General features: G+C 64.9%; 51 protein-coding genes and 1 riboswitch (2 of these 52 running past the window's edge). Of the genes, 25 read left to right on the forward strand and 26 right to left on the reverse strand.

The genetic code is table 11. The features are described from left to right. The 6 genes from ABT375_RS21525 to ABT375_RS21550 form a co-directional block, all read left to right on the forward strand. A protein-coding gene (locus ABT375_RS21525) for a glycosyltransferase (RefSeq protein ID WP_416465180.1) crosses the window boundary here: on the forward strand, window positions 1–2921 show its 3' portion. 457 nt of this gene lie to the left of the window's left edge; only the last 2921 of its 3378 coding nucleotides appear in the window; its start codon lies off the left edge, out of view; it ends in the stop codon at window positions 2919–2921. Beyond that, on the forward strand, window positions 2918–3649 hold the full coding sequence (locus ABT375_RS21530; protein WP_416465182.1) for an AcvB/VirJ family lysyl-phosphatidylglycerol hydrolase: 732 nt from the start codon (window positions 2918–2920) through the stop codon (window positions 3647–3649). Before ABT375_RS21525 ends, ABT375_RS21530 begins: the two co-directional genes overlap by 4 nt. Then, window positions 3646–6252 carry a bifunctional lysylphosphatidylglycerol flippase/synthetase MprF gene (gene mprF / locus ABT375_RS21535; RefSeq protein WP_416465184.1) on the forward strand — a complete coding sequence of 869 codons (2607 nt, stop codon included), beginning with the start codon at window positions 3646–3648 and terminating at the stop codon, window positions 6250–6252. The genes ABT375_RS21530 and mprF overlap by 4 nt, the downstream gene beginning before the upstream one ends. 8 nt (window positions 6253–6260) lie before the next feature. Then, window positions 6261–6944 carry a winged helix-turn-helix domain-containing protein gene (locus tag ABT375_RS21540; RefSeq protein WP_224550659.1) on the forward strand — a complete coding sequence of 228 codons (684 nt, stop codon included), beginning with the start codon at window positions 6261–6263 and terminating at the stop codon, window positions 6942–6944. Window positions 6945–6946: 2 nt separating this feature from the next. After that, on the forward strand, window positions 6947–8320 hold the full coding sequence (locus tag ABT375_RS21545; protein ID WP_416465186.1) for a sensor histidine kinase: 1374 nt from the start codon (window positions 6947–6949) through the stop codon (window positions 8318–8320). 160 nt (window positions 8321–8480) lie between these two features. After that, entirely contained in the window at window positions 8481–9056 is a 576-nt protein-coding gene (locus tag ABT375_RS21550) for a hypothetical protein (protein ID WP_416465188.1), read from the forward strand. On the opposite strand, the gene ABT375_RS21555 is transcribed toward ABT375_RS21550, so the two are convergent. Beyond that, on the reverse strand, window positions 9053–9955 hold the full coding sequence (locus ABT375_RS21555; RefSeq protein WP_416465190.1) for an SDR family NAD(P)-dependent oxidoreductase: 903 nt from the start codon (window positions 9953–9955) through the stop codon (window positions 9053–9055). The genes ABT375_RS21550 and ABT375_RS21555 overlap by 4 nt on opposite strands. A gap of 133 nt (window positions 9956–10088) precedes the next feature. Between ABT375_RS21555 and ABT375_RS21560 the strand changes: the two genes are divergently transcribed. From ABT375_RS21560 to ABT375_RS21580, 5 genes are read left to right on the forward strand one after another with little or no spacing between them, the layout of a single operon-like run. Beyond that, window positions 10089–11513, forward strand: coding sequence for an MFS transporter (locus ABT375_RS21560; RefSeq protein WP_224550655.1), 1425 nt, complete (start codon window positions 10089–10091; stop codon window positions 11511–11513). Window positions 11514–11550: 37 nt separating this feature from the next. Continuing rightward, window positions 11551–12309: a nuclear transport factor 2 family protein gene (locus ABT375_RS21565; RefSeq protein WP_416465192.1), complete on the forward strand. Its 759-nt coding sequence runs from the start codon at window positions 11551–11553 to the stop codon at window positions 12307–12309. A 4-nt stretch (window positions 12310–12313) separates the two neighbouring features. Then, window positions 12314–13741, forward strand: coding sequence for an NAD-dependent succinate-semialdehyde dehydrogenase (locus ABT375_RS21570; protein ID WP_416465194.1), 1428 nt, complete (start codon window positions 12314–12316; stop codon window positions 13739–13741). A gap of 3 nt (window positions 13742–13744) precedes the next feature. Next, window positions 13745–14800, forward strand: coding sequence for an amidohydrolase family protein (locus ABT375_RS21575; protein ID WP_416465196.1), 1056 nt, complete (start codon window positions 13745–13747; stop codon window positions 14798–14800). Next, entirely contained in the window at window positions 14797–16401 is a 1605-nt protein-coding gene (locus ABT375_RS21580; RefSeq protein ID WP_416465198.1) for an MFS transporter, read from the forward strand. Before ABT375_RS21575 ends, ABT375_RS21580 begins: the two co-directional genes overlap by 4 nt. Window positions 16402–16480: 79 nt before the next feature. Here the strand turns inward: ABT375_RS21580 and ABT375_RS21585 are convergent, their stop codons facing one another. Next, window positions 16481–17950: a carotenoid oxygenase family protein gene (locus ABT375_RS21585; RefSeq protein WP_416465200.1), complete on the reverse strand. Its 1470-nt coding sequence runs from the start codon at window positions 17948–17950 to the stop codon at window positions 16481–16483. A 112-nt stretch (window positions 17951–18062) separates the two neighbouring features. Here ABT375_RS21585 and ABT375_RS21590 point away from each other — a divergent pair, with 112 nt between their 5' ends. The 8 genes from ABT375_RS21590 to ABT375_RS21625 all read left to right on the forward strand — a co-directional run bounded on the left by ABT375_RS21590 (window position 18063) and on the right by ABT375_RS21625 (window position 28435). Further along, complete coding sequence (locus tag ABT375_RS21590; RefSeq protein ID WP_224550648.1) at window positions 18063–18518, forward strand: MarR family winged helix-turn-helix transcriptional regulator; 456 nt, start codon at window positions 18063–18065, stop codon at window positions 18516–18518. Between the two features lie 273 nt (window positions 18519–18791). After that, window positions 18792–21299 (forward strand): TonB-dependent receptor, encoded by a 2508-nt coding sequence (locus tag ABT375_RS21595; RefSeq protein WP_261936966.1) that lies wholly within the window; start codon window positions 18792–18794, stop codon window positions 21297–21299. 64 nt (window positions 21300–21363) lie between these two features. Next, the gene (locus tag ABT375_RS21600) at window positions 21364–22131 is read left to right on the forward strand and encodes a glutathione S-transferase family protein (RefSeq protein WP_261936967.1); all 768 of its coding nucleotides are present in this window, start codon (window positions 21364–21366) and stop codon (window positions 22129–22131) included. After that, window positions 22128–22877, forward strand: coding sequence for a glutathione S-transferase family protein (locus tag ABT375_RS21605; protein WP_416465202.1), 750 nt, complete (start codon window positions 22128–22130; stop codon window positions 22875–22877). Before ABT375_RS21600 ends, ABT375_RS21605 begins: the two co-directional genes overlap by 4 nt. Window positions 22878–22881: 4 nt before the next feature. Then, window positions 22882–24444, forward strand: a complete 1563-nt coding sequence (locus ABT375_RS21610) for an AMP-binding protein (protein ID WP_416465204.1) — start codon at window positions 22882–22884, stop codon at window positions 24442–24444. Window positions 24445–24485: 41 nt separating this feature from the next. Beyond that, window positions 24486–26615 carry a PQQ-dependent dehydrogenase, methanol/ethanol family gene (locus ABT375_RS21615; RefSeq protein WP_416465205.1) on the forward strand — a complete coding sequence of 710 codons (2130 nt, stop codon included), beginning with the start codon at window positions 24486–24488 and terminating at the stop codon, window positions 26613–26615. After that, a complete protein-coding gene (locus ABT375_RS21620) occupies window positions 26605–27474 on the forward strand; it encodes an amidohydrolase family protein (RefSeq protein ID WP_224550642.1) in 870 nt (289 codons plus the stop codon). The genes ABT375_RS21615 and ABT375_RS21620 overlap by 11 nt, the downstream gene beginning before the upstream one ends. A 175-nt stretch (window positions 27475–27649) precedes the next feature. Then, a complete protein-coding gene (locus ABT375_RS21625; RefSeq protein ID WP_416465207.1) occupies window positions 27650–28435 on the forward strand; it encodes a class I SAM-dependent methyltransferase in 786 nt (261 codons plus the stop codon). Between the two features lie 159 nt (window positions 28436–28594). On the opposite strand, the gene ABT375_RS21630 is transcribed toward ABT375_RS21625, so the two are convergent. From ABT375_RS21630 to ABT375_RS21640, 3 genes are read right to left on the reverse strand one after another with little or no spacing between them, the layout of a single operon-like run. Next, window positions 28595–29488 (reverse strand): SDR family oxidoreductase, encoded by an 894-nt coding sequence (locus ABT375_RS21630; protein ID WP_416465209.1) that lies wholly within the window; start codon window positions 29486–29488, stop codon window positions 28595–28597. Then, entirely contained in the window at window positions 29485–30420 is a 936-nt protein-coding gene (locus tag ABT375_RS21635) for an SDR family NAD(P)-dependent oxidoreductase (protein WP_416465211.1), read from the reverse strand. Before ABT375_RS21635 ends, ABT375_RS21630 begins: the two co-directional genes overlap by 4 nt. Before the next feature lie 14 nt (window positions 30421–30434). Beyond that, a complete protein-coding gene (locus ABT375_RS21640) occupies window positions 30435–31310 on the reverse strand; it encodes a 3-keto-5-aminohexanoate cleavage protein (RefSeq protein ID WP_416465213.1) in 876 nt (291 codons plus the stop codon). Between the two features lie 119 nt (window positions 31311–31429). On the opposite strand from ABT375_RS21640, the gene ABT375_RS21645 reads away from it, so the two are divergent. After that, the gene (locus tag ABT375_RS21645) at window positions 31430–32263 is read left to right on the forward strand and encodes a helix-turn-helix transcriptional regulator (protein WP_261936976.1); all 834 of its coding nucleotides are present in this window, start codon (window positions 31430–31432) and stop codon (window positions 32261–32263) included. 10 nt (window positions 32264–32273) lie between these two features. On the opposite strand, the gene ABT375_RS21650 is transcribed toward ABT375_RS21645, so the two are convergent. The 4 genes from ABT375_RS21650 to ABT375_RS21665 form a co-directional block, all read right to left on the reverse strand. Continuing rightward, window positions 32274–32537, reverse strand: coding sequence for a hypothetical protein (locus ABT375_RS21650; protein WP_261936977.1), 264 nt, complete (start codon window positions 32535–32537; stop codon window positions 32274–32276). Window positions 32538–32588: 51 nt separating this feature from the next. Beyond that, window positions 32589–33260, reverse strand: coding sequence for a DUF4197 domain-containing protein (locus ABT375_RS21655; RefSeq protein WP_224550635.1), 672 nt, complete (start codon window positions 33258–33260; stop codon window positions 32589–32591). Window positions 33261–33393: 133 nt separating this feature from the next. Then, window positions 33394–33816 carry an acyl-CoA thioesterase gene (locus ABT375_RS21660; protein WP_261936978.1) on the reverse strand — a complete coding sequence of 141 codons (423 nt, stop codon included), beginning with the start codon at window positions 33814–33816 and terminating at the stop codon, window positions 33394–33396. Then, a complete protein-coding gene (locus ABT375_RS21665; RefSeq protein WP_416465896.1) occupies window positions 33813–34481 on the reverse strand; it encodes a glutathione S-transferase family protein in 669 nt (222 codons plus the stop codon). Before ABT375_RS21665 ends, ABT375_RS21660 begins: the two co-directional genes overlap by 4 nt. A 223-nt stretch (window positions 34482–34704) precedes the next feature. On the opposite strand from ABT375_RS21665, the gene ABT375_RS21670 reads away from it, so the two are divergent. From ABT375_RS21670 to ABT375_RS21685, 4 genes are read left to right on the forward strand one after another with little or no spacing between them, the layout of a single operon-like run. Next, window positions 34705–35457: a glutathione S-transferase family protein gene (locus tag ABT375_RS21670; RefSeq protein WP_261936980.1), complete on the forward strand. Its 753-nt coding sequence runs from the start codon at window positions 34705–34707 to the stop codon at window positions 35455–35457. A 42-nt stretch (window positions 35458–35499) separates the two neighbouring features. Next, window positions 35500–36282: a glutathione S-transferase family protein gene (locus ABT375_RS21675; protein WP_416465898.1), complete on the forward strand. Its 783-nt coding sequence runs from the start codon at window positions 35500–35502 to the stop codon at window positions 36280–36282. A gap of 9 nt (window positions 36283–36291) precedes the next feature. After that, window positions 36292–37728 (forward strand): aldehyde dehydrogenase family protein, encoded by a 1437-nt coding sequence (locus tag ABT375_RS21680; protein ID WP_416465216.1) that lies wholly within the window; start codon window positions 36292–36294, stop codon window positions 37726–37728. After that, the gene (locus ABT375_RS21685) at window positions 37728–38639 is read left to right on the forward strand and encodes a CmcJ/NvfI family oxidoreductase (RefSeq protein WP_416465218.1); all 912 of its coding nucleotides are present in this window, start codon (window positions 37728–37730) and stop codon (window positions 38637–38639) included. Before ABT375_RS21680 ends, ABT375_RS21685 begins: the two co-directional genes overlap by 1 nt. Window positions 38640–38716: 77 nt before the next feature. Here the strand turns inward: ABT375_RS21685 and ABT375_RS21690 are convergent, their stop codons facing one another. The 3 genes from ABT375_RS21690 to ABT375_RS21700 all read right to left on the reverse strand — a co-directional run bounded on the left by ABT375_RS21690 (window position 38717) and on the right by ABT375_RS21700 (window position 41266). After that, window positions 38717–39127 (reverse strand): hypothetical protein, encoded by a 411-nt coding sequence (locus tag ABT375_RS21690; protein WP_224550628.1) that lies wholly within the window; start codon window positions 39125–39127, stop codon window positions 38717–38719. Between the two features lie 2 nt (window positions 39128–39129). Then, entirely contained in the window at window positions 39130–40599 is a 1470-nt protein-coding gene (locus ABT375_RS21695) for an aldehyde dehydrogenase (protein ID WP_261936985.1), read from the reverse strand. Between the two features lie 103 nt (window positions 40600–40702). Further along, window positions 40703–41266: a TetR family transcriptional regulator gene (locus tag ABT375_RS21700; RefSeq protein ID WP_416465220.1), complete on the reverse strand. Its 564-nt coding sequence runs from the start codon at window positions 41264–41266 to the stop codon at window positions 40703–40705. Between the two features lie 65 nt (window positions 41267–41331). On the opposite strand from ABT375_RS21700, the gene ABT375_RS21705 reads away from it, so the two are divergent. Further along, window positions 41332–42375, forward strand: a complete 1044-nt coding sequence (locus ABT375_RS21705) for a Rieske 2Fe-2S domain-containing protein (protein WP_416465222.1) — start codon at window positions 41332–41334, stop codon at window positions 42373–42375. 62 nt (window positions 42376–42437) lie between these two features. On the opposite strand, the gene ABT375_RS21710 is transcribed toward ABT375_RS21705, so the two are convergent. From ABT375_RS21710 to ABT375_RS21775, 14 genes are all read right to left on the reverse strand, one after another. Next, complete coding sequence (locus ABT375_RS21710; protein ID WP_416465224.1) at window positions 42438–44837, reverse strand: TonB-dependent receptor; 2400 nt, start codon at window positions 44835–44837, stop codon at window positions 42438–42440. Between the two features lie 235 nt (window positions 44838–45072). Next, a complete protein-coding gene (locus ABT375_RS21715) occupies window positions 45073–46548 on the reverse strand; it encodes a carotenoid oxygenase family protein (RefSeq protein WP_416465226.1) in 1476 nt (491 codons plus the stop codon). Window positions 46549–46627: 79 nt separating this feature from the next. Next, entirely contained in the window at window positions 46628–47134 is a 507-nt protein-coding gene (gene cobU / locus ABT375_RS21720; protein WP_416465228.1) for a bifunctional adenosylcobinamide kinase/adenosylcobinamide-phosphate guanylyltransferase, read from the reverse strand. Beyond that, entirely contained in the window at window positions 47131–48072 is a 942-nt protein-coding gene (gene cbiB, locus ABT375_RS21725) for an adenosylcobinamide-phosphate synthase CbiB (protein ID WP_416465230.1), read from the reverse strand. The genes cobU and cbiB overlap by 4 nt, the downstream gene beginning before the upstream one ends. After that, window positions 48065–49054 carry a threonine-phosphate decarboxylase gene (locus ABT375_RS21730; RefSeq protein WP_416465232.1) on the reverse strand — a complete coding sequence of 330 codons (990 nt, stop codon included), beginning with the start codon at window positions 49052–49054 and terminating at the stop codon, window positions 48065–48067. The genes cbiB and ABT375_RS21730 overlap by 8 nt, the downstream gene beginning before the upstream one ends. Continuing rightward, on the reverse strand, window positions 49051–49770 hold the full coding sequence (locus tag ABT375_RS21735) for an adenosylcobinamide-GDP ribazoletransferase (protein ID WP_416465234.1): 720 nt from the start codon (window positions 49768–49770) through the stop codon (window positions 49051–49053). The genes ABT375_RS21730 and ABT375_RS21735 overlap by 4 nt, the downstream gene beginning before the upstream one ends. Further along, complete coding sequence (locus tag ABT375_RS21740; protein ID WP_261936993.1) at window positions 49767–50336, reverse strand: histidine phosphatase family protein; 570 nt, start codon at window positions 50334–50336, stop codon at window positions 49767–49769. The genes ABT375_RS21735 and ABT375_RS21740 overlap by 4 nt, the downstream gene beginning before the upstream one ends. Next, the gene (cobT, locus tag ABT375_RS21745; protein WP_416465236.1) at window positions 50333–51349 is read right to left on the reverse strand and encodes a nicotinate-nucleotide--dimethylbenzimidazole phosphoribosyltransferase; all 1017 of its coding nucleotides are present in this window, start codon (window positions 51347–51349) and stop codon (window positions 50333–50335) included. Before cobT ends, ABT375_RS21740 begins: the two co-directional genes overlap by 4 nt. After that, window positions 51346–51753, reverse strand: a complete 408-nt coding sequence (locus ABT375_RS21750) for a DUF1636 domain-containing protein (RefSeq protein ID WP_066609172.1) — start codon at window positions 51751–51753, stop codon at window positions 51346–51348. Before ABT375_RS21750 ends, cobT begins: the two co-directional genes overlap by 4 nt. Then, window positions 51753–52289: a hypothetical protein gene (locus tag ABT375_RS21755; protein ID WP_416465238.1), complete on the reverse strand. Its 537-nt coding sequence runs from the start codon at window positions 52287–52289 to the stop codon at window positions 51753–51755. The genes ABT375_RS21750 and ABT375_RS21755 overlap by 1 nt, the downstream gene beginning before the upstream one ends. A 26-nt stretch (window positions 52290–52315) precedes the next feature. Then, complete coding sequence (locus ABT375_RS21760) at window positions 52316–54256, reverse strand: TonB-dependent receptor plug domain-containing protein (RefSeq protein ID WP_416465240.1); 1941 nt, start codon at window positions 54254–54256, stop codon at window positions 52316–52318. A 149-nt stretch (window positions 54257–54405) separates the two neighbouring features. Continuing rightward, window positions 54406–54597: riboswitch (cobalamin riboswitch) on the reverse strand. Window positions 54598–54608: 11 nt separating this feature from the next. Beyond that, entirely contained in the window at window positions 54609–55916 is a 1308-nt protein-coding gene (locus ABT375_RS21765) for a cobyrinate a,c-diamide synthase (RefSeq protein WP_416465242.1), read from the reverse strand. 105 nt (window positions 55917–56021) lie between these two features. Then, entirely contained in the window at window positions 56022–57629 is a 1608-nt protein-coding gene (locus tag ABT375_RS21770; protein WP_416465244.1) for a GMC family oxidoreductase, read from the reverse strand. Window positions 57630–57637: 8 nt separating this feature from the next. Further along, on the reverse strand, window positions 57638–57671 hold the 3' end of the coding sequence (locus ABT375_RS21775) for a PQQ-binding-like beta-propeller repeat protein (RefSeq protein ID WP_416465900.1). It continues 2147 nt past the right edge of the window; the window shows 34 of its 2181 coding nt (coding positions 2148–2181); its start codon lies off the right edge, out of view; the stop codon is at window positions 57638–57640.

Below are 57671 nucleotides of genomic sequence, written 5' to 3' on the forward strand. Positions count from 1 at the left end.
TGCCGGTCGTCCAGAACGTCGACGACGGTACATGGGACAGCGCCGGGACGGCGGCGCTTCTGCACGATCATCACGCGCGCACGGCCTTCCTCGAGCATCTCATCCCGGCGTTGCGCGCAATGCATGCGGCCGGCGTCGTCTTCGATTTCGAGGCGCTGCCGGCGGGGGCGCAGGGCGACTATCTCGCATTCCTCCGTCAGGCGGCGTCCATCCTGCACGATCACCACCTGCTGCTGACGCTGACCGTCCCGGTCGATGACGCCGGCTGGAATCTGGCCCGCTATGGCCGGCTGGCCGACCGGCTATTCCTGATGGACTATGACCAGCATTATATCGGCGACACGGCCGGACCGATCGCCGCCCAGCCCTGGTTCGTGCAACGGCTCCACGCCGCGCTGAAAGTCGTTCCGGCCACCAAGACGATCGTCGCGATCGGCAATTATGCCTATGACTGGACCGATGGCGTGAAAAACGCCGACACGCTGTCGATCGAAGACGCCTGGCTTTCCGCGCATGACAGCGGTGCGGCGATCCGCTTCGATCCGGCGTCAGGCAATGCCAGCTTCGATTATCAGCAGGACGGGCAGGTCCACCATGTCTGGATGCTGGACGCCGCGAGCGGCTGGAATCAGGTCCGCGCGGCGCGGCTGGCGGGGACCGGAGGCGTCGCCCTGTGGCGGCTCGGATCGGAAGATCCCGGCTTCTGGGCCGCGCTCAAACAAGGCAAGGCCACGCCGCCCGCCGCAATGGGTCGGCTCACAAGCTTCAACTCGGTCGATGTCGAGGGCAATGGCGAGATATTGCGGATCGACGACGTGCCGACCATCGGCCATCGCACGATTGTCATGGGGTCGGGCCGCACCAGCGGCCTCATCACCAACGAGCATTTCGCCAGCCTGCCCACCCCCTATGTCATCCGCCGCACCGGCTATCGGCCGCATGAGGTCGCGCTGACCTTCGACGATGGTCCCGATCCGGTCTGGACGCCGCCGATCCTGGACATATTGCGCCAGGCCCATGTGCCCGCGACCTTCTTCGTCATCGGCGAAAATGCGATGATGCATCCCGGCCTGCTGCGGCAGATCGTCGCGCAGGGCAGCGAGATCGGCAATCACAGTTATACTCACCCCAATCTAGCGCAGGTCTGGGATCGGGGCGTATCGCTGGAACTCAACAGCACGCAGCGACTGGTCGAAGCCTATACCGGCCGGGCGATGCGCCTGTTCCGCGCGCCCTATTTCGGCGACGCGGAACCGACCACGGCGGACGAGATCGGCCCGGCGCTGGAGGCGCAGAAGGCGGGCTATCTCAATGTCGGCCTGCATGTCGATCCGGGCGACTGGACGCGGCCCGGCGCCGACGCCATCGTCGCGCGCACCGTCGCGCAGATCGAGGACGGCAGCGCAGACCGGTCGGCGCAGATCATCCTGCTCCACGACAGCGGCGGCGACCGGGCGCAGACCGTGGCGGCGCTGCCGCGCATCATCAAGGCGCTGTCGGCGCGCGGCTATCGCTTCGTGCCGGTGTCGGCGCTGGCCGGGCTGACGCCTGCGCAGGTGATGCCGCCCGTCCGTGGGGCTGATCTGGCCGCGGTGCGGGTGGATGTCGCCATATTCCTGGTGCTGGCGGCGATCGCGGTGACGCTCAAATGGCTGTTCTTCGCGGTCATCCTGTTCGGCATCGGCCGCGCGGTGATGCTGGCGGGGCTGGCGCTGGGCAGCCGGTCGCCGCGCAACCGGATCGCACCGCCGGCCATCCAGCCCGATATCTTCGTGTCCGTCATCATCCCCGCCTTCAACGAGGCCAAGGTGATCGAAACATCGGTGCGGCGCGTCCTGGCCAGCCAGCAGGTCGGGCTGGAGGTCATCGTGGTCGATGACGGGTCTACCGACGCGACCAGCCGCATTGTAGCCGACAGCTTCGCCGACGAGGCGCGCGTGCGCCTGCTCACCCTGACCAATGGCGGCAAGGCGGCGGCGCTGAATCGCGCGCTGGAAATCGCCCGCGCGCCGATCATCGTCGCGCTGGATGCAGATACCCAGTTCGAACCATCGACCATCGCCCGCCTCGCCCGCTGGTTCGCCGATCCGGCCATTGGCGCTGTGGCCGGCAATGCCATGGTCGGTAACCGCATCAACCTCGTCACCCGCTGGCAGGCGGTGGAATATGTGACGGCGCAAAATCTGGAGCGGCGCGCGCTCGCCCGTTTCGGTGCGATCACGGTCGTGCCGGGCGCGGTCGGCGCCTGGCGGCGATCGGCACTGGACGCCGTCGGCGGCTATCCGCTGGACACGCTGGCGGAGGATCAGGATCTGACCATCGCGGTGCAACGGGCCGGCTGGCGCATCGCCTACGACACCGAAGCCGTCGCCTGGACCGAGGCGCCCGAAAGCTTCGGCGCACTGTCCAAGCAGCGTTTCCGCTGGGCCTATGGCACGCTGCAATGCCTGTGGAAGCATCGCAGCATCTGGCGCGAGCGCAAGCCGGCAGGCCTCGCCTGGGTCGGCCTGCCCCAGGCCTGGCTGTTCCAGATCGGCTTCGCGCTGGTATCGCCGATCATCGACCTGGCGCTGGTGGTCAGCGCAATCGACACCGCGCTGCGCGTCCACCAGCATGGCTGGGCCCAGACCCAAAGCGACGTGCTGCGCATGGCGCTCTACTGGATCGCCTTCACCGCGATCGACGTCGCCTGCGGAGCCGTCGCCTATCGTCTAGAGCCGCGCGAGCAACGCTATCCGGCGCTTCTGCTGGTAGCGCAGCGCTTCATCTATCGGCAGATCATGTATAGCGTCGTCATACGCGCCGTCGCCACCGCCATATTGGGGCCATGGGTCGGATGGGGCAAGCTGGAGCGCAGCGGGCGAGTACAAACGACGAGCGCGCTGCCCCATGCCGACAGCGCATGGAGCCATGCGGCATGAGCCGGTCGACCGCCGCGCTTGCCGGCCTGACCTGCGCCCTGCTGCTGGCACTTTGGTATATTGGCTATATCGGCAACGCGGCGCTGTTCGACCTGATGCCTGCGAAAGGTGCGGTCGACCCGCGCCAGCCACGTGCGGTGGCGCTCTATTTGTCGGGCGACATGGGGTTTCACGCGGGGCTGGGACCGAATGTCGCAGAGCGGCTGACACGCCGGGGCATCCCCGTCGTCACCGAAAACAGCCTGCGCTTCTTTCGCACGCGCCGCACGCCCGAAGAAGCGGGCGCCATGATCGCCGAAGGATTGCGCCGCGCCATCGCCGTCGATCCGAAGGCGCGCCTGCTGCTGCTAGGCCAGTCCTTCGGCGCCGACATCATCGCGCCGTCGCTCCCCTACGTGCCCACCACGCTGCGTCGACGGATCGCGTTCATCGCCCTGATTGTGCCGGGAGCCACTCGCCAGTGGCGCGCCTCGCCATCCGAAATCTTCTCCTTCAACGAACCGGAAGAAGACGCGGCGACCGCCGCCCGGCGACTGAGTTGGGTGCCATTGCTGTGCATCCACGGCGCTGAGGAGGCGGCCAGCCTTTGCCCGGCCTTGCGCCAGTCCAATGTCACCCGACTGCAACTGCCCGGCGGCCATCCCCTTAATCATGACGCCGATGCCGTCAGCGCCGCTCTGTCAGGGGCGATCGGCCGAGCGATCGGCTGGCACGCCGCGGCACCATGACCCGCATCGCGCGGCCGGTCGGCGCCAGCCGATACCGACGGATCCTGGCCATCACCATGTTGCTGCTGGTGGCGGCGCTGGCATGTATCGCGCTCGATCATCTCTTTGCCGAAATCCGGTGGAGCGACGTCCGCGCCGCCTTCCAGGCCATTCCCCCGGTCGCGATCATCACGGCCGCGGTTTTGACCGGCCTCAGCTATCTCGCCCTCACCCTCTACGATCATCTGGCGCTGCGCATCATCGGCAGCGCCGTCGGCTGGCGCACGGCGGCGCTGGCGTCCTTCTGCAGCTATACGCTCAGCCATAATCTGGGTCTGGCGCTGGTCACCGGCGGATCGGCGCGGCTGCGCATCTATGGCGCGGCCGGCCTAGGTCCCGGCGACGTCGCCCGCATCATCGCGTCGGCCAGCTTCGCCTTCTGGGGCGGCGTTTTCACACTGACGGCCTTGGCCATGACGCTATACCCCGCCGGCCTCACCTTGGGCGGCTTCACCATCGACGCTCCGGTCCAGCGCGCCATCGGCGCTACGCTGCTCGGCGGCGCGATCCTGCTGCTGGCCGCGCTGCGATCCGCGACGCGGCCGGTCAATCTGTTCGGCTGGACATTGACGTTGCCCAGCCGGTCGCAGGCGCTGGCTCAGATCGGCATCGCCTGTATCGACCTGGCCTTCGCCAGCGCCGCGCTGTTCGTGCTTATCCCCCATCTGTCGCCCGCGCTCTATCCGGCCTTCTTCCTGGGCTATGCACTGGCGATCATCGTCGCGCTGATCAGCCATGTCCCCGGCGGCATCGGCATATTCGAAGGCGTGATCGTCGCCAGCCTGCCCCATGTCGACAGGCCGGTGCTGGTCGCCGCGCTCATCGCCTATCGCATCCTCTATTATCTGATCCCGCTGTTCGTCGCGGTCGTCCTGATCGCCGCGCATGAGCGGCGCGCCTGGCGACAGCCGCTGCGCAACGTCACGAGCGGCGCGCAGACCATAGCCCGGACGATCGCGCCCATCATGCTCGCCGCTTTGGTGGCGGTGGGCGGCGCCATCCTGCTCATTTCCGGCTCGCTGCCGGCGGTGCCGGGCCGCTTCCGCATGGTGGCCGGCATCATCCCCATGCCCTTCGTCGAAGCGTCGCATCTGGCCGCTAGCATGATCGGGGCGCTGCTGATCCTGCTGGCGTCGGGCCTGTACCGGCGGCTGGACGGCGCTTTCTGGCTTACCCGACTGCTGCTGGTCGCCGGCGCGATCTTCTCGCTCGCCAAGGGACTGGACTATGAAGAGGCAAGCATCCTGCTCGTCATCGCCGCCCTGTTGCAATGGAGCCATGCGGCCTTTTATCGCCGGACCAGCCTGACATCGGCCATATTGACCCCCGGATGGATTGCGACGCTGGGCCTCGCCGTCGGCCTGTCCATCTGGATCGGCTTCATCGCCTATCGCCATGTCGACTATCAAGGCGACCTGTGGTGGCAATTTGGACGCCATCGGGATGCATCCCGTTTCCTGCGTGCCGCGCTGGCGGCGGGCGTCGTGCTGGTCGGCGCGGCACTGTGGGCGCTACTGCGTCCCGCCCGCGATATATGGGACGAATCACCATCCGATCCGCCCGGCGACGCCGCGCTCTCCTTGGCTACCCGGACCGATGCTTTTCTGGCGCTGACCGGGGACAAGAAATTCCTGACATCGCCGTCGGGCAGCGCCTTCCTCATGTATCAGGTCCAGGGGCATAGCTGGATCGTCATGGGCGATCCGGTCGGCGACCCGGTGGAATGGCCCGATCTCCTCTGGCGGATGCGGGAACGGGCCGACGCGGCACAGGGCCGCCTGCTCCTCTATCAACTCAGCCTGGAATCCTTGCCGCTGGCGATCGACCTCGGCCTATCCATCGTCAAATATGGGGAGGAAGCGCGGATCGACCTGAACGGCTTCACCCTGGAAGGATCGCAGGCGCGCGCCCTGCGCCATGGCGTTCGCCGGACCGCGCGCGACGGCGCCCTGTTCGAGATCGTCGCGGCCGCCGACCTTCCCCCCCTGTTGCCCGCCCTGCGCGCCGTGTCCGACGACTGGCTCGCGGCGAAGGGCGCAACCGAAAAGAGCTTCAGCGTCGGCCGGTTCGACGACGCCTATATGACGCGCTTCGATTGCGCCCTCGTGCGTTGCGGCGGGCGGATCGTCGCTTTCGCCAATATCTGGGCGACGGCGGATGGCCGGGAATTGTCCGTCGACCTCATGCGCCACAGCGCCGACGCGCCGCCCGGCGTGATGGACTTCATCTTCACCAGCTTGCTGCTCTGGGGCCAGGACAAGGGCTATCACTGGTTCACCCTTGGCCTTGCGCCGCTGTCGGGGCTGGATGCGCGCCGCCTGTCCCCGCTCTGGGTCAAGGCGGCCGCCTTCCTCTATCGCCATGGCGACGCCTTCTATGGCTTTGGCGGATTGCGGGCCTATAAGGCGAAATTCGCGCCGATCTGGGAACCGCGCTTCATTGCCGGGCCGCAGGGCGTTTCGCTGGCGCGGGCGATGGTGGACCTGCAACGGCTGATCGGCGGCGGACGGGGCAGCATGGCCGCCCGGATGCGTAGCGCTGATCCGGCGGTGGCCGGGAAATGAGGACGGTCATGAGCTATAAGGTGCTGCTGGTCGAAGACGACGCGACCACCGCCGATTACATCGCCAAGGGACTGGTCGAGGAAGGCTTTACCGTCGATCGCGCCGACAATGGCCGCGACGGCCTGTTCCTGGCGACCGAAGCCGCGCATGACGCCATCATTCTGGACCGGATGCTGCCGGGCATGGACGGCATGGCGGTGCTCGCGGCGCTGCGCGCGGCCGGCATCGACACCCCGGTCATCATCCTGTCGGCGCTGGCGACCGCCGATGAACGGATCAAGGGGCTGACCGGCGGGTCGGACGATTATCTGGCCAAACCCTTCGCCTTCGCCGAACTGCTGGCGCGGTTGCGGATCATTCTGCGGCGCGGTGGTGGACAGGCGCCCGAAACGCGCCTGTCCTGCGGCGACCTGGACGTCGACCTCCTCTCTCGCAAGGTGAAGCGCGGCGCGCGCGTCATCGACCTGCAGCCGCGCGAGTTCCGCCTGCTCGACTATCTGCTGCGGCATCAGGGCGAGGTCGTCACCCGCACCATGTTGCTGGAAGGCGTATGGGATTATCATTTCGATCCCGGCACAAATGTCATCGACGTGCATATCAGCCGGCTGCGGCGCAAGGTCGACGAGGATGGCGAGCCTCCGCTGATCCACACGATCCGCGGCGCAGGCTATCGCCTGAGCGAACAGGGGTGACGATGCGCTGGCGCCAGAGCGTCATCTGGCGATTCGCCGCGCTCGTCTTCCTGATGCAGATCGCCTGCGTGCTGGTCGCGCTCTGGGCCGTGCATCAATTCACCAGCCGTTCGGTGGACGAAGCCAGCCGAGCGGTCGCGGTGAACCTGCGCGATGATATCGCCGCCACCTATGCAGCGGCTGGCCTGCAAGCGGCTGGCGCCACGGTGCATAGCCGCATGATGGCCGACCCGGACGGCAGCTCGATCATGTTGCTGATCGGGCCGAATGGCCAGCGCATCGCCGGTAACATCCCAGGCTGGCCAGCCGACATCGGTCCCTCGGAAAGCTGGCGCCAGCTCGACCTGCTGCGCATCGGCCAGAAGAACCGCGATCCCCAGAGTATCGGCATCGTCAGCACGCAATTCCCGGACGGAACGCGATTGCTGACCGGCCATGTCGTGGAAAACGACCTGCGCTTCGGCGGCTACCTGGAAGCGGCGCTAATCGGCGCCATCCTCCTCGCCATGCCCTTGGCGGCGGGCGCCGCCTTCTTCTCCGCCGCCATCATCCGGGGCCGGCTGCGATCGGTCATCGATACCGCTGCGGCGGTCGGCACGGGCGACATCAAGCGCCGCATCCTGCTGAGCGGCAGCGGCGACATGTTCGATGCGCTGGGCGACGAGATCAACGCGATGCTGGACCGCATCACCGCGCTGGTGGATGAAATGCGGCTGGTGACGGACGGCCTGGCCCATGACCTTCGTTCTCCCCTTACCCGGCTGCGCGCCGTGCTGGAGAGCGCCTTGCGCCAGAGCCGGGACGAGGAATTGATCGCAGCGCTGGAAAAGGCGCTGGACGAAGGCGACACGCTGTTGCGGATGCTGGATGCCGCGCTGTTGATCAGCCGGGCCGAAGCGGGGATCGGCCGCGACAATTTCTCGGCGGTCGACGTCGCGGCGCTACTGGACGATTTCCAGGATATGTATGACGCGCTGGCCGAGGACAAAGGCGTGACCATCAGCGTCGATGCGCCGCCCGGCCTGCATATCCGGTCGCATCGCGAGATATTCGGTCAGGTGCTGTCGAACCTGATCGACAATGCGCTCAAATATGGCGGCGATCGCATCCTGCTGTCCGCCTGGCGGGATGGCCCGTCGATCTGCGTCGCCGTGGCGGATAACGGCCCGGGCATCGCCGAAGAAAGACGGATCGAGGCGCTGCGCCGTTTCGCCCGCCTGGATGCGTCGCGCCATATCACGGGCGCCGGTCTGGGCCTCTCGCTGGCGGCGGCCGTCGCTCATCTCCATGACGGCACCTTGACCTTGAGCGATGCGGGACCCGGATTGCGCGTGACTCTGATCCTGCCCGTCGAGGACGAGCAGCATTCGCCTTAAGGGATCTGATCGGGATCGCGCCCGCCGGGGCATGCCTGCACCCTTCGGTAAAGTTTCTGCCGTGACACTTTACCGAAGGGCAAAGTGTCACGGGCGACAAAATGCGACTCGCCGAAAAAAGCGGATTCACAAGCGACTCGCTCTGTGCTTGATTCACGATATGTTTCATTCAGCCCTTCCGTCCCGCATCCCCGGCGGCAGCGATCTTTCGCTGTTGCTCGACCAGCTCTCCCATTGCTGCTCGCGGCCGCGATACGCCTTCATGCTGCTGACGCTGATCGCGGACGTGGCCCGACCGGACGGCAGCGCAGGGCCGGAGGTCCGGGTGGGCGACGGGCTGGTCCCGCTACGTGACTGGCTATGCGATGCGCTGACGCCGATGGGCCACCGCGATCCACGCCGCATGGCGCTGGTGGAGCGGGTGCGCGACGAGTTGCGCAAGGACATGAAGTTGACCGGCGACACCCTGACTGACGATGTGCAGGTGCAGGAAGAAGTGCGCAACCGCGTGCGCGCGTCGGGCAAGACCAATCTCAGCCGGGCCGCGTCGGAACTGGTCAAGGCCGGCCTGCTCAAGCGCCATTATCAGGGCTATCGCGTCGATCATCTCAATCGCGGCGCACAGCGCCAAGCGGTATATACGCTCACCGGCCGCGCCCGCGTGCTCATCGGTACGCCGGCCGCGCCACGACGACTGGCCGCCCCACCCCGGCAGGGCGACCTGTTCGCCCATTAAGCGCGTTCGCGCGCCTCGCGCCGGGCCTTGGCATAATTGTCACGACGCATCTTTTCGAAGCCAGTGCGCTGGGCGAAGCCGGCATCTTCGGGATAGTCGCGGAAATCGGCGAGTATCTCGTCAAACACCGTTGCCAGTTCGTCGCGAAATTCGGGATGGGGGAAGATGTGGAAACGGTTCTCTCGTACTGCTTCCAATGTGCGCGCGGCGATGACGTCCGGCTCCATGCCGAACTGGTGCAACTGTTCCAGCCGCCCGACGGCCGCGCTGTCCACTGGCTTCGCACCACCGCTGAGCGCGGACGGCCGCACTTCGTCGCTCGCATAGATATGACTCTTCACCAGGCCGGGGCAAAGTACGGACACGCCGATGCCGTGCGGCGCCAGGCTGTAGCGCAGGGATTCGCTCATCCCGCGCACCGCGAATTTGGTGGTGTTGTAAATGCCGGGGGCGCCGCCGCACAGGAAACTCGCCATCGACGCCGTATTGACGATATGACCGCCCTGTCCCAGCGTCTTTATCCGCGGCGCAAAGGTCATCACGCCGTTGACGACGCCGTGCAGATTGACGCCCATCACCCAGTCCCAATCGTCATAACTGGACTCGTCGATGGTCTGGAACAGGTTGATGCCGGCATTGTTGAAGACCAGGCTGACCGGCCCCAGCGCCTTCTCCGCCCTGTCGGCCGCCTCGGCGAAACCTGTCCGCGATGCGACATCGAGTTGGACAGCTATGACGCTCTGATTATCGAGCGTCTTGACCGCGGCGGCCAGCGCATCTTCTCTTATGTCGGCGATCGCGACCTTGCACCCTTGCGCCAGCAGGGCGCGGGCCAGACCCAGACCGATGCCGTTGGCGCCGCCAGTCACGAAGGCGGTGCGTCCTGCAAATTCGAGCATCCCATTCTCCCATGACGATCTTTGTAACGAACGTGTATTTTTCTCTCGCCATAATCGTATAGTTCACTTACAAATTCGCCAAGCCGAAATTTCATCCCTGTGAACAAAGGGAGAAGTGGAGAGGAGAAGGCCCATGGCCCTGGCACCCGCGCCGATTGCGACCGATACATTATGGGATGCGGAAGAGGCCGCATCGCCGGATGCCGCCGCATCCGCGCGCCCGCCCCATGCGATGGGTGCCGCCTATTGGGCGCTGTTCGTCATCATCCTGGCGACGTTCGTCACCTTCTTCGAACAGGTGGTGTTCGCCATGTTGGCGGAGCGGATCAAGGCGGATTTCGGCCTGTCCGATTCGCAGCTCGGCTTCCTAGCCGGACCCGCCAGCATCATCTGCTATCTGTTCGTCGGCATCCCGCTGGCGCGCCTGGCCGACATCTTCCCGCGCAAGTTCGTGCTGGCGGGAGGATGCGCGGCGCTAGGCATCATCACTTCATTAGGCGGCATCGCGCAGAGTTTCGGCCAGTTCGTCGGCACCCGCGTCTTTCTGGCTGCAGGCGGATCGGCCCATGCGCCGTCCTCCTATTCGCTGCTGGCCGACGCCTTCCCGCCGCGCATCCTGACCCGCGCCTTCGCCCTGCTGCAATTCGGCTTCATCGGCGGCACCACACTCGGCCCGGTAATCGGAGGCATGTTGATCTCCCATGCGGTGGGATGGCCGCCAACCCAGCATGGCGGCCTTACCATATTGGGCTGGCAATGGCTGATGATCTGGCTGGGCCTGCCCGCCCTGTTCGTCGCCCTCCTGTTCCTGACAGTGAAGGAACCGCCGCGCCATGCGCCCGCCCCCGACTCCATCACGCCGCCCGTTCAAGCCTCGCTGGGCCGCCGCATCCTGACCTTCACCGGCTTGGACGCCGCCAGGGCGATCCATGCCAAGCGCCGCGTCTATTATCCGCTGTTCGCCGGGCTGGCGCTGAGCGCGATCGAGGTGTTCGGCCTGCAATTCTGGCGTGTCCCCTTCATGATCCGCACCTATGGCTGGAACGAGGCGCAGATCGGCGCGGTGATGGGATCGATGACCCTGGTCGCGTCGCTCACCGGCCTGCTGCTGGGCGGCATCTTCGTCGAATGGCTGGCCAAGCGCCATGCCGACGCCAATGTCCGCGCCGCCGCCATCTTCTTCGGCTGCGTCACCATCTGCGCCATCCTCGCGCCCTTGATGCCCAATGGCTATGCGTCGCTGGCCGTATCCAGCATCGGCGCGATGTTCGGCATGGCCGGGGCCGTCCCGCAAAATGCCGCGATCCAGCGCGTTGCGCCCAATGCGATGCGGGGCCAAGTGACGGCGATCTACCTCTTCATGTTCACCTTCTTCGGCGCGATGGGCAGCTTCCTGGTGGGCCTGGTGCAGGACTATATCGTCGGCGATCCCAGCCAGCTCTGGAAGTCGCTGGTGATGACCGCGGGCGTGCTGCTGCCGATCGCGACGTTCTGCATGATCCGCGCCATCCGTCCCTATCGCGAGGAAGTGGAGCGACTGGCTGCGGAAGCCGTTTAATCTGTAAGTATTACATACAATGATAGGAGAGCAAATTATGTCCGACACCGACCGTATCGCCCGCCTGGAACAGAGCGTCGCCGACCTTGGCACCCGCCTGCAACGGCGCGAGGATGAGCTGGACGTGCGCAAATTGCAGCATCTCTACGGCTACCTGATCGACAAATGCCTCTATAACGAAACCGCCGACCTGTTCACCGAGGATGGCGAAGTGCGCTTCTTCGGCGGCGTCTGGCGCGGCCAGGCAGGTATTCGCCGCCTCTATGTCGAACGCTTCCAGGCGCGCTTCACCCATGGCACCAACGGTCCGATCGATGGCTTCCTGCTCGACCATCCGCAATTGCAGGATATCGTCGACATCGATGCCGACGGCGTCACGGCCCATGCCCGCGCCCGGTCGATGATGCAGGCTGGCCGGCACAAGGATTATACCGACCCCTCCAACCCGATGCTTGGCGCGCGCCAATGGTGGGAGGGCGGCATCTACGAAAATACCTACAAAAAGGTGGACGGCATCTGGCGCATCCAGATCCTGAACTACATGCCGCAATGGCATGCCGATTTCGACCAGGGTTGGGCCAATACGCCAGCCGAATATGTGCCTTTCCCCAAGATCACCTATCCCGAAGACCCGACCGGGCCGGACGCGCTGATCGAGGATCACTGGCTGTGGCCGACGCACAAGCTGGTGCCGTTCCACATGGTGCATCCGGTGACGGGCAAGGAAATCGTCGCCGAACGCTGGCAGGGCGATATCGACCGCGAACGGGCCGCGCGCGAAGCGGTGAGCGCCTGAACCCATGGCCTATCCCGACCTCTATCTGATGATCGATGGCCAGCGGCTGTCGGGCGGCGGGCGACGGACCCACAAGGTCGTCAACCCCGCCACCGGCGAGGCGATCGCGGACCTGCCGCTGGCCGATGCGGCGGACCTCGACGCGGCGCTGGCGGCGGCGCAGCGCGGCTTCCATCGTTGGCGCGATTCGACGCCCCATGAGCGGGCGGCCGTGCTGCAAGGCGCGGCCCGGCTGATGGTCGAGCGGCAGGAGGCACTGGCCCGCGTCGCCACGCTGGAGCAGGGCAAGACGCTGGCCGAAGCACGCATCGAAGTGATGATGAATGTCGGCCTGTTCAACTTTTACGCCGGCGAAGTCTTTCGTCTCTACGGCCGGGCGCTGGTACGTCCGGCCGGGCAGCGATCGACCGTTACCAAGGAGCCGGTCGGTCCGGTCGCCGCCTTCGCGCCATGGAATTTCCCGCTCGGCAATCCCGGCCGCAAGCTCGGTGCGCCGATCGCGGCGGGATGTTCGGTCATCCTGAAGGCGGCGGAGGAAACGCCTGCGTCCGCGCTGGGGGTGCTGCAATGCCTGCTCGACGCAGGGCTGCCCGGCGATGTGGCGCAGGCGGTGTTCGGGGTGCCCGACGAAGTGTCGCGCCATTTGCTCGGCTCCCCCATCATCCGCAAGATGAGCTTCACCGGCTCCACCGTCGTCGGCAAGCATCTGGCGAAATTGGCGGCGGAGGATTGCAAGCGCACGACGATGGAGCTGGGCGGCCATGGCCCGGTGCTGATCTTCGCCGATGCCGATATCGACAAGGCGCTCGATACGGTGGTGGCGGGCAAATATCGCAATGCCGGGCAGGTGTGCGTATCGCCGACGCGCTTCATCGTGGAGGCGGGCGTGCATGATCGCTTCCTTGCCGGCTTTGTCGAGCGCGCGCAAAAGGTGACGGTCGGCGACGGCGCGGCGGCCGGCAGCGTCATGGGACCGATGGCCAACGCCCGGCGTCTCGACGCGATGGACCGATTGATCGGCGATGCGGTGGCCAAGGGCGCGCGCCTCGAAACCGGCGGCGAACGGATCGGCAATGCCGGCTATTATTTCGCGCCGACCGTGCTGACGGCCACGCCGCTGGACGCCGCCATCATGAATGAGGAGCCGTTCGGCCCCGTCGCCCTCATCAACGCCTATGCCGATGAAGCCGCGATGATCGTGGAGGCCAATCGCCTGCCCTATGGCCTCGCCGCCTATGCCTGGACCAGCGATGCCGCGCGCCAGCGCCGGGTTGGGCGGCAGATCGACGCCGGGATGGTTGGCATCAACACGGCGATGATCGGCGGGTCGGATTCGCCGTTCGGCGGGGTCAAATGGTCAGGTCACGGCGCGGAAGACGGTCCGGAAGGAATCGACGCCTGCCTCGTCACAAAAGCCATTCACGAAGGATAAGCCATGACGCATGAACTGAAGACGGGCGGCGACCGCGGCTATCTGCGCATCGCGACGGAGGAAGCCTTCGCCACGCGCGAACAGGTCGACGCTTATCTGCGCATGTTGCGCGACGGAACGGCCGACCGGGGCATGGTGTCGCTGTGGGGCTTTTACGGCCAGTCGCCGTCGCAGCGCGCGACCCAGATCATCGATCGGCTGCTCGACCTGGGCGACCAGCGATTGGCGGATATGGACGCGACCGGGATCGACGTCGCGATATTGTCGCTGACCTCGCCGGGCGTGCAACCACTGCTGGACGTCAACGAGGCCAAGGCGATGGTCGCCCGCGCCAACGATCATCTTGCCGAGCGTTGCGCCGCCCATCCCACCCGCTTCGTGGGCATGACGTCGATCGCACCGCAGGATCCGGACTGGTCCGCCGCCGAAATCCGGCGGGGCGCTGGCGATCTGGGGTTCAAGGGGGTGATGGTCAACAGCCATACCCAGGGCGAATATCTGGACGATGCCAAGTTCGACCCGATCTTCCGCGCGCTCGCCGATACCGGCCAGCCGCTCTATATCCATCCTTCGACCCCGCCCGACGCGATGATCGGGCCGATGCTGGACGCCGGGCTGGACGGCGCGATCTTCGGCTTTGGCGTGGAGACGGGGATGCACCTGTTGCGGCTCATCACCATCGGTATTTTCGATCGCTATCCCGACCTGCAGATCATCGTCGGCCATATGGGCGAGGCGCTTCCCTATTGGCTCTACCGGCTCGACTATATGCATCAGGCGGGCGTGCGATCGCAGCGTTATGAGCGGATGAAGCCGCTCAACAAATCGATCCACGACTATATGCGGTCGAACGTCTGCGTTACCACCAGCGGCATGGCCTGGGAGCCGGCGATCACATTCGCGCAAAAGGTGTTGGGCGAAGACAGGGTCATGTATGCGATGGACTATCCCTACCAATATGTGGCGGATGAAGTGCGCACCCATGACCTGCTGGACATGTCCGACGAGGCCAGGCGCAAGCTGATGCAGACCAATGCCGAACGCGTGTTCGCCCTGTGACGATCAAGGCCCCTTCGCGCGCCACGGCCTATTATGCGCTGGCGCTGGTAGCGGGGACCAATCTCGTCAGCCTGCTCGACCGCAATATCCTCGCCATCCTCGCCCCCGCGATCAAGGCGGACCTGAAGATTGGCGACGCGGAAATGGGGCTGCTCTACGGCACCGTCTTCGCGCTCTTCTACGCGCTGTTCTCGCTGCCGCTGGGGCGACTGGCGGACGGGTGGGTCAGGACGAAGCTGCTGGCGATCACGATCGGCTTCTGGTCGCTCGCCACCGGCGGGGCGGCTTTGGCGACCGGCTTCTTCACGCTGATGCTGTCGCGCCTGTGCGTCGGCATCGGCGAAGCGGCGTCGCAGCCGGCCGGCACCAGCCTGACCTATGATTATTTCCCGCGCGAAAAGCGCGGGATGGTGATGGCGGTGATGGCCGCCGCGATCGCCGTCGGGCTGGGCGGATCGCTCATCATCGGCGGCATGGCAGCGCAATGGTGGGATGCGCGCTATGCGGCGGGCACGGCACCGCTCGGTCTGAGAGGCTGGCAATTCGCCTTCGCCGTCGCGGCGACGCCCGGCTTCCTCATCGCTTTCCTGATGAGCCGCCTGCCCGAACCGCAGCGCGGCGTCATGGACGGCATCCCGACCGCCCATGATCCCCACCCCTTCCGCGCCAGCCTGAACGTGCTGGGTGCCGTGACGCCGGGCTTTCATTGGCTCAGTCTGGCGCGCACGCGGGCGACGACCCGCGACTGGACGCTCAATATCGGCCTGCTGGCGCTGATCATATTGGCCGTGCTGTTGGCGATCCACTGGTCGGAATCCTTTTCGCCCCGTCCCCCCTTGCTGCTCGGCGGCGTGGCGATCAGCCCCCATGTCGTGCAATGGAGCGTGATCGGCTTTGGCGCCTTCGTCATCGCCAACCTGCTGCAAAATCTCAAGGGCCGCGATCCGGTCGCCTTCGCGCTCATCACCCGCAATCCCTCGCTGCTGCTGTGCATCGCGGCGGGGGCGTTGCAGAGCGTCATCAACTATGGCGTGATGGGCTTTACGCCCTCCTTCCTGATGAAAGGCTATGGCCTGTCGCCGGCCGACACCGGGTTGCAATTCGGCCTGCTGTCCGCCGGGCTGGGCGTCGTCGGGCCGCTGATCGCCGGGCCATTGTCCGACCGGATCGGCGCGCATCGCCTGTCGCGCCGGGTATGGGTCGCGCTGTTCGCCATGGGCCTGTCGCCGCTCTTGGCGCTCTGGGTCTATCGCGCCCCGGACGCTGGCGACTTCTACCTGCGCTTCACCCTCTACAGCCTGATCCTGACCATGTGGATGCCGCCGCTCTATGCGGTATTGTTCGAACAGGTGTTGCCGCGGATGCGCGGGCTGACCGTCAGCCTCTATATCGTCGTGTCGACCATATTCGGCCTGGGCATCGGTCCCTATGCCGTGGGGATGATCAGCGATGCGCGCGGCGGCGACCTGGGCGGGGCGATCCTGTCGATCAACTGGGTCGCGCCGCCGCTGGTGCTGATCCTGCTGGTGCTGCTGTGGCGGGTCGAACGCGACCATGCCAGCCTGCTCCCCCGCGCCCGCGCTGCAGGGGAGCAAGTATAGGTTTCTGGCTTTACGCGATTTCCGAGTCGTCAGATGATTGGCTTCGCCAAACTGCGTTTCCATCTGACCAGAAATCGCTCTAGGCCGCCAGCCCGATCTGGTCGGCCGTCGCCCAATTGCCGTGCAGGCCAAACCGCAATCTTATCGGGATACGGATTTCCGCAATCGGTCCCTTGGCGATGTCCAGCGCGTCGAACAGCAGAAGATCGCTGCGATGCTCCTCCAGCCGGTTGCACACCTGCACGATCCAGCCGTCGCCTTCCGCAGCATCGGGGCTGCGCGGGATGAAGCAGGGTTCCTGCAATGACGACAGCGGCCCGCACCACCATGTCTGCTCCGCGCCGGTCCGGTGATCGATCAGGCCCAGCGTGTTCATCAGCATCCCCGACGGACTGCCGCCCTTCAGTTCCACCGGCCTGGTCGGGTCGATCACCAGCAACCAGCCATAGCGATAGGGCAGGCCGGTCTGACGATCGTCGATCCGGGGAAATTCGCCCATCATATTGGTCAACCGCTGCACGCTGGCGAAATCCTCGCCGTTGGAGGCCATGTCGACGGTCCAGCGGGTCAGGAAACTCGCCGATTCCGGCCCGTTGAACGGAGCGCCATGGATGTCGGGAAAGAAGGGGAACATATTGTTCTTCGCTTCGGGCGTGTCGAAATGAATTTTCGTGCCCTCCTGAAAGGCGTTCATGACATGGCTGGCGAAGCAATTGTCGCGCTTGAACCAGCGTATGTCCGCCGCGGTCGCATCGGCCCGGCGCGGCAGCACGCCCAGATAGACCGGCAGCGTGGTGTCGAAACCGAAATGCGGCAGCCCCTGCTCCAGCCGTTCCCAGTTGGACGTGCTGGGCACGACATGGAACAGCGCATAATCGGGCGTGATCGCGAAGTCGTGCATCATCGCATAATAAGGGAGTTCGAACCACAGTTCCTGCTTCAACACCCCGTCCGGCGACACGACATAATAAGTCATGTCGCGCGTCAGCACCCCCTTGGCCGCATAGCCAAAGGCGATCATGTCGCCGGTTGCAGGGTCTATCTTAGGATGGGCGGTGAAGGTCTGCCCGGTCATCGCGCCGTCGAACCATGTATAGCCGTCCGTCTCCAGCGTCGCCGGGTCCATCACCAACGCCGGGCTATCTTCTTTCAGCGCATAGAGTTTCCCGCCATGGATGAAAGCGGTGGTGTTGGCGGTGCCGCGTATCTTGCCTTCGACCGCCGGATCGTCGGTCAGCGGGTTACGATAGGCGCCAAACAGCGCCTTGCCCGCTTCATGCTCCAGCTTCCATTTGTCGGTCTTCGCCCAGCGCTGGCGGAAATCGACCTGGCCGTCATGAAAGCGGAACATGGTGATCATGCCATCGCCGTTGAAGGCGATGTCGTCGCCCAGCCGGGGCGGAAATTGCGGATCGGGTTGCACCCGGTAGAAGGCGCCGTCCAGTTCGGGCGGCACCGTCCCCTTTACATCCAGATCGGCGATGTCCGCCTCGATCCGCGAGGGCGTGTTGAAACCCGTGAAAGACGCTGTGTCCGGAAAATGCGCCACGTCTGATCCTCTCCCTGTTCTGGTTGAAGATATTGTATGTGACACTCACATTTTTTCAAGGCCAAGGATTGACGGGCCAGCGCTTACTGCGCACACTGTTACTATGAATACCATGAATGACCTGGAACCGCTCGACCTCTTCCCCGACCCTCGCCTCAGCGGCATAGACGGCCTGGTCGGTTTTCATATTCGACTGGCAAGCGCCGCCGTCTATCAACATTTCACCGAAACCTTCAGCGACCTCGGCCTCACCCAGAAGCAGGTTGCCGTCCTCTGGCTGATCGAGGATCAGCCCGGCATCGCTCAAGCGGATATCGGCCGCCGCTTGAAAATGGACCGGGCGAGCGTGATGGCCATCGTCAATCGAATGCAGGACCGCGGTTTTCTGACCCGCGGCGCGTCCGCGCAGGATCGCCGCCGCCAGACATTAAGCCTGACCGACGGTGGCCGCGACTCGCTGACGCAGGCCCGCGCCTGCATCGCCGAGCATGAGAATTGGCTGAAGGCGCGGTTCAGCCCGGCCGAAACCGCGATGCTGGTGGAACTGCTGCGGCGCGTCTACGTCTGAACGCACCATTGGCGGAACAAAGGATTTTCAGGGCTTTCTCTCTCCGCCCCCGATCATCCTGTCACTGCCACTACCACCAATAGAAACAACAGCATTATTTGCCCTCTCGCAATGAAGGCAAATAGTGCGACAATGTTCGTTGCGAGGTCGATGAGGCTCTTGCATCGGATAAAATTGTATGTCTTACTAACAATCGACGCACAGCAGCGTCACAGGCGGGTCACGTTCGGACAGGACGGATCTCAAAAGCCGGATTAGGAGAGGGGATTACCCATGCAACACGATCTTCGTGCAATGATGTCGCGCGCCCTGTTGGCGTCAGCCTCCATCCTCGCAATCACTACACCAGCGTCGGCGCAATCATCGGCCCAACCGCCCGCGGCCGCCCCGCAGGCCGCCGAGCAGGATGGCGCGTCGCAAAGTTCGGTCGCCGATATCGTCGTTACCGCCCAGTTCCGCGCCCAGCGGTTGCAGGACACGCCGATCTCCATCACCGCCGTCGGCGCCGCCGAGCTGGAGGCCAAGAGTCAGACCAACCTGGCGCAGATGGCCGATTCCGCGCCCAACGTGTCGTTGAAGCCGCAGGGCGCCTCTTTCGGCCCGTCCATCACCGCCTCGATCCGCGGTGTCGGCCAGAACGACTTCAACCCCGCTTATGAACCGGGCGTCGGCATCTATATCGACGATGTCTATTATCCGCAGTTGACCGGCGCGGTGTTCGAACTGCTCGACCTCGACCGGGTCGAAATCCTGCGCGGGCCTCAGGGCACGCTGGCCGGCCGCAACGCCGAGGGCGGCGCGATCAAGCTCTATTCCAAGCGTCCGTCGGGCGATGGCGGCGGCTTCGTTGAGGTCAATTACGGCATCCGCAACCGGATCGGTATTCGCGCCGCCGCCGATTTCGGCATCACCGACACGCTCGCCGTCCGCATCTCCGGCGTCGCCAAGCAGCAGGAAGGGTTCGTCGACCGGATCGATTATGGCTGCGCCAATCCCGGCAGCGGCATTCCCTCCACCCAGCCCGCAGGCGACTGCACCATCAGCAAGCTGGGCGGCGTGGGCTATCAGGCGATCCGCGCCATCGCCTTCTGGGAACCCAGCGACAAGCTGGATGTCACGGTCATCGGCGACTATACCCGCGACGAACATACGATCGCCGGCGAAGTGCTGATCGCGACCAACCCCGTCAATTCGCCCAACACCAATCCGGCGCCGGGCGTCGTCTATGACGACCGCTTCATCTGCGGTCGTTATTGCAACTATATCGGCACCGGTCAGCCCGCCGGCGTGTGGACACCGCCGATCCCGGTCGATCCCTTCGGCGCGGCGGGCACGCCGCTGGCTGCGACGCAGGGCACCGACCGCAGCCTCTACAAGGGCTGGGGCGTGTCGGGCCAGATCAACTATGCGCTGTCCGATGCGTTCAAATTGTCGTCCATCACCGGATACCGCACCTTCAACACCCAGTTCGATTCCGATGACGATATATCCCCCGCCAATATCGGTTTCGGCCGCAACTATCTTGAAAATTGGAGCTTCAGCCAGGAAGTCCGGCTGAACGCGGAGCTGGGCGACAATCTCAACGCCACGGTCGGCGGCTATTATTTCAAGCAGAAGTCGACCTATGACTCGCTCCAGGACATCCGCTACGTCCCGGTCTATCCGCTGCAATTCCGCCAGCCCGACCCGACCAAGGCGGAGGCCAAGGCGGCGTTCGCCCATCTGTCCTGGAAGCCGATCGACCGGCTGACCTTGAGCGGCGGCCTGCGCTACACCACGGAAAGCAAAGACCAGACCTATTATCGCCTGAACTATGACGGGACGGTCAACCGCTTCCTCGACCCGGTCGGTGCGGCCTATGGCATCGGCTATTCGGGCGCGGACACGCTCGATTATAACGGCAATGGCAACACCACCGAAACCGTGACTGCACTGTCGGGCCTTACCGCCCATTATAGCGCCAAGCGCTGGGACTATCGCATCGCGGCCGACTATCGCCTGACTGACAGCCTGATGGTCTATGGATCGGTATCCACCGGCTTCAAGGGTGGCGGCTCCAACCCGCGCCCCTTCAACACGCAGCAGGTCATCGCCTTCCGCCCGGAAAAGCTGACCGCCTATGAAATCGGCTTCAAGAGCGACTTCTTCAATCGCCGCGTCCGGTTGAACGCCGCGGCCTTCATCAACGACTATATCGATATCCAGATCCCGGTGCTGACCTGCCCCGGCGCACCTTGCGCCGCGCGGCTCAACGCCGGCGATGCGCGGGTCAAGGGGTTCGAGGCGGAACTGTCCGCCTACCCGATCGACGGCCTCGCGATCGACGCCTCGATCAGCTATCTCGACTTCAAATACAAGGCGAGCAGCCTCGATCCGGCAGCGGCCTATCCTACCAATCCGGGCGGCGTGTCGGCCAATGATCCGCCGGTGTCGCCACCCTGGAAGTTCAGCGTCGGCGCGCAATATAAGATCGACCTGGACAAGGCCGGCAGCCTGACCCCGCGCTTCGACGTCACCTATGAAGACAAGAAGTTCGGTGGCGCCGCAGTCATCAGTGGCGTCCGCGTCCTGAACTTCGTGCCTGCCTACACGCTCGCCAATGCGCGGCTGACCTGGCAGAATGCGGACGAGGATCTCGACGTCTCGTTCGAAGTCACCAACCTCTTCGACAAATATTATTATCTCTCCGTGTTCGACCTGCGCGGCGCGGGCGCGGGCGTGCGCAAGGCGCGCCCCGGCAATCCGCGCGAATGGGCGATCACGGTGAAGAAGAAATTCTAAGCCTCCCCCTCGGTCGGTCGGGCTGCGCACGCCCGGCCGGCTTCTTTTCGGAGACTCATCCGGCATGACCGACGTCACACTCTATCACTGGGAACCCAATGCCAATTCGGGCAAGCCGATGCTGGCGCTGTTCGAAAAGGGCGTCGCGTTCGACAGCCATTATCTCGACCTGCTGAATTTCGACCAGCACCGGCCCGATTATCTGGCGGTCAATCCGCTCGGCACTATCCCGGCCATGACCCATGGCAAGCTGGTGCTGACCGAATCCACCGCCATCATGGAATATGTGGATGAGGCGTTCGATGGCCCGCGCCTGATGCCCGCCGACCCGGTCGACCAGTGGCGCACGCGCTGGTGGATGAAGTTCATGGACCAGTGGCTCGCCCCCAGCTTCTCGATGATCGGCTGGAGCGTCTTCGTCGGCCCCTCGGTGCGGCAGAAAGACCCCGCGGAACTGGAAGCAGCGATCGACCGCATTCCGATGCCTGAACGGCGCGTCGCATGGCGCAAGGCGATCAACGGCGCCTTTTCGGCAGAGGAGATGACGGAATCGCAGCGCCGCGTCGCCCTCGGCATCGGCTATCTGGAACAGGCGCTGGGACAGCGGGAATGGCTGGCGTCGGACGAATATGGTCTGGCCGACATCAACGGCTTCAACCTCGCCTACGCCATGCCCTTGTCGCAGCCGCAGCTCTGCAATGACGAACTGACGCCCAATATCATGCGCTGGCTGCGCGCCATTTATGCGCGCCCCGCGACCCGCGCCTGCTGGGCGTTGGGCCGCACCGACCTCGCCCGCCGCATCTCCCTGCTCGAAAGCGAACCCGCATGACCAGCATCCTCTATCACGGCCAGCCCAATGGCCCGTCCTTCACCGTCCTCGCCGCCGCTTTCGAGAAAGGCGTCGATCCGGAATTGCGCACGATCGATCTGGTCGCGGGCGAGCGCCACTCGACCGCCCTGCCCCATCCCATCGAAGTCGATCAGTCGATCGAGGGCGAAGGGCCGGTCCTGATCGTGGGCGACGTTGCCATGACCGACAGCGTCTTCCTCGCCTGCTATCTGGATGAGGTGGGCAGCGGCCCCGCGATCCGCCCGGCCGATCCCTATGCCCGCTGGCAGATGATGGCCTGGTGCCGCTATGTGATCGAGCGCGTGGCCCCCGCCGCCGCCGCGCTGGGCAACGCCGCCGCCCCGCCAGCTTCGGTCCCCGCCGGCATCGCCAGCGCAGACCTCGCCGCCCGCTGGTCACAGGCGGTGGAAGGCAAGGTGGACGAAGCCCAACTGGCCGACAGCCGCACCAAGATCGCGCAGGCGGTCGAGAAGCTGGAAGCGCAACTGGCCGACGGCCGCGATTGGCTGATGGGCGATTTCACCATTGCCGACCTTGAAACCCATGCCTGGTTGGCCGGAATGCGCGGCCTCGTGCCCGAGGCCTTCGCCGCCGCGCCGCTGACCGACGCCTGGGAAGCGCGCCTGCGCGCCCGCCCCGCCGTGGCGCAGGCGCTGGGCCTCGCCACCGTTCCTGAACCCGAAGCGATCTGGGCCATCGGCCCGGAGATCAACCGCTGGGGCTGATGAGATGCGCGCGATCGATTATTTCGACCGGGGCCATGATCTTGGTCCGGAACGCCCCTGCCTGATCGACGCGGAGAGCGGCGAGGCGCTGAGCTTCGCGGCGGTCAGGGCGCTGACGATCAAGGTCGCCGCCGCCCTCCATGCGGCGGGCTTCCGTAACCAGCAGCCGGTCGCGCTCTATGGTCCCAACAGCGCGACGATGATGGTCGCACTGCTCGCCATCTGGCGCGCCAATGGTCAGTGGGTGCCGGTCAATACCCGCAACGCGATCGACGCCAATGCCGCCTATCTCGACTATGTCCGCTGCGGCTGGCTCTTCTATCACAGCAGCCAGGCGGAGGACGTGGCGGCACTCAAGGCCCGCGTCCCCAGCCTGACCCGTTTCGTCTGCCTAGACCGCGCGCATGATGGCGATCCCTCGCTCGACCAGTTCATTGCGAACAGCGAGTTGGACAGCTTGCCGGACTTTTCCGACCCCTTCGGCAAGCCCGACGACATCGTCGGCCTCTTCCCCACCGGGGGCACCACCGGCCCATCCAAGGGGGTGGTGGTCACCAATCTGGGCTGGGGCACGATGATCGAGACGCTGGCACAAGCGGTCGACGGGCGCACCAATTCACCTGTCTCGCTCGTTGTCGCACCGATCACCCATGCGGCCGGCCCGGTGGCGCTCGCTACCCTGTCGCTGGGCGCGACGCAGGTGATCCTGCCCGGCTTCGAGGCGGCCGCCGTGCTGGACACGATCGCGCGCCATCGCGTCACCCATGTCTATATGCCGCCGACCGCGCTCTACAACTTGCTCGACGCGCCGGAACGGGTGGGCAGCGACACGTCTTCGCTCAAGATATTCCTGCTGGTCGGCTCCCCCGTCTCGCCGGAGAAATTACGGCAGGCGGTGGAGATATTCGGCCCCTGCCTCTGCCAGGCCTATGGCCAGGTGGAATCGCCGATGATCGTCACATGGCTCTCGCCGGAGGATGTCGCAGCGGCGGCGTCGGGCGACCGGCCCGAACGGCTAGCCAGTTGCGGCCGGCCCAGCCGCTCCGTCCGGGTCGCGATCATGGGTGAGGACGGCGCGCTGCTGCCTGATGGCGAGGCGGGCGAACTGGTGGTGCGCGGCGTATTGGTGTCCCGCGAATATTATGACATGCCCGATGCCACGGCCGAAGTCCGCACCCATGGCTGGCACCATACGGGTGACGTCGCCCGGCGCGACAAGGACGGCTATCTTTATATCGTCGATCGCAAGAAGGACATGGTCGTGTCCGGTGGCTTCAACGTCTTTTCCGCCGAGGTGGAGGCCGCCGTCACGGAATTGCCCGCCGTGCGCGAATGTGCGGTGATCGGCATTCCGCATGAAAAATGGGGCGAGGCCGTCCACGCCATTGTCGTCGCCGACAATATCGGTGAAACAGAGATCATCTCCCATGCCAAGGCCCGGCTGGGCGGGGTGAAGGCGCCCAAGAGCGTCGCCTTCGTCCCCGCCATTCCCCGGACTGCCGCCGGAAAGATGGACAAGAAAGCCCTGCGCGCCGCCTATTGGACCGGCGCGCGGATGGTGAACTGAGCGAGATGCAGACATCCGCTCGACAAATGGAGAGGAAGAGGATGCGGGTCGCGATTGCGCTGCTGTTGGGAACGAGTCTGGCCCTGTCGGCCTGTGGCAAGGGCACGAGCCAGGACGTTACTGCCCCTGCCTCCACAGGCGGCGTGGACGCCGCCCGGATTATCGCCGCCAAGCCCGCCGAATGGCTGTCGACCGGCCGGACCTATGACGAGCAGCGCTTCAGCCCGCTGTCCGCGATCAATCAGGACACGGTCGGCAAACTGGGCCTCGCCTGGTCGGCCGACATGGACACCAATCGAGGGCAGGAAGCGACGCCGCTCTTCATCGACGGCACGCTCTATGTCTCGACCGCCTGGAGCATGGTGAAGGCCTATGATGCGCGCAGCGGCAAGCTGCTCTGGTCCTATGATCCGGAAGTGCCGCGCGACACTTTGGTCAAGGCCTGCTGCGACGCGGTCAATCGCGGCGTGGCGGCATGGGGCGACAAGATTTTCGTCGGCACGCTCGACGGCCGGCTGATCGCTGTCGATCGCAAGAGCGGCAAGCCGGTCTGGAGCAAAGTCACGCTCGACCAGACGAAGAATTACACCATCACCGGCGCGCCGCGCGTGGTGAACGGCATGGTCGTCATCGGCAATGGCGGCGCGGAATTCGGCGCGCGCGGCTATGTCGCCGCCTATGACGCCGACACCGGCATCGAAAAGTGGAAATTCTACACCGTCCCGGCCCAGCCCGGCACGGAAAAGGAGCCGGATTACCTCAAGAAAGCCGCCGCGACATGGTATGGCGAGTGGTGGAAGCAGGGCGGCGGCGGCACCGTGTGGGACGCCATGGCCTATGACCCGGAGCTAGACCTTCTCTATATCGGCGTCGGCAACGGATCGCCCTGGAACCAGGCCTATCGGTCCGATGGCAAGGGCGACAATCTCTATCTGTCCTCGATCGTCGCGGTTCATGCCAAGACGGGCGAATATGCCTGGCATTATCAGACCACGCCCGGCGACAGTTGGGATTTCACCGCCACCCAGCATATCATGCTGGCCGACATGGAGATGGGCGGGCAGAAGAAGAAAGTGCTGATGCAGGCGCCCAAGAACGGCTTCTTCTATATGCTGGATCGCACCAACGGGAAGCTGCTGTCGGCGAAGAATTTCGTGCCGGTCAACTGGGCCAGCGGCATCGACATGAAGACCGGGCGCCCGATCGAAAACCCGGAAGCGCGCTATTACAAGACCGGCAAACCCTTCATCGGATCGCCCGGTGCGACCGGCGCGCATAGCTGGCACCCTATGGCCTTCGATCCCAAGAGCCAGACCGTCTTCATCCCCGCCAACCTCGCCGCCTTCCCCTATATCCCGGAAAAGGGATGGAAGGCGAACAAGCTGGGCTTCAATGTCGGCGTCGATATCGCGGCCGCCGCCATGCCCGCCGACAAGGCGGTGCGGGATGCCGCGATGAAGGCGACCACCGGGGCGCTCATCGCCTGGGACCCGATCGCGCAGAAGGAAAAATGGCGCGTCTCCTACAAGGGGCCGTGGAATGGCGGCCTGCTCGCGACCGGCGGCGATCTGGTGTTTCAGGGGACGGCGACCGGTGACTTCAATGCTTACGCCACCAAGGATGGCCGCAAGCTTTGGTCCTTCCCGGCGCAGACCGGCATCGTCGCAGCCCCCATCAGCTATGAACTGGACGGGCAGCAATATGTGGCGGTGATGGCCGGCTGGGGCGGCGTCTGGGCGCTGGCGCCCGGTATCCTGTCCGACAAGAGCGGGCCCAGCCGGAACATCAGCCGGCTATTGGTATTCAAGCTGGACGGCAAGGGCGCCCTGCCCGCACCGCCGCCCCATTCGGCGATGCCGCTCGATCCGCCGCCCTCCACCGCCAGCGCAGCGGACATAGCCGCCGGCGGCGCACGTTTCGGCCGCTATTGCAGCACCTGCCATGGAGACGCCGCAGTTGGCGGCAGCATCGTCCCCGACCTGCGCCGCAGCGCCGCGCTGAACGACAGGGGCACATGGCAGATGATCGTGCATGACGGTGCGCTCAAGGATAATGGCATGGTCAGCTTCGCGTCGATCTTCTCAGCCAAGGAGATCGAAGATATCCGCGCTTATGTCATCCATCGCGCCAATGAGGACAAGACACTGGAAAGCAAGCCCAATGCCCGTTGATCCGACGAAGGTTATCGCCATCGACGTCCATGTTCATGCCGAAGTGTCGTGCCATGATCCCGAAGACCCGGTGATGGCCAAATATTTCGACGCGGCGTCGGCCTATTTCAAGGCGGACCGCAAGCGGCCGACCATTCCCGAAACCATCGCCTATTACCGGGCGCAAAATATCGCCTTCTGCCTGTTCACGGTCGATTGCGAGAGCGGGATAGGGGCCAAGCGGATCAGCAATTACGAGGTGGCGGAACTGGCCGCCAACGACAGCGACATCGTCATCCCCTTCGCCTCGATCGACCCGCGCAAGGGCAAGTTCGGCGCGCGCGAGGCCCGCGACCTGGTCGAGAATTATGGGGTGAAGGGCTTCAAGTTCCACGGCATCATGCAGGATTGCCACCCGGCCGACCGGGTTGCCTATCCCATCTATGAAGTGATCGCCGAATATAAGCTGCCCGCCATCTTCCATACCGGCCATTCGGGCATGGGGACGGGCATGCGCGGCGGCGGCGGGGTGCGGCTGAAATATGGCCAGCCAATCCTGGTGGACGATGTCGCGGTGGACTTTCCCGACATGAAGATCATCCTGGCCCATCCGAGCTGGCCCTGGACCGACGAAAGCCTGTCGATGGCCCTGCACAAGGACAATGTCTTCATGGACCTGTCCGGCTGGTCGCCCAAATATTTCCCCAAACAGGTGATCCAGTACGCCAACACACAGTTGAAACATAAGATGCTGTTCGGCTCCGACTGGCCGTTGATCCGCCCTGAAAAATGGATCTACGCCGCGCGGGAAGCGGGCTTCCGCGACGAGGTGCTGCCGCTCATCATGAAGGATAATGCGGTCAAGCTGCTGGGGCTGTAATCGGGATCCGGCTGCCTTGGGAATAGCGAATGGATTGGCTGTTTGCGAAGACTCCAAAGCATATCCCCATCGAAATTCCATTTAATTATCGACATTAGCTGTTGCGCCAATTGACAGGGCCGACGTCTTCGACGGATAAGCGAGCGGATGCTGCCAAAGCTACTCTGAAAGGGTAATGATGGAACTTGATTTGAACAGCATACCGTCCGATTTCGAGGGCAGACGCCAGCATGCTCTGAATAAAATTCAGGACCACATCGAACCTGGTGCCCATGCAGGTCGGTTTCTGGATATTGGATGTGGATCAGGTAACGGCGTCATTGCTGCATTACAGGCAGGATTCAAAACAGCAGTAGGCATAGATCGTAGTTTCACAGGATTTTCTTGGTTCAGCATTGAAGAATTCGATAACATTTGCAAAGCCTATGATATTGATGCTGCACGATCATTAATGATCGAAGCAGATATATTCAAATGCAAGCTTCAGCCAAAGAGTTTTTCATGCGTCATGATGCTCGATAGTATTGAGCATGTTCCCAATCCTAAAGCCTTTATCGATGTAGCTGCAAACTGTGTCGCGCCGGGAGGTTACTTCCTTCTCGATACCTGCCCCCTATTCTACTCCAATGTCGGACATCATTTATTTGATGACTTTGGGCCAGAAAAATTTCCATGGGCGCATCTCCGAAAGGATTTCACCAATCTTGTCGAAGAGCATAAGGTTTCTTCTTGGAGCATGCAGTATTTTGAAGAATTGAACAAAGTTACTCATGCAGAACTTATCAGATATGTTGTCGACGCCGGTCTTGAGATCATAAAGGAGCATAAGCAGCTTCCAACACAAGAAACCATGGCATTATTAGAAGAAAATCGCGATTTTTTGAATTTGGAAGGCGTCGATGAAGCAACATTGTTCGAAGACTGGATCTTGCTTGTTGCTCAACGCCCAACCGATAAGTGAAATGAGCCAGGACTATAGGCTAAAAGGATGTTCTGCCTGACCAACCTTGCCTGATGGGGCATATCCAATGGAGCTGGTGATAGACACCATGGCATCCACTGAAATCTCCCGAAAAAGCTGACCGGGCGGCCCCCTTTATCCACCCGGCCAGAGGCATTTTCAGCTGTCGACCTTTTCCCGCTTCTCGCCGCCCGGCACGCCATGGGCGACGCGCTTTTCATAGTCAGGATCGTCTTCGGGCCGCGCGACTGCCGCCATCACCCGTCCGTGTATCTCCTCCAGCGTGCCGTGAAATTCCGGATAGGGCAGGATGTAGAGTTGGTTCGCCTCCACGCCCTTCAGCACATATTGGGCCAGAACTTCCGGCTCCATGCCGACCGCGATCACCCGTTTGAGATGCGCCATCACTTCGGGGTCTGCACCATAATATCCGCTATTCTGCTGATGCGCCGGCCGGGTCAGCACCGCTTCATGGATATTGCTGTTGACCGCGCCGGGACACAACATCGATACGCCGATGCCATGATCGGCCAGGTCCAGCGCCAGGCATTCGCTCAGGCCCCGGATCGCCATCTTGGAGGTGCAATAGATGCCGGTCCCCTTGAGCGCGACGAAGGCGGACATCGACGCGGTGTTGACGATATGCCCGCCCTTGCCCCGCTCGATCATGCGCGGCACGAAGGTCTGGATGCCGTTGATGACCGCCTTCAGATTGACGTCCAGTTGCCAGTCCCAATCGTCATAGGTGGCGTTCTGGAGCGGGCCGAAGATCGATACCCCCGCCGTGTTGAACAGCAACTCGACCGGCCCCAGCTTCGCCTCGACATCGTCGGCGGCGCGGGCATAGGCGGCGCGGTCGGTGACATCCAGCTTTACCGCCATCACCGCAAGCTCGCGCCCCTCGAACCAGGCCATCGCCTCGTCCAGATGATCCTGCCGGATGTCGGCGATCGCCACCTTGCATCCAGCCTGCGCGAAGACCTTTGCCTGGCCCAGCGCCACGCCCGATCCTCCGCCGGTGATGAAGGCGGTGCGCCCCGCGACCTGCGTCATGCCGCCAGTTCCCTCGCCTTGCGCCGCGCCAACTGTTCGTCGAACACCGGATTGCCGAGCAGGAAGCCGATTTCCTTCGCCCGGTCCTGATTGATCGTCTCATCGGGGAAGGACGCCAGGATCGCGTCGAAGCGCGTCCGCATCCCGGCGGCGAATTCGGGGTGGGTCAGGATGTAGAGGTCGTTGGCACGGATGCCGGCCAGCACCCGTTCGCCAACCTCGTCCGCGCTCATCCAAAGCGGCGACACGGGCCGCTTTTCCAGTTCCTCCTCGCGCTGGCGATAGCCGCTATCCTCGCGATATTCGGCGGGACGCAGTTCGCCGCTATGCGCGATATTGCTCTGCACCGGGCCGGGCATGAAGGCGGAGACGCCGATATTCTCCGCCGCCAGTTCGCCGCGAATGGCCTCGGAAATGCCCAGTACGGCCGCCTTGGCCGCGGTGTAGATGGCCGAATAGCCGATCGGGATCAGCGCCGATTGGGACGATGTGGTGACGATCTGCCCGCCCTCGCCATGCGCCTTGATGCGCGGCAGGATCGTGACCAGACCGTTGATGACCCCGCCCAGATTGACGCCCATGCCCCAGTCCCAATCGTCGAAACGCGCGTCCAGCACCGGCCCCATCACACCCACGCCGGCATTGCCGATCAGGATGTGAATCTTGCCGAAGCGCGCCTCCGCCGCATCGGCGGCGCGGGCGAAACCGGCACGGTCGGTGACGTCCAGTTGCACGGTTTCCACCTGTCCATCGGCGGCCAGATCGGCCTTCGCCTGCGCCAGGGCGTCCTCGCGAATGTCCGCGATCACGACATTGGCGCCGGCCCGCACCAGCGCGCGGGCTATCCCTAGGCCTATGCCGTTCGCGCCGCCGGTGATGAAGGCCGTGCGGCCGCTGACGTCGCCCATGGGCGCTGCTGCTGTCTGTGTCATATCGATCCTCTCCCTTATTGTTTCAGGCCCAGCATCGCCCGCGCTTCGCCGGCACTGGCGACATCCGCGCCGATGCGTTCGATGATTTCGACGCCCCAGCGCACCAGGTCGGCATTGTCCTGCGCCATCCTGCCCTTGCGCAGGTAGATCGTATCCTCGAATCCCACGCGGATATTGCCACCCAGCAGCGCGGACTGCGCTGCCATGGGGAAGCTGTGACGGCTGACGCCAAAGCCGGTGAACTGCGCGCCGCGCGGAATCTGGTTCCTGGAATAGAGCATCGCCTCGGTGGTCGCGGGCAGGCCATATTTGGTGCCCAGAACGAAGGTGAAGGGCACATTCTTGGGAATGGCGCCCTTGGCCATCAGATCGTCGGCGAAGACGAAGTCGCCCGCCTCGAAACATTCGATCTCCGGCAGCACCCCGGCGTTCTGGATCATATGCCCCATCTTGGTGATCATGGGGTCGAGGTTGATCGCCACCCCACCCCATAGCTGCATCGTGCAGATGTCGAGCGTGCACATATCGGGCTTGAGATCGAGAATATGTTCCAGCCGCCGTTCGGCGGTGAACATCAAGGTGCCGGGGCCGCAGACGGCGGGATCTTCATCCCCCTGCATCCAGGTACAGCCCGGCCCGGTGGTGACGTTCAGGATCACTTCGTTGTTCTTGGCGCGGATCAGGCCGACGACCTCGCGATAATCGTCCAGCGCCTGTGACGGGTCGCCAGTCTCGCGATCCCGCACATGCAGATGGATGATCGCCGCGCCCGCCTCCGCCGCCGCCAGCGCTTCGGCCGCGACATGATCGGGGCGGAAGGGGAAATTGGGGTGCGCCGGCATCGGCGAACTCCCGGTCACCGCGCAGGTCACAAATAGCTTGCCAGCCAATCTTACTCTCCTGTCCAGTCTCGGCTATGCTGCCGATCGCAGACCACAGGGTCTTGCAGAGGCGACGGCCCGCAAGAAGGCCGGTGGATGTCCCATTATTGCGAGTAACTGGATAAGGCATGGCACAAAGGGAAGAATTGTCGCGGTTCCTGAAAGCCGCGCGGGCGAAGCTGGCCCCGGTCGAAGTCGGCCTGCCCGCCGGCGAACGCCGCCGCACCCGCGGCCTGCGGCGCGAGGAGGTGGCGACGCTCGCGGGGATGAGCGTGACCTGGTACACATGGTTCGAGCAAGGGCGGGAAGTCCAGCTATCCGCGCCGATGCTGGAACGATTGAGCCGCACCCTGCGCCTGAGCGCCAACGAGCGCGAATTCCTCTTTGCCCTGGCCCAGCATCGTCCGCCGCCATTGGCGCGCCGGCCCGACGAAACGATCCATGCCGGCACCCAGCATCTGATGGATGCCTTGTCGATCCCGGCGCTGGTGATCGTGGAGGACTGGACGGTGATCGGCTGGAACCGGCTCGTCGGTCGGGCTTTTCGCGATTACAGCAAATTGCCGCGGGAGGAGCGCAACCTGTTCCGCATCCTGATGCTGAACCCGCGCTACCGCGCCGACCCGGAGAAATTCCAGGACATGTGCCGCCGGCTGATCGCCCGTTTCAAATGGGACTATAGCCGCACCGCCCAGCCGGAAGTGTTCGAAGGCATCATCGCCGACATGATGGACCAGTCCGAATTTTTCCAGCTTTATTGGCAGGAATCGGAAATCATGGCGCATTTCGAGGACACGAACATCGCCGACATGCCCGGTGTGGGTGAAATCATGTTCCGCCACACCAGCTATGCGATCGAGGAAGCGCCGGGCCAGCGCCTGCTGCTGTTCGCGCCGCTGGACGATGTCAGCGCCGCGCGCCTCGCCAAGCTGGTGGCGGAGACAGAGAGCGTCGCTGCCTGACAGGCGACGCTCAGTTGGTCTCGCGCTTCAGTCGATCGGCCAGCGCCGCAATCTCATCCGGCTCCAGCAGCCAGGTGCGCGTCTTGCGCCCCTCGCGGTGGACGGGCTGGGTCAGCAGCACGCGCGCCTGCGCCTTCGCTTCGGGCTTATAGAGGCCATAATGGACGGCGCAGTCGCGTATCGTGCCGATCAGCGGCGGCTTGCCGTCCAGATCGATCATGGTCGCGGGCTGATCCCAGGGGATGGCGGCGACGCCGGGATATTTCTGTTCCATGGCGCCGGGGACACCACGCCCCGGCGCCGAAATCAAGACCTAAGCCAAAAACTATCGCAGCAAGGCCATCAGGATCGGGTCGCGCGTGGCGCCCGGATCGCGGCGAATCTCCGCCTCCTCGCGCCCGATCGCGCGGAATATCGCGTCGCCGATCTGGCCGGAGACGTTGTCGGCCAGCGCCGCATAATCCCGGCCGCCGCTGGCGGAAAGCGCGGCAGACAGCATTTCGAACATGTCCGACCGCAACGCGCGCGACGCGCCGGGTAGCAACGCCTCGACCACCGAGCCGCGCGCTTCCCGCGCCAGCAGGTCCGTCGCTGCCGTCGGTCCGCCGCGCAGCACCGACACGGCGTCAGCCAGCGTCATGCGCTGCACCGCGTCCATCACGATCGGGGTCGCATTATCGGCCAAGTCGACCGCGACATCATTGAGCGATCGCGCAACCTGATTGCGCACCGCATTGGTGCGCAGCAGTGCAGACAGCACCGCGCCGCCTTTGCCGCCGCTCAGGTCGGGCGGGACGATGCGCGTCAACTGGTCGTCATAGAAGCCGCCCGGTTCGGTCAGCCGGGCAAAGGCCCGCTCGCTTGACAGTTGGAGCAGGCGGCGCACGGCATCCTCAACCGTATAGCGGCCCATCGGCGTGGCGCAGGCGGCCAGCGGCAACAGCGCCAATGCCGCGATCAGGCTGCGCCTGTCGGAAAGGCCGAATGATTGCTCCATGACGCATCTCCCTTTTTTGCAGGGGACGCTATGGCGTGGTCAGGCTTGCCGGGCGCTGAACGTGGATAAGGCCATAATCTCCGTTCGCTTCGAGCGTGTCGAGAAGCGGCTGGCACTGCACGAGCGTTTGTTGCTATTTGGCGAACAACGCCCTGACGGCATCCGGCACCCGCTCCGCCCGCAATCCCCCCGGTCGGCTGGCGTCGGGCGCTGTCCATACCCGCTTTTCGACACATTCCACGCACAGCCGCCCGTCCAGCGACAATCGGTGCGCCACGGTGAAACTGCTGTTGCCGAAGACCGGCGCGTCGGCCTCCACCAGCGCGTCGTCGCCATAGGCGGTCGGCACGAAAAAGCGCGCCGATACATCGACCATCGGGAAGCCGGCGAAGGGCATGGTCGCCAGCATCTGCCGCTTCTTGGGCAGGCCGGCATGCTCGAACAGCAGCATGGTGCTCTCGCCGAAAATGTCGAAATATCTCGGGGCATGGACGATGCCGGCGGGGTCGCAATGCCCCCATTCGATGCGGACGATCCGCTGGAGGAAGGCGCTCACGCGAGGATAGTCTTTCCTTGCTTCGTGGTCTTCTCCGCCATGTCTTCGTCGGTCGGCGGGGTGGGGATGAGGAGCCCGCGCTGCACCGCGGGCCGCGCTGCAATCCTGTCGAACCAGCGCTGAAGGTTGGGGAAGCCGCCCATGTCGACGCCGGCCCAGTCATGGCCGCGCACCCAGGGGAAGCAGGCAATGTCGGCGATCGAATAGTCGCCGACCAGATAATCGCGGGTCGCGAGGTGCGTGTCCATCACGCCGAACAGGCGCTGGCTTTCACGCACATAGCGGTCGATCACCGATGGCAGTTTCTCGTCGAAATAGCGGTTGAAAACGGTCGCCTGCCCCATCATCGGGCCGAGGCCGGACATCTGCCACATCACCCATTGGATGACACGGCTGCGGTCCTGCGCGTCGGTGGGGATGAAGCGGCCGTATTTCTCCGCCAGATAGAGCAGGATCGCACCGGATTCGAAGATGGCGAAAGCGCCGGCGTCATGATCGACCAACGTCGGGATGCGGCCATTGGGATTGAGCGCGACATACCAGTCCTGTTTCTGGACGCGATCGGTCAGCGAAATCGGCGTCACCTTATAGGGCTCGCCCAGTTCCTCCAGCAGGATCGACACCTTCCACCCGTTGGGCGTCTCCGACGTCAGCAGTTCCAGCATCATTCTCTCCGGCTTTTCTTGTCACCATCCAAAGCAAAGCCTTGGCTCCACCGCAAGACGAGTGGCGGCGCTATCATTGAAACTGACAGGTTAAGCGGCCCGCGCTGCCGGGTAGTTCCGCTGATAGTATCGACAGACGACTTGCGGCCTGCCGGATCGATGGCCAGTTTCATGCCTGAAGGCGCACCAGACGCCATAACCATAAGGTGAGGATGAACAGCGCATGTTGACGCTCTACAGCTTCGGTCCGGCTGCCAACAGCCTGAAGCCCCTGCTGGCCCTGTATGAAAAGGGGCTGGATTTCACGCCCCGCTTCGTCGACCCGACCCGGTTCGAACATCATGAGGATTGGTTCAAGGCGATCAATCCGCGCGGTCAGGTGCCGGCGCTGGACCATGACGGCCATATCATCACCGAATCGACGGTGATCTGCGAATATCTGGAGGATGCCTTTCCGAATGCCATCCGCTTGCGCCCGACCGATCCGGTGCAGATCGCGGAGATGCGCGTCTGGACCAAATGGGTGGACGAATATTTCTGCTGGTGCGTGTCCACCATCGGCTGGGAACGGATGATCGGCCCGATGGCGCGCAAGCTGTCCGACGCCGAGTTCGAGGAGAAGCTGAAACATATCCCCATCCCCGAACAGCGAGCCAAGTGGCGCAGCGCCCGCGCCGGCTTCCCCCAGGCGGTGCTGGACGAGGAAATGCGCAAGATTCGCGTGTCGATCGACCGACTGGAACAGCGGCTGGCGCAGAGCCCCTGGCTGGCGGGCGACGACTATACGCTGGCCGATGTCTGCAACTTCGCGATCGCGAACGGGATGCAGTTTGGCTATGCCGACATCGTCAACGGGGAGGCGACGCCGCATCTGGTCGCCTGGATCGAGCGCATCAATGCCCGCCCCGCCGCGCAGGCCATGTTCGCCAAATCCAAGAGCGAAATGCCGCCCCGTCCCACCGCGACGGCGGCCTGATCCATGGGCTGGCAGGATGAACCGGTCGCGGGACGACTGCGCATGTACCATATTCCCGGCTGCCCCTTTTCCGAACGGATCGAGCTGCTGCTCGATCTGAAGGGATTGCAGGGCATCATGGCCGATCATGAGATCGACATAGCGCAGCCCCGCCCCGACTGGCTGCTCGCCAAGACGCGCGGCACCACCGCGCTGCCGGCGCTGGAGCTGGAAAATGGCGCCACGTTGAAGGAGAGCATGGTCATCATGCGCTATGTCGAGGATCGTTTCCCCGATCCGCCGGTGGCGCGGCAAGACCCCTACGAACATGCGGTCGAAGCGATGCTGTGCGCAACCGACGGGCAGTTCACCGGCGCGGGATACCGCATGATCCTCAACCGCGATCCGGCCAGGCGCGAGGAGCATAAGGCGGAAGTGGACGCGCAATATATGCGGCTGGACGACTATCTGCGCCACTACGCCCCGAATGGCGACTATCTGTTCGACCGGTTCGGCTGGGCGGAGGTCGCCTTCACGCCGATGTTCAAGCGGCTCTGGTTCCTCGACTATTATGAAGCCTATCAGATCCCCCAGCATCTGACCCGCCTGTTGCGCTGGCGCGAGGCCTGCCTGTCGCATCCGGTAGCGCAGCGCCATCATAGCCATCGGGAACTGATGACGCTCTATTATGATTACAGCCAGGGCGGCGGCAATGGTCGCCTGCCCGAAGGCCGCGCCATCTCCAGTTTCGCACTCGACCCCCGCTGGGACAGCCGCCCGCTGCCCCCGCGCGACAAATGGGGCGCGCCCGCCACCGACGCCGAACTCGGCCTTCTTCCCGCATAAGGATTTCCCATGCCCAACACGCAGCAACATTATATCGATGGCCAGTGGGTCGACAGCCAGGGCGGCCGCACCATCACCGTCATCAACCCCGCCACCGACCAGAGCGCCGCCGACCTGATCCTGGGCACCGCTGCCGATGTCGATGCCGCCGTCGTCGCCGCGCGCCGTGCGTTCGAGACATTTTCCCAGACCAGCCGCGAGGAACGTGCCGCGCTGCTGGAACGGATCGTCGCCGAATATCAGAAACGAGTGCCCGACATCGCCCGCGCCATCGCCACCGAAATGGGCTGCCCCATCTCCATGGCGCAGACGGCGCAGGCGGGATCGGGTCTGGGGCATCTGGGACAGGCGCTCAATGCCCTGAAGAATTACGAATTTTCCGAGAAGATCGGCGACAACCGGGTGGTGCGCGAAGCGATCGGCGTGGTCGCGCTCATCACGCCGTGGAACTGGCCGATGAACCAGATCGTGGCCAAGGTCGGCCCGGCGCTGGCGGCGGGCTGCACCATGATCCTGAAACCTTCGGAAGAAGCGCCTAGCTGCGCCGCCATCTTCGCAGAGATTCTGGATGCAGCAGGCGTGCCACCGGGTGTCTTCAATCTGGTGCAGGGCGATGGCGAAGGCGTCGGCACCGCGCTCGCCCAACATCCCGACATCGACATGGTCAGCTTCACCGGATCGACCCGTGCGGGCATTATGGTGGCCAAGAACGCGGCCGACACGGTGAAGCGCGTTGCGCAGGAACTGGGTGGCAAATCGCCTAACATCATCCTGGAAGGCACGCCGCTCGACAAGGCGCTCCCCGGCGGGGTCGGTGGTGTGCTGCTCAACAGCGGCCAGAGCTGCGTCGCGCCCACCCGGATGCTGGTCCACAAGTCCCAGCATGACGAAGCGGCGGAAAAGGTCGGCGCATTGTTCGCCGCCAAGAAGGTCGGCAATCCGCAGGTCGAGGGCGACCATATCGGCCCGGTCGTCAGCCAGCGGCAATGGGACCGCATCCAGCGCCTGATCCAGACCGGCATCGACGAAGGCGCGACCCTCGTCACCGGCGGCACCGGCCGTCCCGAAGGGTTGAGCGAGGGCAGCTATGTCCGTCCCACCGTCTTCGCCAACGTCACCCCCGACATGACGATCGCGAAGGAGGAGATTTTCGGTCCCGTCCTCGTCCTCATGCCCTATGAAGACGATGAAGACGCCATCCGCATCGCCAACGACACGCCCTACGGCCTGGGCGCCTATGTCGCGGGCGATCCCGCCCACGCGCGCAAGTTCGTCAGCCGCATTCGCGCGGGCGCCGTATTCGTCAATGCCGGCGGCCTCGCCTTCGACATGCCGTTCGGCGGTTATAAACAGTCGGGCAATGGCCGCGAATTCGGCAAGTTCGGGCTGGAGGAATTTCTGGAGGTCAAGTCGGTCATAGGCGCGCTGCCAGAGGAAGTCGACTGATGGCCAGCCTGCCGATCGCAGCCGATGTCGAGGATAGCGCGCGGCAGGCGCCCGCGCTGATCCGCTATCTCGATGAAGGCGATTTCGTCACCCGGCGCTACGTGTCGCGCGGGGTCGAGATCAACACCGGCCGCTATGGCGATCACCGCATGGTCGTGCGCGACGGGATGCCGATCCGCGATCATTTCCGTTTCGACACCCACGGCTTCATGCTGGGCAAACACCCTAGCGCAATCACCGACTTCTTCGACAAGGAGGCGGTCGATCGTCTCTATCTGCGCGAATGTGAAGAAGCGATCCGCGCGCTAACCGGCGCGAGTGGCGTGTCGGCAGGGGGCTGGATGATCCGCACCTCCGCCGACCTGACGGCCCGTGCGCAGGAAAAGGTCGAGAATTACCGCCATGAAGGCGGCATCCAGCCGCCCGCGGGCGAGGCCCATGTCGATTATAATGAGATTACCGGCCGCCGGGCCGCCGAACGGGCCTACGCCGCCGCCTTTCCCGACGGCCCCGGCTATAAGCGCTATGTTTGCGTCAGCTTCTGGCGCACCTTCACCCCCGGTCCACAGGACTGGCCGCTGGCGGTATGCGACGGGCGCACCGTGTCCGACGAGGAAGCGACGTCTAACACATTGTTCGTGGTGGACGAATTGCCGACCGGCGACGCGCTGACCGCGCCGGTCCCAGGCGAAGATCAGATGATCGCGGCCTCCATCTTCCGCCATCGCGACCGGCATCGCTGGTGGTATTTTTCCGACATGGCGGCTGACGATGTGCTGCTGTTCAAATTCCAGGACAGCGATCATAATGTGACCTGGCGCTGCCCGCACACCGCCTTTCACGACAGCAGCCTGCCCGACACGAAGACGCGCTCCAGTATCGAAGTGCGCGCGGTGGCGTTTTTCGAATAGCCCCGGTTCGGTTCGAGCTTGTCGAGACCATTGCGCTATGCTTTTCGACAGGCTCGAACCGAACGGAATAAATTGGCCTACCAGCGCAGCAACCCGATCAACTCTCGCCGCCAAGGCCAAAGCAATATCGCGTTCAGTACCAGCGTTACGATACCGAACGCATATTCGACCACGCCGGGATCGAGCACGAAATTCCAGTAGCCGATCACGATGTTGAGCGGGACGCAGGCCAGCGCCGTGGGTAGCACCCCCCGGTTGGCCAATATCAGCAGCGCGGCGACCACCTCCATCAGCTTGATCCAGGCGAACAGGCCGCTATGGATCAGCGCCAGCGTGAATTCCTGCGCCAGCGGCGTATTGCCCAGCGGCTGAAGGTCGAAGGGGGTGAAATATTCCACCCCCGAAAACAGGAACCAGCCGCCGAAGATGATCCGGGCGGCAGTGAACGCCGCCCCGGTGCCGCGCCCCTGCCCGTTCAATGCGATCATGGTCAGAACCCCGCGGGCGCGGCGTCGAGCAGGATCGTTTTGGTTTCCAGATAGGGCTGCAAGCCTTCCACCCCGCCTTCGCGACCGATGCCCGATTGCTTGAAGCCGCCGAAGGGCAGGCCGAATTCCAGCTTCATGCCATTCTGCCCGAAGCCGCCCGCGCGGATGCGCCGGCCGATGCGATAAGCGGCATCGGCGTCGTTGGTCAGCACCGATCCGTTCAGACCAAAGCTGCTGTCGTTGGCGATACGGATCGCATCCTCCTCATCTTCGGCGGGAATCAGGCAGAGCACCGGACCGAAAATCTCCTCCTGCGCGATGCGGCTGGCGTTATCGACATTGGCGAACAGGGTCGGCTCGATGAAATAGCCCTTGTTCAGATGCGCCGGACGATTGCCGCCCGTCACCAGATCGGCGCTCTCCCGACCCAGGGCGATATAGTCCTCCACCCTTTCCAGTTGCCGCTTCATCGCGACGGGGCCAAGCTGGGTGTCGGGCGCGTCGCTATGGCCGATGCGGATACCCTGCATCACCTTGGAAATGGCGTCGGCCAGCTCGTCATGCCGGTGCCTGGACACGATCGCGCGGCTGAGCATCGCGCAGACCTGCCCGCTCATGATGGTGATGGTGTTGCCCAGGATTGCGGCAGCGACCTCGATCGGGAAATCGTCGCGGACGATCGCTGCCGACTTGCCGCCCAGCTCCAATGTGCAGCGTGCGACGCGGCCAGCGCACACTTCGCCGATCCGCTTGCCCGCCAGCGTCGATCCTGTGAAGGTCACCTTGTCAATGCCGGGATTGCGGACCAGATGGTCGGACGCATCGCGTCCGGCCGCGACCAGATTGACGACGCCCGCCGGCACGCCCGCCGCCTCTGCCGCTTCGGCCATGATATAGGCTTCCAGCGGGGTTTCGGGCGATGGTTTCATGATGACGGTGCAACCCGCGACCAGCGCATAGGCGACCTTGGCCGACATGATGCCATAGGGCGCGTTCCAGGGCGCAATCGCAGCGACCACGCCCGCGGGCTCCTGCACCACGATCGCGGTATTGACCATGTGCGAGGGTCGCCGCTCCACGAAGGGATAGGTCTCGGCATAGCCGGCGATCGCCATCAGGGTCGCGGTCGCGCCACCGGTCATGATCGGCGCGAAGCTGGCGAGCCCGCCAACCTGCGCGGTCCAGGCCGCCGCCAGTTCGGGCGCGCGCTTCTCCAGTTCCGCGCCCATGCGCTTTACGATCGCACCGCGTTCGGCGGGGGCCATGGTCGGCCATGGTCCTTCATCGAACGCCTTGCGCGCGGCGGCGACGGCACGATCCATGTCCGTCTCCGTGCCATCGACGACCCGCGCGACGACCTCCTCGCTATTGGGCGAGACGATCTCGATCACGCCGTCGCCGGTCGAATCGATCCAGGCGCCGCCGATGAACAGCTTATCGGGATGGGCGATGCGGATGGCGTCGGGAGTCATGGTCTATCCTCTTCTGCATGTCGCCACCGCGCCCTTGCTGGACCATGCGGCTGGCCTTGACTGACCACCACATCATAACGAACGTTATAATTATTGCAACGGGTCAATCGACACGGAAGCCCGACACCATCGCTTCCAGCCCCAACGCGAAACTCTCGTCAAAGCCGATCATCCCGGCCAGATGATCGTGCATCGCCTCGCTCTGTTCATAGACCGCCCAGCCCAGCACAAGCGCATTGATCGACGCGAGGCAACTGAGCGCGTGGGCGCGCGACAGCCCCTGCGCCACCAACGGCGCGGACAGTAGATCGGCCGCTGCCGCTGCCGTGTCCGGCGCGGGCCGCGCCGTGGCGCAGAGCAGCGCCGATCCCTGATGGTTGAGCAGCGCGCGGCGCAAGGCCGCACCATAGTCCAGCAACCAGTGCCGCCAATCCCTGGCCGCACCCGTGCCGGCCGCAACCAGGGCGCGCGCATGAAAGCTTTGCGCCATCGCCCGCATCAGCACCGTCTTGGATGGGAAATGCCAGTAGAGCGCCGAAGCCTGCACGCCCAACCGCGCCGCGATCGCGCGCATGTTGAGCGCCCCCAACCCCTGTTCGTCCACCAGCGTCAGCGCCGCCTCGACAATCTCTTCCTGCCTGATCTTCACCGACCCTTCTTGCCCCATGGCGCGCGCCTTGACAATTGAACAATGTTCATTGAACATTGTTCAATAAATGAGGGAGAGTCGAAATGACCTATGTCCGCAACGCCTGGTATGTCGCCGCCTGGGAGCAGGATCTGGAGCCCGACAAGCCGATGGCCGTATCGATCCTGAATGACCCTATCGTACTCTGGTCGGCGGACGGCCGGCTGGTCGCGTGCGAGGATCGTTGCGTCCATCGCCTTGCTCCCTTGTCGCTCGGCCGCTGCGAGGGCGCGCGGCTGCGCTGCATGTATCATGGCCTGTTGTTCGATGCGGACGGCGCGGTGGTGCAGATACCGGGGCAGGAGATGATCCCGCCGCAGGCGCGGCTGCGCACCTATCCCGTCGCACTGCGCCACAGTTGGGTCTGGGTCTGGATGGGCGATCCCGCACTGGCGGACCCGGCGCTGATCCCGCCGGCGGTCGGCTTTGACGACCCCGACTATATATTGGGGCGCGGCTTTCTCGACTATGCGGCCGAAGCCCGGCTTATCAACGACAATCTGCTGGACTTCAGCCATCTGAGCTATGTCCATGCCAAGAGTTTCGGCGCAGGGCCGGAATTTGCAGAGGAACGCCCGCGTCTCCTGCCGCTGGACCGGGGGGTGCGTTTCGAGCGCTGGGTGGTCGGCACCCATGGACCGGGCGGGCGCCAAAGCGATGCACCGATCGATAGCTGGCAAAGCTACGACTTCCTGTTGCCCGGCGTGCTGCTGATGTGGAGCGGCAGCTTTGCAGCTGGCACGGCAGAACGGTGCGGCTTCGAACGGCCCGATTATGACGAGGCGATCGGCGCGGTGACCTTCACCAGCCAGGCGGTGACGCCGACCGGCGACCGGACGGCGCGTTATTTCTTTTCCTGGGGACCGCATCGCAACCATGGCGACGAAGCCGTCCGCGACATGCTGATGCGCCTGGCCGACATGGCCTTTGCCGAGGACAAGCTGATGATCGAAGCGCAGCAGCGCGTGATCGATCGCACGCCTGCGCCGCGTATCATGCCCACCGTCCATGATCGCGGCGTGACACTGTTCACGCGCCTCGTCGATCGTCTCGCCCGCGCCGAAGCCGGCGAAGCGGTCGCTGCCTGACGCAAGGAGGGCTCGTCCGCTGATGCGGACGAGCCCTCCTCCCCCTATCCCTGCAGAAAAGATCAGAAGCTTTTCTTGACCGTGGCCGTCCATTCGCGCGGCCGGCCGACCGTGCCCGTGACGACCCCGAAGGTGCCGACATTTTCCGCTACGCCATTATAATAGAATTTGTCGAAGACATTGGTCACGCCGACGCTGAGCGACCAGTCCTTGTCGGCCGCCTGATAGGTCAGCCGCGCATTGACCAAGCTGGGCGCGTCGATCAGATTATAGGGATTGTTGACCGAGTTATAATAGAAGTTCGACCGCCAGGACCAGTCGATCCGCGGCGTCAGCGTGCCGTTGCCGCCGAGGTCCGCTTCATATTGCACGCCCGCCGACAGTTGCCATTTGCTGATGAAGGGCGCTATCATATCCTTGGTAACCAAGGTCGCGGGATTAGTGATCTTCTTGTAATCGAAGTCCAGATAGCCGACCGACGCATCGAACGACAGGCCGTCCGCCGGACGCAATTGCGCTTCCAGTTCCCATCCGAACACTTCCGCATCGCCCGCATTGGACGGCACCGAGCAGGACAGGACGACGCTTTCCGGGCACTGATAGCGCACCAGCTGCATGTCGTTATATTTGTTGAGGAACACCGCGCCGTTCAGGCGCAGCATTCGGCCGAGCAGATCGGCCTTGAACCCGGCTTCATAGGTGGTCAGCTTTTCCGGACCGAAGGTCTGGACCTGGTCGGGCGCCGACGGGCGCGGGTTGATACCGCCACCCTTGAAGCCGGTCGATAGCTGGGCGTAGGTCATCAGTTCGTCGGACCAGCGATAATTGACGCCGATGCGATAATCGACCCGATTGCCCTTGAAGGTGCCGGTCAGCCCGTCCAGCCCGACGAGCAGGAAATTGGGCGTGAAGAAGGCGCCACTGGGCAGCGTGCCGTCCACGTTGCGGCGCGAATAGCGATAGCTCTTCTTGTCGTCGGTGTAGCGCAGCCCGCCGATAATGTTGAAGGCGTCTGTCACATGAAACTCGCCATGGGCGAAAACCGATGCGCTGCGATTCTTGACGACATCGTCCGCCAGGAAATCGAACAACAGAGTCGGGATCTGGCTACGGCCCTGGATCGTATCGGTCGCCTTGTAATAGAAACCGCCGACGGTCAGGTCGACCTTGTCATTGAAATTGGCGCTGAGGCGCAGTTCCTGCGTGAACTGCTCATGGCCGTAGGTGAATTCCTGCAGCAGAATGGCGAGCGGCGATCCGTCCACGTCGATCGCGCTGGTGCCATCGGCGCTGCGATAGCCGGTGATCGACTTGAGCTTCAGACTGTCGGACAGGTCATAATCGATCGTGCCGGAGAGGCCCCAGGCCTTGACGGTGCTGGTCGGGCTGGCGGTGAAGCCGCCCGGCGCGATCTGGGTCGGGATGCCGAACACCGTCGTATAGTTGCCCCCCGTCGCATAGGTGGCATAGGAGGTATAGCTTTTGTCCCCGGTCAGGAAACGGCTGTCGAACGGGATGCCGGCTGTGGGATCGCCCGCGACATAGCTGCGCACCGACGGGTTATCGGCATAGAGCAATTTGGTCGCGACCGTCTCGCTCTTGTCCTTCGATACGTCGGCGACGACATTGATTTCCAGCGGCGATCCGGCCGGCGCGTAGCGCAGTGCGGCACGCAGCGCCATCACGTCGATGCCGCCTTCGGTGCCGATCTGGCAATTCTTGTTGCCGCTGCTGGGCGGAATGCCGGACGCTGGATTGACGCAGCCATAGTCGAGCAGCTTCATATAACCGTCGACATTCTTCGACACGCCCGACACCCGCAGAAACAGGTCGTCGGTCAGTGGGACATTGGCGCTGCCGCGCAATTCCAGCCGGTCGAACCGGCCATAGGTCGCCTCGACAAAGCCCCCCGGCGTCGAATCCGGCTTCTTGCTGAACAGCTTTACCGCGCCGCCGACGCTGTTCTTGCCAGCCAGTGTGCCCTGCGGCCCGCGCAGCACCTCGACCCGCTCCAGGTCGGTCAGGTCCATGACCGCGCCGAAGGTCGTGCCGTAATAGATATCGTCGATATAGATGCCGACGCCCGGCTCCAGCGCGAAGCTTGCGTCGAGCTGGCCGACCCCGCGGATGAACGCGGCCACGGCATTGCCCTGGATGCTGGTCGCGGGGGCCAGCGCGACATTGGGCGCGAACTGGCCGAGGTCTGTGACGCTGGTCTGGCTGCGCGCCGCCAGCGTATCGGCCGATACCGCGGTGATCGCGATCGGCGTATCTTGCAGATTCTGAGCCCGGAACTGGGCGGTGACGATGATGTCGGCGGCCCCGCCGGCCTGATCCGCTGCCTGTGCGGGCGCGTCGGCCGGTACGGTCGCATCCTGCGCCAGAGCCGGCGCAGCGATCATCGCACTCGCCAGCGCCCACCCCGCCACATGGCCTCGAAATATGCGTTTCCAGTCGGACATCTTGGTCTTCCTCCCTCTCTTGCAGCTCATGGCATGGAAAGGGCGACACCGGCCCCGCATGTCGCAGGTTCCGGTCGGGCGGTGCTTTGCACCTGCCTTATAATGTCATCCTCTCGCCCATACCGGCGGCCGGCTTGCGCGTTGCGGTTCTTGTTGGAGGGGGCAGACGTAGACCGCCCCTCTCTCGCCTATCTATAACGATCGTTAGTATTTTGTCAAGCGTGCCGCATAGCGATCAGGCCGCCTTTTTACCTTGCGCCGATGCCAATTGCGCCGCCGACACCCAGGCGCCATGGACCTGCGCGCGCATCGGCAAGGGCATGGGCACGCGCGCGATCGGCCCGGCCGCGATCGCGCCCGCATCGACCACCCACAATTCGGACCTGAACTCTGTCTCGCCCGCCTGACGGTCCACCACCATCAGTAGCCAGCCGTCATGTCCCGCTTCCGGGGAAGCCACATGCACCGGTTCGCTGATGGCCATGCCGAACTCCAGCCCCATCATGTCGATGCGGCCGTTACCCGGCTCGATCTGCAATAGCGCGTTGAAGGCGAAGCCGACCGGCCCGCCCGGCAGCGGCGGACCACCCTGGGGGTTCATCGACAGATACCAGGCCGACCGATAGGGCCGCCCCTGGTCCGCGTCGCGCAGGCGCGGCATGTCACCGGGCGGCCCGACCAACCGTTCCTCGAAACGGTCCCCTTCCTTCGACAGATCGAAGGTCCAGCGGGTCAACCCGCCCTGTATCTCCCGCTGGTCGCGCCGGATGCCGCCCGCTTCCCGCATGAAGCCGAACGCATTGGTATCCGACAGGCAGAGGTCGAGATGGATGAGATCGCCATCGTCATAGGCGTTGACGATGTGGAAGGCCGACACGCCCGGTCGCCCCCGGAACCAGCGCATCTCCGCCCCCATGCCATGGCGCGGCATGATGCCGACCCAACTGTCCAGATCCTGCCGATGCGCCCAATGCGCGCCGCCGGCCTTCAGCCGATCCAGGTCGGCCGTGGTCGGAAAGACCGGGAAGATCGCGTGGCGTTCGGTGATCGCAAAATCATGGATCGACGAGCAATAGGGCTGATCGAACCATGTTTCGCTGACCAGATTGCCATTGCGGTCCGCCACGCCATAGGCGACCTTGGTCGAACACAGGCCGTCCGCTTCATAGCCGAAGAAGAACATCTCTCCCGTCTGCGGATCGACGCGGGGATGGGCGGTGAAGGTCTGCGATGTGAAGGCGCCATGATAGTCCCAGCGACCGATCGTCTCCAGCGTATCGGGATCGATCTCATAGCCCAGCCCGTCTTCCTTGGTCATGAACAGCCGCCCGCCATGCCAGACCGGCGTGGTGTTCGCGACCGTACGATCGCGGCCGGCAACGGCGGGATCGTCCGTGAACGGGTTGCGATACTGCCCGAACAGCGCGCGCCGCGCGTCCTTTTCCAGCCGGTAGCGCTCGGTTTCGACATAGCGGATCGCGTAATCCACCTTGCCGTCCTGGATGGTGAACTTGGCGACCATGCCGTCGCCCGACAGGACGATATCGTCGTCGAACATCGGCGCATGGGCGGGGTCCGGGACGGCGCGGAAAAAGGCGCCGGCTATCCCGGCAGGGATTTCGCCGATAACGTCCAGATTGCGGGCCGCCCATTCGATGCCGACAGGTGTGTTCAACCCGACGAAATGAATGGTCTGGGGATAGGCTGGCATGGCCTTGAGGCTCCTCTCTTATCTCGACTCATAGTAACAATCGTTACTGTTGTTGCCAAGCGGAGAGTGCAAGGCGCCGTCAGCGCAGTGTTAGGGGCAAGCCTGCCGCCAGGAAAACCGCTTCGTCAGAACAGGTCGCCACCGCCTGGTTGATGGTGCCCGCGACGTCGCGGAACCGCCGCGCCAGCGCATTGTCCGGGACGATGCCCAGCCCCACCTCGTTCGCGACCAAAATCACCGGCCCCCGCGCTTGGCGTAGCGCCATGACGAGAGCATCCACCGCTCCGTCGATGTCGCGCTCCGCCATCATCAGGTTGGACGCCCATAAGGTCAGGCAGTCTATCAGCAACACCCGGCCCGGCCGCGCTTCCGTCCGCACGATCCAATCCAGCGCGACCGGCTCCTCGATCGTGCGCCAGCGTGCGCCGCGCTCCTCCCGGTGGCGCGCGATACGACTGTCCATTTCGCTGTCCAGCGCCTGCGCGGTCGCAACGAACAGACAGTCGCCCGGCATCGCTTCGGCACGGGCGAGCGCATAGCGGCTCTTGCCCGATCGCGCGCCGCCCAGCACCAATAGCACCGTCATAAGCCACTCCATGCAAAGAGCGCAGCGGCCAATCCAAGCAGCAGGCAGGCGCGCAGATAAAGGCGCAGCGCAGCTTCGAGATCGGCGGCGGCGAGATCCCCTCGGCCCGATCCGATCCACGGTTTGTCCTGCGCGACGCCATCATAGGCGATCGGCCCGGCCAGCCGTACGCCGAGAGCGCCCGCCATGGCCGCTTCCGGCCATCCGGCATTGGGAGAGGCGTGACGACGCGCGTCGCGCAGCATGATGCGCCAGCCTCGCCCCGCACTCAAGCAAAGCAACAGGCCGGCAAACCGCGCGGGTATGAGATTGAGCAAATCATCGAGCCTTGCTGCCGCCCATCCGAAGGCGCGCCACCGTTCTTCGCGATGACCGATCATGCTGTCGGCGGTGTTGATAGCCTTATAAGCCCACAGGCCCGGCAACCCGCCCAGCAGCAGCCAGAAGAGCGGCGCCACCACGCCATCGCAAAAGCTTTCGGCCAGGCTCTCGATCGCGGCGCGCGCGATGCCCGCGCTGTCGAGCCTTTCGGTATCCCGGCCCACTATCATGGCGACGGCGGTGCGGGCCGCAGCCCGATCATCCGCCTGCAAGGGTTCCGCCACCGCGCGGACATGCCGGTAGAGGCTGCCCGCCGCCATGCCCGGCACGGCGCAGAGCGTGATGAAAATCCAGGCCCAGCGTCCTCCAATCCCACGCAGCCCCCACTCCAGCAAAAACCCTGCCCCCATGGCGACGATCAGCAGCAGCAATAGACAACCAATACCCGCCACGCGTCGTAGCCGACCGGGCAATTCCGCTCGGTTCCAGGCCCGCTCGCACCCGTCGATGATCGCCGCAAAGGCGCCGACCGGGTGGCCGATGCGCCGATACAATGGCTGGGGCCAGCCGATCGCACCCTCGATCGCCAGCGCCAGCAGGGCCACGGGCTCAGCCACCCTCCAGCGCCCGATCCAGTCGCGCCAGCGCCGCCGCGTCGGCCGGCAAACCGATTCGTAACCAGCCTGCATTCTCGTCGAAGGGCCGGGTCAGGATCGCGTGCCGGGCGCAACGGGCAAACAACGTCGCGGCGACATCGGTGACGATCAGGCGGAACAGGGGGCAAGCGCCCTGGGGAGACAGGCCATGTGCGTGCAACAATCCGTCCAGCGTTGCCGCCTGTTCGATCAGGCGTGCCTGGGTGGTAGTGATCCAGTCCCGATCCGCATAGGCGGCCGCCCCGATGACCAACGCCGCGGTCGATACCGGCCAGCTCCCCAGCCGTTCGCGAAATCGCGCGATGGCCGCGCGCGGCCCTATGACAAAGCCCAACCGTATACCAGCCAGCCCGAAGAATTTGCCGAAGGAACGGAAGATGAGGAGACGCCGATCGTCCGCAACGCGATCCGCCATGCTGATGTCCGGCAGGCAGTCGGCAAAGGCTTCGTCCAGCACCAGCCAGCCGTCGCTCGAAGTCTGTCGCTCCAGCAGCGCGTTCAGTTGAACCTTGTCCAACAAGCCGCCGTCGGGATTATTGGGATTGGCGATCAGCAGAATATTGCCGTCGAGCAAGGCCGGATCATCTACGCCGGGGATGAAGGCGCGGCCGTCGGGATGAATATCGCGATGGGTGCGGTAGCAGGCTGCGCCATGCAAGACATTCCCGGCTATGATCCCGCGCAGCAGCCGCAATCCCGCCTCGCTCCCCGGTAGCGCGCACAAATGGGCCGGATCGACGCCGAAATGCCGCGCCGCGTTCTGCTCCAATACGGCCAGTTGCGCATCGCCGGGCAAGGCGCGCCAATCGATCGCAGGCGCTTTCTCCACCGGCCAGCCAAGCGGATTGATCCCGGTCGACAGGTCGATCCACGGTTCCCGGCCTTCGCCGAACCATCGCCGCGCCGCGTCCAGCTTGCCACCATGATGGGTCCAACGCGTCATGACGCCCGCGTCAGGATCAGTGCTGCGAGCAACAGGCCGCTTTCCAGCAGTTCGATGCCCGCACCATGGCTGTCGCCTGAAATGCCGCCGATCCGCACAAGAACCCACCAGCCCCACAATCCGGCCAACGGCGCCACGGCCAGCAGCGCCGGCATCCAGAAGGCGGCAGAGAGGAGCATGACGCCCCACAGCGCCAGATCGGCCGGGCGGATGACCGCGCGGAATTGCGCGCCAAGGCCGTCATGCAGAGGCGGCAGCCAGCGGCTCCAGAGCAGCGGCCCAATCCGTGCGGCGAAGGGGATCAACAGCAGCGCGGCGAATGCCTTCAATTCCACAAGGCCATGGAGCAGCACCAGCTTGGCGATCACCTGCAACGCCACCGCGGTGGCGCCCATGGCGCCGACATGGGGATCGGCCAGCACCGCCAGCAACCGCTCGCGATTCTTGTGCGCCGCGCTCGTCGCATCGGCCAGATCGGCCAGTCCATCCAGATGAAGCGCGCCGGTCACGCAGACCCACGCCACGAGCGCCAGCAACGCGCCGGTCCACGCATCGATCCAGGCGCCGGCCCATCCCGCGGCGGCGACCAGCGCGCCGACCACCAGGCCCGCCGCCGGAAAGCAGCGCATCGCGGCGGCGAACGCCGCCCCGTCCGCCTCCACCCGCGGCATAGGCAATCGCGTCAAGAACTGGAGCGCGAAGATGAGGCCCTTCACGCCGCAAGCCCCGCGATCTGCGCCCAAGGTTTCTCGCCAGGCCAGAGACGCAGCGTAAGACGGGCGGCATAGGGCAGGTCGATCGCCCAGATCTGGCGCTGGTCGAAGCCGCACAGCAGCGCCAGCGCGGCGCGTATGGCCCCGCCATGGGTGACGACCAGCGTCGGCCGGGGCGACAGGGCGGCGATCGCCGCACCGACCCGCGCTACCAGCGCAGACCAGCGCTCGCCTCCGGGGGGCGGACAGGCATCGGGGTCCGCGTAGAAATGCGTCAGGGCCGCCTGGTCCAGCATCGCCGGATCGGCGCCGTCCCATGCCCCGAAATCCAGCTCCCGCCAGCGCGGGTCGATCTGCGGCGCGATGCCACGCGGCGCGGCGATGGCCGTCGCCGCCTGCCGCGTGCGGGTCAGGTCAGACGATATTATAACCTCCGCCTCCAGCCCGCAGGCACGCGCCACGCAGGCGGCCGTCCCCGCATCGGTGGCGGCCCAGTCGGCATGTCCCAGCAATCGCCCGGCAAGTTCGGGCGTGCCATGCCGCATCAGATGGAGCAGCATGCCGCTCATCCGCCCGCCGATACACCCGCATCGGCGAAGGTCGCCATCTGGTCATGGGCCGCTACCGCCGCGCGGATCACCGCCACCGCCACCGCGCCGCCGCTGCCCTCGCCCAACCGCATGTCGAGATCGAGCACTGGCTTCAGTCCCAGCCGGTCGAGCAGCCGCCCGTGCCCGGCTTCGGCCGAGCGATGTCCGGCGATCACATGATCGGTGATCGCGGGCGTGGTGGCCGCCAACGGCGCCAGCGCCGATGCGCAGATGAACCCGTCAAGCACCACCGGCACTTGGCGATGCCGCGCCGCCAGCATGGCCCCTGCAATGGCGACGATCTCCCGCCCGCCAACCCGGCGCAGCGTCTCGAACGGCGTCATCGGCGCTTGGGCATGATGCGCCATGGCCAGATCGACCACCTGTCGCTTGACCGCCAGTGCGTGGGCATCCACGCCGGTCCCCGCGCCGACCCATTCCGCCACGCTGCCGCCGAAGCTGCGCTGGCACAGGGCCGCGGCGGCGGTACTGTTCCCAATGCCCATCTCGCCCAGCAACAGCAGGTCCAGGCCCGGATCGACCATATCGGCCCCGCAGTTGAGCGCGGCCAGGCAATCCGCCTCGCCCATCGCCGCGGCGACCGTGAAGTCTTCGGTCGGGCGATCAAGGTCGATCGGCACGACCTGCAGATCCAGCCCGGCTGCGCCCGCCAGCGCATTGATGGCCGCGCCGCCAGCGGCGAAATTCGCAACCATCTGCGCCGTCACCGCGGGCGGAAAGGCGCTGACGCCATGCCGCGCCACGCCATGATTGCCCGCAAAAATCACCGCCCGGCCGCGATCGATATGCGGGCGCGCGCGCCGTTGCCAGCCGGCCAGGAAGATGGCGATCTCCTCCAGCCGACCCAAAGACCCGGCCGGTTTTGTCAATTGCCCCTGCCGCGCTGCGGCAGCGGCGCGGCAGGCCAGGTCGGCCCCCGGCAGGGACGCCAGCGCGTCGTCGAAAGCCGCCACGGTGGGAAACAGGCTCATGTGGCGACGAACCCGGCAGGCGGCAGACGCACGATGAAGTGGCCCTTCACCCCTTGCGGCCAGTCGGCATAAGGCACCTGGCCATGGGCGCTCGCGGCATGATGCGCCGCATAGTCGAGGATCGCGCGCGCGGCATCCTCGTCGGGCGTAAAGCGCCCCAGCACATAACCGATCTTCCCCGGCGCCCGCAGATGGACGGCGCAATGGTCGGAACAGGCGAAGAGGCAGGGCATGTCCTGCACCGCCACCCCGTCATAGCGGTCCGACCCGGCCTTCACCCGGCGCAGCGCCTCCGCCAGCCGCGCACCGCCGCGCACGCCATCGGCATCTTCCCGCTGCCCCGGCGAGTGGCGGCAACTGCTGCACACCACCACCGCCGGACCATCCTCGACCGCGCGCAACATCAGGCGGTCGCCGCACGGCGCAGCAGGCCGCTGCGGGCGGCCAGATGCTGCAACGCCAGCAGGCCGGCTAGGATCATGGCGTAGCGCCCGAATTGCCGCGCCATTACATCCGGCGCGAAGGCCGCCCAGCCGGAATCGAGCGCCCATGCGCCCGCCAGGACGGCCAGCTTGAACGTAGCGAACGCTGCTCCATAGGCCGCGACCAGCCGCACCGCCGGATGCGCGTGCGGCAACAGGCGCACCGCACCATCCGCGCCGAGCAGCGACGCGATGGCCGCCAGCGCCATGGTCCCGGCCCAGACGCCATTCTCCACAGTCGTTTCATAACCCAGCTGGCAATAGCCCACCCCCTGCGACACCGCCCAGGCCGCGAGCATCAGAATGATGCCGTCCTGCCGGCGGACATGCAACGCGGCCAGGGCGGCCAGGGCGGGGAAAGGCGTGGCGCAGGCCAGCGCCAGAGTGGTTATGGTGCTGGCCAGCGTCATCAATCCGATCCAGAGATGGCGGGCGGCGGCAGGGGACAGGCTGTCCATGGTCATACGCTCCTTGTCAGGGGGGATCAGAACCGCGCCCGCAGGCCAGCATGAATGCTGCGGCCCAATTGACCGTAGCGCCGCGCGGTTTCATAATATTCGTCGAACAGATTTTCGACCCTGCCGAATAGCGTCAGCTTGCCCATCACCGGCATTTCGGCACGCAGATCCACCAGCGTGTAGGCCGCATTGACCAGTGGCGCGACCGTGGCGCTGGTGCGCGCGGTGTCGAGCGCCTTGCCCGACCAGCGCACCGCCACGGCGGTGCTCAGGCCGAACGCCCAGTCGTACCGCGCTGTCGCATTGGCCGCATGGCGCGGTCGCCGCGCCAGTTGGTTGCCATAGTTCAGGCCCGGCGACCGATCCTCCGCGGACACCCAGCTATAATTGCCGTCGATCGTCAGCCGACCGGCATGGGCGACGCCGGCCAGTTCCAGCCCGTGCGCCTCGCTGCGCTGGACATTGGCATAATAGCCAAAGCGCGGTGCCGTCGTGCCCGGCGCATAGCAGAGCGGCGGCCGGTTGGTCGTCGGACAGCCATTATAGGTGATGAGATTGTCGGTGCTGCGATCGAACCAGGTCGCCGACAGGATCAGCGCATGGTCGAACAGATGCTGTTCGATGCCGGCATCCCAGCCATGCGCCTTTTCAGGCACCAGGGCGGTGTTCCCATAATCGCTGTAGAGCTGGTAGAGCGTCGGCGCCTTGAAGCCCTCGCCATAGCTCGCCCGCAGGATCGTGCGGTCCTTGACCAGCGCCCAGGCTGCGCCCGCGCCGAAGACCGTGTTGCCGCCAAAGGTCGAATGATGATCGTAGCGCACTCCACCATTGACGGTCAGGCCGGCCAGCGGCTCGACGCTCAGTTGGGCATAGAGGCTGTCGATATCAGCAGACCCGCGGGTCGTGGCGTAGGCAGCCAAACTATCGGAAGGCGAAGCCGTGCGCATCCGCTGCTCCTCGCGCTCCGCGCCGAAGGTCGCGGTCCAGCCCTGCGCGATGGTGAGCACGCCCTGATATTCGTAGCGCTTCGTCTCGCCTCTGGCGGTGAAACTGGTCTGGCGCAGTTTGCGGGCGGGGTTGACGTTGTCGCGTAGCGTCTCGCTGCGGCTGAAGGACAGGCGATTGCGCAGCGCACCGCCGAACAGGTCGGCGTTCAGGCCGGCATAGCCGATCCATTCCTCCACTTCCGAATATTCCGGACTATCGGGAATGGCCCCGGCGCTGTCGATGTCGGTGCGCCCCTTGGCATAATAGCCGCGCATAGCGATCGACACGCCCGGCGCCAGCGCGACGCCCAGACGCCCGTTGAGCGTGCCGTTGGTGTAGCCGTCCTTCTCCTTGGCGCCAAAGCGCGGGCTGATCGCCGAGATGCCCTCCGTCGTGAAGCGGCTGCCCGCGACCTGCCAGTCGATCGCGCCCTGTCGGCCGCCCAGCGCAGCGCGGGCGCTGACGGTATCGCGCGATCCCGCCTCGATATCGAAGCTGCCTTCGATCGGGCGTTCGGCCCGTGCGGTGACGATGTTCACCACGCCACCGATCGCCTGGCTGCCCCAGAGGATCGACTGTGGACCGCGCAATATCTCGATCCGGTCGATGGCGCCGGTCATCAGCGTCGCGAAATTATAGCCGCCGCCGGTCGAGGACGGATCGGCCAGCTTCACGCCGTCGATGACCAGCACGGTCTGGTCGGCCTCCGCGCCGCGAATGCGGATCGAGGTCGCCGTGCCATAGCCGCCATTGCGGGTGAAGCTGACGCCCGGCGTGCGGATCAGCAGGTCGGACACCGCCAGCGCCTGTGCGGCGTCGATTGCCGGCTTGTCGATGATGGTTATGCTCGACGCCACCTGTTCGATGGCCTGCGGCTGGCGCAGCGCGGTCACGATCACCTCGCCCGCATCATCGGCCAAGGCCGGCGTCGACAGGCCCGCCAGAAGCAGAAGGCCGCTCTTTGAAATCCAATGCATCATAATCCCCCAGTCGTTGACAGGACCGGGCGGACGCGACGCGGTGGCGATGCAGGGCGCACGCGCGCACGACATCGCCACCGTGCGAACCCGCACGGTCAGCTTGTCGTTGCGCGAGGATATCCTCGTTCGACCGGCACACCCTGTCCGGACGAAGAACGACCGCGACAGGCAGGTCTCCTGGCTTGCGGGTCAATGCCGTATTCGAAGCGCCTTCTCGGAATCATCGATTCCAATGGCTTGTGCCTCGATGGCTCGCCGCTCACAGTTGCAGGGGCAGCCGGGGTCTTTAACCCCGTTCCCTTTTGATCCCCTTGCGGGGAACCTGACGCGCAGCCGCCCTAATCGACTTGGATCAGGCGATCAAGTGGAAGAAGCCACCGGTCACCTGGCCCGCGCGGTGGCCCGCCGGAGGAAGGGCCTGCCCCTCCGCATCGGCCATGTCGGCCAGCGGCTCGCCCTCGCTGGCGGTGATGCTGGCATAATGGAACTCATGACCCAGCAACAGTTGCCCGACAGAGGCGAAGCTGGTGCCGTGCCGCAGCCGCGCGCTGCGATAGCCCAATGTTCGGCGCCTGCGCGCAAAACTGGTATCCATCGGCAACAGGCCCGCCATCGGGTGGACGACGCCGTCGCCATCCTCCAGCGTGCGGCCCAGCACCATATAGCCGCCACATTCGCCATGCACCGGCCGGCTCTGCGCAAAGGCGCGCAGGCCGTTCAGGAACTGGCCATTGGCCGCGATCCGCGCAGCATGGAGTTCGGGATAGCCGCCGGGCAGCCAGCAGGCATCGCAATCGGCGGGCGGCGATTCGTCCGCCAGCGGAGAAAAGAAGCGCAGCTCCGCGCCGGCCGACCGCCACCAATGTACGATATGGGGATAGAAGAAGCTGAAGGCGGCGTCCCTGGCGACGGCGATCCGCTGCCCCGGTGGCCGGATGCCGGGCGGTTGCGCCGGCACGTCTGTCGTAGCGCCGGCCGCCGCCTGGATCGCATCCAGATCGCATTGCGCCGTCACCCGCCCTGCGATCGCGTCGATTCGCCGTTCCAGTTCCTCCGTTTCGCCAGCCTGCACCAGTCCCAGATGGCGGGACGGCATGGCCAATCCCTCGTCCGTGGCCATCGCACCCAGCAGCGGCAGGCCGATACGCGCGAACCCATCCTCGATCATGCGGACATGGCGCGTGCTGGCCACCTTGTTGGCGATCACTCCGGCGATGGCCGGCGCGCCGGGAAAAGTCGCGCAGCCATGCGCCACTGCCGCCACCGTCTGCGCCGCTGCGCGGGCATCGACGACCAGCAGCATCGGCCAGCCCAGCAGCCGCGCCACATCGGCCGACGCGCCCGAACGACCCGGCGCCCGCGCGCCGTCATAAAGGCCCATCGCGCCTTCCGCGACGACGAGTTGGACAGTTGTAGCGACGTGCGCCGCCAGCCCCTGCAGCATGGTCGGCGCCATGGCGAAACCGTCCAGGTTGATCGAGGGCCGGCCGGTCGCGGCTTCGTGAAAGGCCGGGTCGATATAGTCGGGTCCGCATTTGGCACCCTGCACGCTCAGGCCGCGATCGGTGAAGGCGCGTTGCAGGCCAATCGTCACCATCGTCTTGCCCGCGCCCGACGCCGGGGCGGCGATCACCAGTCCCGCGCCCAGTCGCGGCGTCACGACGTGCGCCATACCGGCAAGGGGGCGATGGCATCCACGAAGAGGGCGGCGCGATTCGGTGTCATGCCCGCCTTGTGGCAAAGCAGGCCCCGCGCCGCCAGCGCGTCAATTGCGGCGGAGGCGCCTCAGCAGGTGATCCGCGCCCTTGTCGCCGATCATGATCGCGGTGGCGTTGGTATTGCCGGCGGGAAGGCTGGGCATGACCGAGGCGTCGGCGACCCACAGCCCCTCGACGCCGATGACGGCCAGATCGGCGTCGACCACCGCCAACGCATCGTCGCGCGCGCCCATCCTGGCCGTGCCGACCGGGTGATATAGTGGGATCGATGCCATGCGCACGTAGGCGCGCAACTGTTCCGGGTCGGTCAGCCCCGAGCCGGGGCGTAGCTCCCCCCTTATATGTGTCGCAATCGGTGTCTCATGCAGGATCGAGCGGGCGATGCCGATGCCCTCGACGATCTGGTCGATATCATCGTCGCTGCCCAGTTGCCGATGTTCGATTTTCGGCGGCGCGAAAGGGTCGGCCGAGCGCAGGCTGATCCGCCCGCGATGGCTGGGCCGCATAAGCCCGACCAGGGTCGAGACCGACGGCGTCTTGCGCAGCATCAGCCGGCCCTGTTCGTCGAAATCGAAAGCGAAGGCGGCAAAGCTGATCTGCAGATTGGGCGCAGGCAGGTCCGGCCGGCTCTTCACGAAGGCCTGGGCGTGGCCGATCGCCGTGGTCAGCGCGCCGCGACGCGACAGCGCGTAGCGCAGCACCTGCCACGCCCCGCGCAGCCCCTGCGCGTCGCTGTTGAGCGTCCGCACATCCACCTCGTTCACGACATGGGTGCCCACATGGTCCTGAAGATTGGCGCCGACGCCGGGGAGGTCGCGGACGACCTCTATCCCATGGGCGCGCAGATGGTCGGCCGGGCCAATACCGGACAGCATCAGCAGGCGCGGCGTGTTCATCGCCCCGGCACTCAGCACCACGCCATGGCGCGCACGCAGCATCTTTTCAACGCCGTCCTGCCAATAGACGATGCCGACCGCGCGACCTGCCTCGATCAGGATGCGCAGCAATTGCGCCCCCAGCATTATGGTGGGCGCCTTGCCACTGCGCCGCTCGTGCAGATAGCCGCGCGCCGCGGAACAGCGTGTGCCGCCTCGCTGCGACACCTGCACATAGTCGACGCCCTCGGCGTTCTGCCCGTTCAGATCCGACGAGCGGGGGATGCCCGCCGCCTGCGCCGCTGCGATCCACTGGTCGGTAATCGGATAGCGCGCGCGCCCTTCGGACACCACGATCGGTCCACCGGTGCCGCGCCACTGGTCGGCGCCGCGCTCATTATCCTCCATCCGCCGGAAATAGGGCAGGACCGATTCATAATCCCATCCCGCCGCGCCCCGCCGCGCCCATTCGTCATAGTCCCAGCGATGGCCGCGAATGAACATCATGCCGTTGAGCGCACTGCCACCGCCCAGCATCTTGCCGGCCGGCCAGATATCGGCCCGGCCACCCAGCGACGGGTCCGGCTCGACCTGATGGCACCAGTCATAGGCGGGATTCTGCACGATGGCGCTGGTAAGCGCGGGGATGCGCGACCGCATATGCCGGTCGGTCCCGCCCGCCTCGATCAGGGTGACGGACAGGCCCGCATCGGCCAGCCGCCCGGTCATCGCGGACCCGGCCGAACCGCCGCCTACGACAATGATGTCGGTGTCTTCCATGGTCGTTCCTAGAAATTGGACATGATGGCGGCGCTGGGCGCG

It is taken from the genome of Sphingomonas sp. VDB2 (assembly GCF_047946695.1).
GTDB lineage: Bacteria > Pseudomonadota > Alphaproteobacteria > Sphingomonadales > Sphingomonadaceae > Sphingobium > Sphingobium bisphenolicum.

Excerpts from the sequence above, each read along its gene's own strand:
- ABT375_RS21595 (WP_261936966.1), top strand. The coding sequence starts at position 18,792 with ATGCAACACGATCTTCGTGCAATGATGTCGCGCGCCCTGTTGGCGTCA.
- ABT375_RS21680 (WP_416465216.1), top strand. The coding sequence starts at position 36,292 with ATGCCCAACACGCAGCAACATTATATCGATGGCCAGTGGGTCGACAGC.
- ABT375_RS21590 (WP_224550648.1), top strand. The coding sequence starts at position 18,063 with ATGAATGACCTGGAACCGCTCGACCTCTTCCCCGACCCTCGCCTCAGC.
- ABT375_RS21610 (WP_416465204.1), top strand. The coding sequence starts at position 22,882 with ATGCGCGCGATCGATTATTTCGACCGGGGCCATGATCTTGGTCCGGAA.
- ABT375_RS21555 (WP_416465190.1), bottom strand. The coding sequence starts at position 9,955 with ATGCTCGAATTTGCAGGACGCACCGCCTTCGTGACTGGCGGCGCCAAC.
- ABT375_RS21665 (WP_416465896.1), bottom strand. The coding sequence starts at position 34,481 with ATGCTGGAACTGCTGACGTCGGAGACGCCCAACGGGTGGAAGGTGTCG.
- ABT375_RS21625 (WP_416465207.1), top strand. The coding sequence starts at position 27,650 with ATGATGGAACTTGATTTGAACAGCATACCGTCCGATTTCGAGGGCAGA.
- ABT375_RS21770 (WP_416465244.1), bottom strand. The coding sequence starts at position 57,629 with ATGGAAGACACCGACATCATTGTCGTAGGCGGCGGTTCGGCCGGGTCC.
- ABT375_RS21575 (WP_416465196.1), top strand. The coding sequence starts at position 13,745 with ATGACGCATGAACTGAAGACGGGCGGCGACCGCGGCTATCTGCGCATC.
- ABT375_RS21630 (WP_416465209.1), bottom strand. The coding sequence starts at position 29,488 with ATGACGCAGGTCGCGGGGCGCACCGCCTTCATCACCGGCGGAGGATCG.
- ABT375_RS21740 (WP_261936993.1), bottom strand. The coding sequence starts at position 50,336 with ATGAGCGGCATGCTGCTCCATCTGATGCGGCATGGCACGCCCGAACTT.
- ABT375_RS21710 (WP_416465224.1), bottom strand. The coding sequence starts at position 44,837 with ATGTCCGACTGGAAACGCATATTTCGAGGCCATGTGGCGGGGTGGGCG.
- ABT375_RS21650 (WP_261936977.1), bottom strand. The coding sequence starts at position 32,537 with ATGGAACAGAAATATCCCGGCGTCGCCGCCATCCCCTGGGATCAGCCC.
- ABT375_RS21530 (WP_416465182.1), top strand. The coding sequence starts at position 2,918 with ATGAGCCGGTCGACCGCCGCGCTTGCCGGCCTGACCTGCGCCCTGCTG.
- ABT375_RS21750 (WP_066609172.1), bottom strand. The coding sequence starts at position 51,753 with ATGTTGCGCGCGGTCGAGGATGGTCCGGCGGTGGTGGTGTGCAGCAGT.
- ABT375_RS21700 (WP_416465220.1), bottom strand. The coding sequence starts at position 41,266 with ATGGGGCAAGAAGGGTCGGTGAAGATCAGGCAGGAAGAGATTGTCGAG.
- ABT375_RS21645 (WP_261936976.1), top strand. The coding sequence starts at position 31,430 with ATGGCACAAAGGGAAGAATTGTCGCGGTTCCTGAAAGCCGCGCGGGCG.
- ABT375_RS21715 (WP_416465226.1), bottom strand. The coding sequence starts at position 46,548 with ATGCCAGCCTATCCCCAGACCATTCATTTCGTCGGGTTGAACACACCT.
- mprF (WP_416465184.1), top strand. The coding sequence starts at position 3,646 with ATGACCCGCATCGCGCGGCCGGTCGGCGCCAGCCGATACCGACGGATC.
- cobT (WP_416465236.1), bottom strand. The coding sequence starts at position 51,349 with ATGAGCCTGTTTCCCACCGTGGCGGCTTTCGACGACGCGCTGGCGTCC.
- ABT375_RS21675 (WP_416465898.1), top strand. The coding sequence starts at position 35,500 with ATGTACCATATTCCCGGCTGCCCCTTTTCCGAACGGATCGAGCTGCTG.
- ABT375_RS21755 (WP_416465238.1), bottom strand. The coding sequence starts at position 52,289 with ATGGACAGCCTGTCCCCTGCCGCCGCCCGCCATCTCTGGATCGGATTG.
- ABT375_RS21550 (WP_416465188.1), top strand. The coding sequence starts at position 8,481 with ATGTTTCATTCAGCCCTTCCGTCCCGCATCCCCGGCGGCAGCGATCTT.
- ABT375_RS21730 (WP_416465232.1), bottom strand. The coding sequence starts at position 49,054 with ATGACGCGTTGGACCCATCATGGTGGCAAGCTGGACGCGGCGCGGCGA.
- ABT375_RS21605 (WP_416465202.1), top strand. The coding sequence starts at position 22,128 with ATGACCAGCATCCTCTATCACGGCCAGCCCAATGGCCCGTCCTTCACC.
- ABT375_RS21705 (WP_416465222.1), top strand. The coding sequence starts at position 41,332 with ATGACCTATGTCCGCAACGCCTGGTATGTCGCCGCCTGGGAGCAGGAT.
- ABT375_RS21620 (WP_224550642.1), top strand. The coding sequence starts at position 26,605 with ATGCCCGTTGATCCGACGAAGGTTATCGCCATCGACGTCCATGTTCAT.
- ABT375_RS21600 (WP_261936967.1), top strand. The coding sequence starts at position 21,364 with ATGACCGACGTCACACTCTATCACTGGGAACCCAATGCCAATTCGGGC.
- cobU (WP_416465228.1), bottom strand. The coding sequence starts at position 47,134 with ATGACGGTGCTATTGGTGCTGGGCGGCGCGCGATCGGGCAAGAGCCGC.
- ABT375_RS21570 (WP_416465194.1), top strand. The coding sequence starts at position 12,314 with ATGGCCTATCCCGACCTCTATCTGATGATCGATGGCCAGCGGCTGTCG.
- ABT375_RS21670 (WP_261936980.1), top strand. The coding sequence starts at position 34,705 with ATGTTGACGCTCTACAGCTTCGGTCCGGCTGCCAACAGCCTGAAGCCC.
- ABT375_RS21540 (WP_224550659.1), top strand. The coding sequence starts at position 6,261 with ATGAGCTATAAGGTGCTGCTGGTCGAAGACGACGCGACCACCGCCGAT.
- ABT375_RS21655 (WP_224550635.1), bottom strand. The coding sequence starts at position 33,260 with ATGGAGCAATCATTCGGCCTTTCCGACAGGCGCAGCCTGATCGCGGCA.
- ABT375_RS21545 (WP_416465186.1), top strand. The coding sequence starts at position 6,947 with ATGCGCTGGCGCCAGAGCGTCATCTGGCGATTCGCCGCGCTCGTCTTC.
- ABT375_RS21565 (WP_416465192.1), top strand. The coding sequence starts at position 11,551 with ATGTCCGACACCGACCGTATCGCCCGCCTGGAACAGAGCGTCGCCGAC.
- ABT375_RS21615 (WP_416465205.1), top strand. The coding sequence starts at position 24,486 with ATGCGGGTCGCGATTGCGCTGCTGTTGGGAACGAGTCTGGCCCTGTCG.
- ABT375_RS21695 (WP_261936985.1), bottom strand. The coding sequence starts at position 40,599 with ATGACTCCCGACGCCATCCGCATCGCCCATCCCGATAAGCTGTTCATC.
- ABT375_RS21685 (WP_416465218.1), top strand. The coding sequence starts at position 37,728 with ATGGCCAGCCTGCCGATCGCAGCCGATGTCGAGGATAGCGCGCGGCAG.
- ABT375_RS21560 (WP_224550655.1), top strand. The coding sequence starts at position 10,089 with ATGGCCCTGGCACCCGCGCCGATTGCGACCGATACATTATGGGATGCG.
- ABT375_RS21690 (WP_224550628.1), bottom strand. The coding sequence starts at position 39,127 with ATGATCGCATTGAACGGGCAGGGGCGCGGCACCGGGGCGGCGTTCACT.
- ABT375_RS21760 (WP_416465240.1), bottom strand. The coding sequence starts at position 54,256 with ATGATGCATTGGATTTCAAAGAGCGGCCTTCTGCTTCTGGCGGGCCTG.
- ABT375_RS21635 (WP_416465211.1), bottom strand. The coding sequence starts at position 30,420 with ATGACACAGACAGCAGCAGCGCCCATGGGCGACGTCAGCGGCCGCACG.